Source organism: Streptococcus sp. STC1396, assembly GCF_058933875.1.
Genome location: NZ_JBZYCU010000008.1, coordinates 1 through 57,671, shown reverse-complemented (window position 1 = coordinate 57,671; position 57,671 = coordinate 1). Strand labels below are relative to the sequence as shown.

General features: G+C 43.1%; 49 protein-coding genes, 1 rRNA gene, 1 other RNA gene and 2 pseudogenes. 48 read left to right on the top strand and 5 right to left on the bottom strand.

Annotated elements, in window-relative coordinates; translation table 11 throughout:
- Positions 1 to 80 precede the first annotated feature (80 nt).
- From nagA to pepC, 26 genes and pseudogenes are all read left to right on the top strand, one after another.
- Positions 81 to 1,232 (top strand): N-acetylglucosamine-6-phosphate deacetylase, encoded by a 1,152-nt coding sequence (nagA, locus tag AC5FEC_RS04185; protein WP_217473145.1) that lies wholly within the window; start codon positions 81 to 83, stop codon positions 1,230 to 1,232.
- A gap of 325 nt (positions 1,233 to 1,557) precedes the next feature.
- Entirely contained in the window at positions 1,558 to 1,749 is a 192-nt protein-coding gene (locus AC5FEC_RS04180; RefSeq protein WP_062201882.1) for a hypothetical protein, read from the top strand.
- A gap of 82 nt (positions 1,750 to 1,831) precedes the next feature.
- Positions 1,832 to 2,674: an aldo/keto reductase gene (locus AC5FEC_RS04175; RefSeq protein ID WP_493661397.1), complete on the top strand. Its 843-nt coding sequence runs from the start codon at positions 1,832 to 1,834 to the stop codon at positions 2,672 to 2,674.
- A gap of 641 nt (positions 2,675 to 3,315) precedes the next feature.
- On the top strand, positions 3,316 to 3,534 hold the full coding sequence (locus AC5FEC_RS04170) for a hypothetical protein (RefSeq protein WP_217473142.1): 219 nt from the start codon (positions 3,316 to 3,318) through the stop codon (positions 3,532 to 3,534).
- A gap of 62 nt (positions 3,535 to 3,596) precedes the next feature.
- Positions 3,597 to 4,349 (top strand): DUF6261 family protein, encoded by a 753-nt coding sequence (locus AC5FEC_RS04165; RefSeq protein WP_493661396.1) that lies wholly within the window; start codon positions 3,597 to 3,599, stop codon positions 4,347 to 4,349.
- Between the two features lie 91 nt (positions 4,350 to 4,440).
- Positions 4,441 to 5,304: pseudogene (locus AC5FEC_RS04160) on the top strand (AbiH family protein); the annotation flags it as partial.
- A gap of 85 nt (positions 5,305 to 5,389) precedes the next feature.
- On the top strand, positions 5,390 to 6,373 hold the full coding sequence (locus tag AC5FEC_RS04155; protein WP_493661395.1) for an IS30 family transposase: 984 nt from the start codon (positions 5,390 to 5,392) through the stop codon (positions 6,371 to 6,373).
- Positions 6,374 to 6,450: 77 nt separating this feature from the next.
- Positions 6,451 to 6,732 (top strand): annotated as a pseudogene (locus AC5FEC_RS04150) (AbiH family protein); the annotation flags it as partial.
- 627 nt (positions 6,733 to 7,359) lie between these two features.
- Positions 7,360 to 8,277: a glycine--tRNA ligase subunit alpha gene (gene glyQ, locus AC5FEC_RS04145; protein WP_493661394.1), complete on the top strand. Its 918-nt coding sequence runs from the start codon at positions 7,360 to 7,362 to the stop codon at positions 8,275 to 8,277.
- Between the two features lie 2 nt (positions 8,278 to 8,279).
- The gene (glyS, locus tag AC5FEC_RS04140; protein WP_493661393.1) at positions 8,280 to 10,319 is read left to right on the top strand and encodes a glycine--tRNA ligase subunit beta; all 2,040 of its coding nucleotides are present in this window, start codon (positions 8,280 to 8,282) and stop codon (positions 10,317 to 10,319) included.
- A gap of 22 nt (positions 10,320 to 10,341) precedes the next feature.
- A complete protein-coding gene (locus AC5FEC_RS04135) occupies positions 10,342 to 10,599 on the top strand; it encodes a DUF896 family protein (RefSeq protein ID WP_062201872.1) in 258 nt (85 codons plus the stop codon).
- A gap of 272 nt (positions 10,600 to 10,871) precedes the next feature.
- Positions 10,872 to 11,822, top strand: a complete 951-nt coding sequence (gene rsmH / locus AC5FEC_RS04130) for a 16S rRNA (cytosine(1402)-N(4))-methyltransferase RsmH (protein WP_493661392.1) — start codon at positions 10,872 to 10,874, stop codon at positions 11,820 to 11,822.
- Between the two features lie 5 nt (positions 11,823 to 11,827).
- On the top strand, positions 11,828 to 12,151 hold the full coding sequence (gene ftsL / locus AC5FEC_RS04125; protein ID WP_037615236.1) for a cell division protein FtsL: 324 nt from the start codon (positions 11,828 to 11,830) through the stop codon (positions 12,149 to 12,151).
- Positions 12,141 to 14,426 (top strand): penicillin-binding protein PBP2X, encoded by a 2,286-nt coding sequence (gene pbp2x, locus AC5FEC_RS04120; protein WP_493661391.1) that lies wholly within the window; start codon positions 12,141 to 12,143, stop codon positions 14,424 to 14,426. Before ftsL ends, pbp2x begins: the two co-directional genes overlap by 11 nt.
- Position 14,427: 1 nt before the next feature.
- Complete coding sequence (gene mraY / locus AC5FEC_RS04115; protein ID WP_493661390.1) at positions 14,428 to 15,411, top strand: phospho-N-acetylmuramoyl-pentapeptide-transferase; 984 nt, start codon at positions 14,428 to 14,430, stop codon at positions 15,409 to 15,411.
- Between the two features lie 100 nt (positions 15,412 to 15,511).
- Positions 15,512 to 16,855: a DEAD/DEAH box helicase gene (locus AC5FEC_RS04110; protein ID WP_493661389.1), complete on the top strand. Its 1,344-nt coding sequence runs from the start codon at positions 15,512 to 15,514 to the stop codon at positions 16,853 to 16,855.
- Between the two features lie 209 nt (positions 16,856 to 17,064).
- Positions 17,065 to 17,871, top strand: coding sequence for an amino acid ABC transporter permease (locus AC5FEC_RS04105; protein WP_304948709.1), 807 nt, complete (start codon positions 17,065 to 17,067; stop codon positions 17,869 to 17,871).
- The gene (locus AC5FEC_RS04100) at positions 17,871 to 18,614 is read left to right on the top strand and encodes an amino acid ABC transporter ATP-binding protein (RefSeq protein ID WP_304948708.1); all 744 of its coding nucleotides are present in this window, start codon (positions 17,871 to 17,873) and stop codon (positions 18,612 to 18,614) included. The genes AC5FEC_RS04105 and AC5FEC_RS04100 overlap by 1 nt, the downstream gene beginning before the upstream one ends.
- A gap of 107 nt (positions 18,615 to 18,721) precedes the next feature.
- The gene (locus AC5FEC_RS04095; RefSeq protein ID WP_037615226.1) at positions 18,722 to 18,946 is read left to right on the top strand and encodes a DUF4059 family protein; all 225 of its coding nucleotides are present in this window, start codon (positions 18,722 to 18,724) and stop codon (positions 18,944 to 18,946) included.
- A gap of 66 nt (positions 18,947 to 19,012) precedes the next feature.
- Positions 19,013 to 19,924 (top strand): thioredoxin-disulfide reductase, encoded by a 912-nt coding sequence (gene trxB, locus AC5FEC_RS04090; RefSeq protein ID WP_217473131.1) that lies wholly within the window; start codon positions 19,013 to 19,015, stop codon positions 19,922 to 19,924.
- Positions 19,925 to 20,219: 295 nt separating this feature from the next.
- Positions 20,220 to 23,702, top strand: a complete 3,483-nt coding sequence (locus AC5FEC_RS04085) for a GBS Bsp-like repeat-containing protein (protein WP_493661388.1) — start codon at positions 20,220 to 20,222, stop codon at positions 23,700 to 23,702.
- 156 nt (positions 23,703 to 23,858) lie between these two features.
- Complete coding sequence (locus tag AC5FEC_RS04080; protein ID WP_037614376.1) at positions 23,859 to 25,256, top strand: amino acid permease; 1,398 nt, start codon at positions 23,859 to 23,861, stop codon at positions 25,254 to 25,256.
- Between the two features lie 532 nt (positions 25,257 to 25,788).
- A complete protein-coding gene (locus tag AC5FEC_RS04075) occupies positions 25,789 to 27,249 on the top strand; it encodes a nicotinate phosphoribosyltransferase (protein ID WP_493661387.1) in 1,461 nt (486 codons plus the stop codon).
- Positions 27,246 to 28,070: an NAD(+) synthase gene (gene nadE / locus AC5FEC_RS04070; RefSeq protein ID WP_234551039.1), complete on the top strand. Its 825-nt coding sequence runs from the start codon at positions 27,246 to 27,248 to the stop codon at positions 28,068 to 28,070. The genes AC5FEC_RS04075 and nadE overlap by 4 nt, the downstream gene beginning before the upstream one ends.
- Before the next feature lie 47 nt (positions 28,071 to 28,117).
- Positions 28,118 to 28,681, top strand: coding sequence for a GNAT family N-acetyltransferase (locus AC5FEC_RS04065; protein ID WP_493661386.1), 564 nt, complete (start codon positions 28,118 to 28,120; stop codon positions 28,679 to 28,681).
- Positions 28,682 to 28,751: 70 nt separating this feature from the next.
- Positions 28,752 to 30,089, top strand: coding sequence for an aminopeptidase C (gene pepC / locus AC5FEC_RS04060; RefSeq protein ID WP_493661385.1), 1,338 nt, complete (start codon positions 28,752 to 28,754; stop codon positions 30,087 to 30,089).
- A gap of 324 nt (positions 30,090 to 30,413) precedes the next feature.
- On the opposite strand, the gene pbp1a is transcribed toward pepC, so the two are convergent.
- Together pbp1a and recU are read right to left on the bottom strand one after the other, a co-directional pair.
- Positions 30,414 to 32,582, bottom strand: coding sequence for a penicillin-binding protein PBP1A (gene pbp1a, locus AC5FEC_RS04055; RefSeq protein ID WP_493661384.1), 2,169 nt, complete (start codon positions 32,580 to 32,582; stop codon positions 30,414 to 30,416).
- Positions 32,575 to 33,177: a Holliday junction resolvase RecU gene (gene recU / locus AC5FEC_RS04050; protein ID WP_037617697.1), complete on the bottom strand. Its 603-nt coding sequence runs from the start codon at positions 33,175 to 33,177 to the stop codon at positions 32,575 to 32,577. Before recU ends, pbp1a begins: the two co-directional genes overlap by 8 nt.
- A 67-nt stretch (positions 33,178 to 33,244) precedes the next feature.
- On the opposite strand from recU, the gene AC5FEC_RS04045 reads away from it, so the two are divergent.
- The 5 genes from AC5FEC_RS04045 to AC5FEC_RS04025 all read left to right on the top strand — a co-directional run bounded on the left by AC5FEC_RS04045 (position 33,245) and on the right by AC5FEC_RS04025 (position 37,352).
- Entirely contained in the window at positions 33,245 to 33,772 is a 528-nt protein-coding gene (locus AC5FEC_RS04045) for an SLOG family protein (RefSeq protein WP_493661383.1), read from the top strand.
- 71 nt (positions 33,773 to 33,843) lie between these two features.
- On the top strand, positions 33,844 to 34,179 hold the full coding sequence (gpsB, locus tag AC5FEC_RS04040; protein ID WP_037617694.1) for a cell division regulator GpsB: 336 nt from the start codon (positions 33,844 to 33,846) through the stop codon (positions 34,177 to 34,179).
- Between the two features lie 19 nt (positions 34,180 to 34,198).
- An RNA gene (rnpB, locus tag AC5FEC_RS04035) (RNase P RNA component class B) lies at positions 34,199 to 34,566 on the top strand.
- Between the two features lie 200 nt (positions 34,567 to 34,766).
- The gene (locus tag AC5FEC_RS04030) at positions 34,767 to 35,924 is read left to right on the top strand and encodes a THUMP domain-containing class I SAM-dependent RNA methyltransferase (protein ID WP_493661382.1); all 1,158 of its coding nucleotides are present in this window, start codon (positions 34,767 to 34,769) and stop codon (positions 35,922 to 35,924) included.
- A gap of 6 nt (positions 35,925 to 35,930) precedes the next feature.
- Positions 35,931 to 37,352: a cell division site-positioning protein MapZ family protein gene (locus AC5FEC_RS04025; protein ID WP_493661381.1), complete on the top strand. Its 1,422-nt coding sequence runs from the start codon at positions 35,931 to 35,933 to the stop codon at positions 37,350 to 37,352.
- A 107-nt stretch (positions 37,353 to 37,459) separates the two neighbouring features.
- Here the strand turns inward: AC5FEC_RS04025 and AC5FEC_RS04020 are convergent, their stop codons facing one another.
- Positions 37,460 to 37,942 (bottom strand): S-ribosylhomocysteine lyase, encoded by a 483-nt coding sequence (locus tag AC5FEC_RS04020; protein ID WP_493661380.1) that lies wholly within the window; start codon positions 37,940 to 37,942, stop codon positions 37,460 to 37,462.
- A 279-nt stretch (positions 37,943 to 38,221) separates the two neighbouring features.
- Here AC5FEC_RS04020 and AC5FEC_RS04015 point away from each other — a divergent pair, with 279 nt between their 5' ends.
- From AC5FEC_RS04015 to AC5FEC_RS03955, 13 genes are all read left to right on the top strand, one after another.
- Positions 38,222 to 39,835 carry a ribonuclease Y gene (locus AC5FEC_RS04015; protein WP_037617685.1) on the top strand — a complete coding sequence of 538 codons (1,614 nt, stop codon included), beginning with the start codon at positions 38,222 to 38,224 and terminating at the stop codon, positions 39,833 to 39,835.
- A 176-nt stretch (positions 39,836 to 40,011) separates the two neighbouring features.
- On the top strand, positions 40,012 to 40,644 hold the full coding sequence (gene gmk, locus AC5FEC_RS04010) for a guanylate kinase (protein ID WP_209325471.1): 633 nt from the start codon (positions 40,012 to 40,014) through the stop codon (positions 40,642 to 40,644).
- A gap of 26 nt (positions 40,645 to 40,670) precedes the next feature.
- Positions 40,671 to 40,985, top strand: coding sequence for a DNA-directed RNA polymerase subunit omega (gene rpoZ, locus AC5FEC_RS04005; RefSeq protein ID WP_037617682.1), 315 nt, complete (start codon positions 40,671 to 40,673; stop codon positions 40,983 to 40,985).
- 65 nt (positions 40,986 to 41,050) lie between these two features.
- Complete coding sequence (locus tag AC5FEC_RS04000; RefSeq protein WP_493661379.1) at positions 41,051 to 43,456, top strand: primosomal protein N'; 2,406 nt, start codon at positions 41,051 to 41,053, stop codon at positions 43,454 to 43,456.
- A 121-nt stretch (positions 43,457 to 43,577) separates the two neighbouring features.
- On the top strand, positions 43,578 to 44,495 hold the full coding sequence (gene fmt / locus AC5FEC_RS03995; protein ID WP_493661406.1) for a methionyl-tRNA formyltransferase: 918 nt from the start codon (positions 43,578 to 43,580) through the stop codon (positions 44,493 to 44,495).
- Positions 44,485 to 45,798: a 16S rRNA (cytosine(967)-C(5))-methyltransferase RsmB gene (gene rsmB, locus AC5FEC_RS03990; protein WP_493661378.1), complete on the top strand. Its 1,314-nt coding sequence runs from the start codon at positions 44,485 to 44,487 to the stop codon at positions 45,796 to 45,798. The genes fmt and rsmB overlap by 11 nt, the downstream gene beginning before the upstream one ends.
- A gap of 21 nt (positions 45,799 to 45,819) precedes the next feature.
- On the top strand, positions 45,820 to 46,560 hold the full coding sequence (locus AC5FEC_RS03985) for a Stp1/IreP family PP2C-type Ser/Thr phosphatase (RefSeq protein ID WP_493661377.1): 741 nt from the start codon (positions 45,820 to 45,822) through the stop codon (positions 46,558 to 46,560).
- Positions 46,557 to 48,413 (top strand): Stk1 family PASTA domain-containing Ser/Thr kinase, encoded by a 1,857-nt coding sequence (gene pknB / locus AC5FEC_RS03980; protein WP_493661376.1) that lies wholly within the window; start codon positions 46,557 to 46,559, stop codon positions 48,411 to 48,413. Before AC5FEC_RS03985 ends, pknB begins: the two co-directional genes overlap by 4 nt.
- Before the next feature lie 129 nt (positions 48,414 to 48,542).
- Positions 48,543 to 49,238: a cell wall-active antibiotics response protein LiaF gene (gene liaF / locus AC5FEC_RS03975; protein WP_148881019.1), complete on the top strand. Its 696-nt coding sequence runs from the start codon at positions 48,543 to 48,545 to the stop codon at positions 49,236 to 49,238.
- Complete coding sequence (locus AC5FEC_RS03970) at positions 49,235 to 50,254, top strand: envelope stress sensor histidine kinase LiaS (protein WP_493661375.1); 1,020 nt, start codon at positions 49,235 to 49,237, stop codon at positions 50,252 to 50,254. The genes liaF and AC5FEC_RS03970 overlap by 4 nt, the downstream gene beginning before the upstream one ends.
- The gene (locus AC5FEC_RS03965) at positions 50,232 to 50,864 is read left to right on the top strand and encodes a response regulator transcription factor (protein ID WP_493661374.1); all 633 of its coding nucleotides are present in this window, start codon (positions 50,232 to 50,234) and stop codon (positions 50,862 to 50,864) included. Before AC5FEC_RS03970 ends, AC5FEC_RS03965 begins: the two co-directional genes overlap by 23 nt.
- A gap of 37 nt (positions 50,865 to 50,901) precedes the next feature.
- On the top strand, positions 50,902 to 52,302 hold the full coding sequence (locus AC5FEC_RS03960; RefSeq protein ID WP_493661373.1) for a bifunctional Cof-type HAD-IIB family hydrolase/peptidylprolyl isomerase: 1,401 nt from the start codon (positions 50,902 to 50,904) through the stop codon (positions 52,300 to 52,302).
- The gene (locus AC5FEC_RS03955) at positions 52,302 to 52,664 is read left to right on the top strand and encodes a S1 RNA-binding domain-containing protein (protein WP_015605261.1); all 363 of its coding nucleotides are present in this window, start codon (positions 52,302 to 52,304) and stop codon (positions 52,662 to 52,664) included. Before AC5FEC_RS03960 ends, AC5FEC_RS03955 begins: the two co-directional genes overlap by 1 nt.
- A 51-nt stretch (positions 52,665 to 52,715) precedes the next feature.
- On the opposite strand, the gene cysK is transcribed toward AC5FEC_RS03955, so the two are convergent.
- Positions 52,716 to 53,645 (bottom strand): cysteine synthase A, encoded by a 930-nt coding sequence (gene cysK / locus AC5FEC_RS03950; RefSeq protein ID WP_493661372.1) that lies wholly within the window; start codon positions 53,643 to 53,645, stop codon positions 52,716 to 52,718.
- A gap of 117 nt (positions 53,646 to 53,762) precedes the next feature.
- Positions 53,763 to 54,398 (bottom strand): YigZ family protein, encoded by a 636-nt coding sequence (locus AC5FEC_RS03945; RefSeq protein ID WP_493661371.1) that lies wholly within the window; start codon positions 54,396 to 54,398, stop codon positions 53,763 to 53,765.
- 56 nt (positions 54,399 to 54,454) lie between these two features.
- Between AC5FEC_RS03945 and AC5FEC_RS03940 the strand changes: the two genes are divergently transcribed.
- The 4 genes from AC5FEC_RS03940 to AC5FEC_RS03925 all read left to right on the top strand — a co-directional run.
- Complete coding sequence (locus AC5FEC_RS03940; protein WP_493661370.1) at positions 54,455 to 55,756, top strand: ATP-dependent helicase ComFA; 1,302 nt, start codon at positions 54,455 to 54,457, stop codon at positions 55,754 to 55,756.
- On the top strand, positions 55,753 to 56,418 hold the full coding sequence (locus AC5FEC_RS03935; protein WP_493661369.1) for a ComF family protein: 666 nt from the start codon (positions 55,753 to 55,755) through the stop codon (positions 56,416 to 56,418). Before AC5FEC_RS03940 ends, AC5FEC_RS03935 begins: the two co-directional genes overlap by 4 nt.
- An 81-nt stretch (positions 56,419 to 56,499) precedes the next feature.
- A complete protein-coding gene (hpf, locus tag AC5FEC_RS03930) occupies positions 56,500 to 57,042 on the top strand; it encodes a ribosome hibernation-promoting factor, HPF/YfiA family (protein WP_037617653.1) in 543 nt (180 codons plus the stop codon).
- Positions 57,043 to 57,467: 425 nt separating this feature from the next.
- Positions 57,468 to 57,671 (top strand): 16S ribosomal RNA (locus AC5FEC_RS03925); the annotation flags it as partial.

The window sequence follows — 57,671 nt, the reverse complement described above, 5'->3', positions numbered from 1 at the left end:
ACAGGTATAGACCATTTACAAATAAAACAGAAAGCGTTATAATAGAGTCAATAAAAAATTGAACAAGAGGAGGCAGTCAGATGCCTAAATATATTAAAGCAGATCAATTTTTCTATCCTCAAGGGATTCGTAAGGGTGGATTTTTGGAATTGATCGATGGAAAATTTGGGAAATTGGTGCAAGAAGTGCCTGCTGATGCGGAAGTGATTGATTACACAGGCTACTCTGTCGCACCGGGTCTGGTGGATACCCATATCCATGGTTTTGGTGGGGTCGATGTCATGGACAATAACATCGAAGGTACCCTCCACACCATGAGTGAAGGGCTTTTGACGACAGGGGTTACCAGTTTTCTGCCGACTACGCTGACCTCTTCCTATGAACAGCTCTTGGCTGTGACGGAAAATATCGGTGCCCGCTATCAAGAAGCTAGCGGTGCCAAGATTCGCGGTCTCTATTTTGAAGGGCCTTACTTTACCGAAAAGTACAAGGGGGCCCAAAATCCAGCCTATATGAAAGATCCGCGCATGGATGAATTTCGTGCTTGGCAAAAGGCATCCAACGGCCTACTCAATAAGATTGCTCTCGCTCCAGAACGTGCTGGCGTGGAGGAATTTGTCCGCACCATCACTGATGAAGGTGTGACAGTGGCGCTGGGGCACTCCAATGCGACTTATGATGAAGCCAAGACAGCAGTAGAAGCGGGAGCCAGTGTTTGGGTGCATGCTTACAATGGCATGCGGGGCTTGACCCACCGCGAGCTGGGTATGGTTGGGGCTATGTATGAGTTACCCCATACTTACGCAGAGCTGATTTGTGATGGTCACCATGTGGATCCCAAAGCCTGTGATATTTTGCTCAAGCAAAAAGGCCATGAACATGTGGCTCTCATCACTGACTGTATGACTGCAGGAGGTCTGGACGACGGCGACTACATGCTGGGAGAATTTCCAGTAGTCGTAGCCAATGGTACGGCCCGCCTCAAATCTACCGGCAACTTAGCAGGATCAATCCTGCAGCTCAAAGACGGCCTGAAAAATGTGGTTGAGTGGGGCATTGCTAACCCTCACCAAGCAGTCATGATGGCTAGTCTCATCCCAGCAAAATCCGTACACATTGATGATGTCTGCGGCCAGATCAAGGAAGGCTACGATGCTGACTTTATCGTTCTGGACAAGGATTTAGAGCTGGTTGCCACTTATCTGGATGGTGAAAAACGTTTTACAGTATAAAATAGTAAACCATTCGTTTTAAAAAGTCTCCTTATATTTTTCAGAAAGGATAGGTTAATGGCCTATCCTTTTTGTTGGCTTTGGCAAACTTTCAAAGCTCAATCCTAGGTCGCTCCTTATATCTGCTTCAAAAGAGCTGTTTCTGAACGGAGCTCCCATTTTTCCTTGAAGAATTTGCTTAGTTTTTGAGGTTAGATTAAGAGCTGCAAGCTACTTTCTTCAGTAGTCTAATCAGCCAGAAGATGTGAAATGTGCGATGAGAGAAGTTTGAATTGCTGGTAGGGGCGTGATATAATATGATTATATGATTAGACGGGGGTAGGATATGAAAAAGATTGACGTAAAATTTCTGGTAATGGGAGTTTTTTTCCTTCTTTTCGGGCTTGTTTTGAAACGTTTTTTAATGACCTTTATCGGCTTGGCCTTTATCAGCTACAGCTTTTTCAGTAAAGGCATGGCACCAACGAAAGAAAATATTTTCAAACCAAAATTTCCTAAAAAGAAAAAAGGGAAATGAGCTTTCTTGGCATTGGCGAGGAAGCTTCTGCCGGATAAAAGAATGCTGAACTGTGCATAGATAAAAATCAAGGAGGCATGAGATGAAAGACTATCTCTTAAACAATGGTGTGAAAATTCCAGTCCTGGGCTTTGGCACTTGGAAGGCTCAGGATGGTGAGGAAGCCTATCAGGCAGTGCTGGCCGCTCTCAAGGCAGGCTACCGGCACATTGATACGGCAGCGGTCTATAAGAATGAAGAAAGCGTTGGCCGAGCCATTAAAGACAGTGGCATTGCGCGTGAGGATCTTTTTATTACCACCAAGCTCTGGAATAGCAATCATACTTATGAAGAAGCTCAGGCAGCTTTTGCCCGTTCTATGGAAAGGCTGGGCTTGGACTATCTGGATCTCTATCTTATCCACTGGCCCAATCCAAAACCTTTGCGAGAAGATGGTGCTTGGAAAAAACGCAATGCAGAAGTATGGCGGGCCATGGAAGACCTCTATGAGGCGGGCAAGATTCGGGCTATCGGCATCAGCAATTTCCTGCCCCATCACCTAGAGGCTCTGCTTGAGACAGCGCGCATCACTCCGGCTGTCAATCAAATCCGCCTAGCACCAGGCGTCTATCAGACAGAAGCGGTGGACTTCTGCCGTGAGCGTGGTATTTTGCTAGAAGCTTGGGGACCTTTTGGTCAGGGAGAGCTTTTCCAAAATCCAGCAGTGCAGGCTGTCGCAGACAAGTATGGCAAGACTATTGCCCAAGTCGCTCTGGCTTGGAGTTTGCAAGAGGGCTTTCTGCCCCTGCCTAAGTCAGTCACTCCGAGCCGAATCGCCAGTAATCTAGATTGCTTTGACATTGAGCTAGATGCTGCTGACATGGAACTTCTTAAAAGCATACCTGTCGAAGCTGGGGCGCCAGATCCGGATAATAAGGATTTTTGATAAAAGTGTCCTTTTGTCAAAGTTCAGATAGTGAAAGCTTGTCGGTCGATTACTTAACTCGCATTTTTTAGCTATGCCAGTGAGATTGTCGTAGTTTCAGATCAGCACCATGCAGTCTTGGAGCTCCACTGGTTGGCTGGAGATTATCTGCAACTATTCTGTAAAGTGTTTGAACTCTTGAAAGTGAAAAGGTAGAGGAAAAGAAAGGCGATCTAGACTTCGATTGGTGCTGTTTGCTAAAATTTCAAAGCAATCGATGAGTCGAACGGTACCATTTACTAAAGTTTCGAGGTAGTAGAGGTTTCGAATGCGACTATTTACCAAAGTTTATATGTATTCTAGGCATCGTAAGATATGGTTTACAAAAGTTTTTTAGCAATCTAGGCATCGAACACCTCAATCACTCATTTTTTACAGACAAATAGTCCCTCAGTTGACCTAGAATGATAACCAAAGGTCAGTCAGATGGGAGGCTATTTGTCTCTTTTTCTTTTAAAAAGGTGGAAATATACTTTATAAAGCAAAGATTTTTTAGAAAAAATGCTCTTTCAGGCCTAAAAAATGACATTTCAGGACGGCTTTCACAAAATATTTTATCGGCATGCTATACTGACATTATCAAGTTAAAGGAGATAATGAAGATGAGCATCGCTAAAAAATCAGAAGACACCTATTTTTCATGGTTCAATCTTTTGCTAGTCTTATTGCTAGTTTTTATCCTTGGGCAAATCTTAGCTCTCAAGTTTGATTGGTCAGATCCTCTCAACCCTAAGGAAAGAATTATCCAGCAGGACAAGGAACACAAAAAAACTTCTTTCAATCCGCACCGTCCTTTTGAACTCAGCTTGTTTGAAGACTGATTCTTATTTCTCCGCTAACTGTAACTATATAGATAACTATTCGATTTTGGAAAGGATTCATTATGACAACTACCTACACCATTCGTCCTCTAGCTTATAGTAATTTTACTCATCGTGAGTTTGAAAGCTTGATGGCAGACTCTCATATGATTCTCACGAATTTTACCAAGTCCCATAAGAACGAGGATATGTATACGAAGCACCTTGAGAGCTTTGATAGCAAGCTAGAGCAGTTCCAAGCTCAGCTAGCTAATGTGGAGACTAAGCAATCCATGAGTCTAGCGGAAGTCGATAAGGAGCGTGACAGTGCTCTGGTTGGTCTTTTCACCCTGCACAGGGGCTTTGCTAAGATTAAGGATGCTAATCTTAAGGCAGCACACGAAAGTCTATCCCCAGTCTTTACCAAGTATAAGGACATCCCCAAGCATACCAATGATGTCGCCACTGCTGAGATTAAGAGTCTCCTCAAAACCCTAAAGGAAGAACCTTTTCAGACAGCAGTGACTACTCTGGGACTCTTACCTATGCTTACTGCTGTAACGGCTGCTCAAGAAGAATATGATAAAGTAGAAGCCTTAGCACGCGCAGCCAAGTCAAGCAAAGAAGTCGGTAAAACGAAGCAGCTGCGCATGCAACTCTCCCGCTCTTACGACCTCTTTATGCGCTATACCGCAGCCTCCGCAGAAGCCTATCCGGAGAAAACCCACTTGACCAAACTCCTCAAAGATCTCAATACCATCCGAGACAGCAAGCGACGTCTAGTCGGCACAAATAAGAAAACAAAAACGGAAGAGACAAGAGAAAAAACAGAATAAAGCATCATCCCTTAGAATCGGAATCTAGGGGGTTTTTGCTGGTTTCGTGGTATAATTTTAGTAATTGTCTATAATATAGAGGAGAAATTTTATGGTAAATAGTACTTTCCTTTCAGAAACTATTTTAATCTTGGGTAACGGTTTTGATATTGCGATGGGGCGGAAAACGAAGTATACGGATTTTATAGAGTTTGAAAAACAATTATTTTCTAATCCAGATGAGAAATTACTGGAGTTTCTAAAAGCTAAAAATATTAGTATTGAGAAATACAAAAATAATTTATATTTGAGATTTATTAATGAGAACAAAGAAACTATCGGGGAAAACTGGTCCAATCTTGAAATTATAATTTCGCAACTTGCAGATGCGATAATGCAATTTAAAGAAAATAGTGATTTGTTATATAGTACCACTAATGAACCTTTACCTAGATTTATAGAAAACTGGAAGCTTAGATGGCGAAGAAGTAGTAATTGCAGTTCAAAATCATATGTTGCGGATACATTTTCCTTCCTATTCTATGAAAAAGGCTGGAGTTCTTTGGAGAGAGATGTTGCACTGGAATATTTAAATAACGAATTTATTAGACAGCTTGATTTCTTAACAGAACTGCTAGAAATCTATCTGTCATATTTAGATTATTTAGATTTTGAAGTTCGAGGGATTAAAGCAAGTCCAACAGCATTGGATGCAATACCTAATTTATTAAGTTCTTATGTTTTAAACTTTAATTATACCAATACCTCAGGGTATCTATTTGAAACTGTTGAAGAAAGAACTCATTTCATACATGGTCGAATTGATTTAGATAGAACTTTCAGCCGAATCAATACCATGGTATTTGGAATTGAAGATAAAGAGAATGATGTCAACAGTGATTTGATTCCTTACCAGAAATATTATCAAAGAGTTGTCAAAGAAACAGGAAATACATTTGAAGAATTTTTTATTCTTGAATATACAATATAAGTGCACAATAAAACTCATAAGATTTTCTAGTAAAATAGAATTGAACCAACTAGTTACGAAAGGAAATCTTATGAGCTATCACCATTTTACCATAGATGAGCGGGAAAGTATTCTGATTTACCGTACGCAAGGTCTAAATTTTTCTCAAATCGGAAAATTACTTCATCGTCATCCTTCCAGCATTAGTCGGGAATGGAAACGTCATACGAAAGAAAACAGCTACTCTCCCAACAAAGCACAAGCATCTTATCAACTGGCAAAATCACATTGTGGACGAAAGAGAAAGCTGGATCTAGACTCGAATCTAAGTAAAATAGTCAAGCACCTTTTTCTCGATTGCCAATGGTCTCCTGAAGAAATAGAAGGCCGGTTATGCCTAGAGTATGGGAAATCTGTTATTAGTTATCAAACGATTTATAGAGCCATCTATCGCGGTCACTTTGACGACAAGCTGTCACATGGTGCTCGTGGTGTGATTCGCAAACTCCGTCATCGTGGGAAAACACGTCATACGAAAGGTCATGTTGAAAACAGAGGGAAATTTCCTATTTCTCATACCATTCACGAAAGACCCGAAGAAGCAAACAAGCGAGCTAGGATTGGTGATTGGGAAGCAGATACGGTTGCAGGGAAAACTGGAAAAGCTTGTCTAGTTACTCTAACCGATCGCTATTCTCGTTTTCTTAAAATCAAGAAGGTAGCGGTCAAGAAAAGCAAACTGGTCATAGAGGCTATGGTACAAATGTTGGAGCCCTTACCGAAAGAAACCGTCACTCCCGATAGAGGAAAAGAATTCACGAATCATCAAGACTTGACGGACAAATTAAAGGTAGAGGTCTATTTCCCAGACCCTCATGCGCCTTGGCAACGAGGAACAAATGAGAATACCAATGGATTACTACGAGAATATTTTCCCAAAGGGAGCGACTTAACATTCATTGACGAGCACACCATTCAGCTGTGGGAGGATAAACTAAATAATAGACCACGAAAGTGTCTCAACTGGAAAACTCCTTATGAAGTATTTTATGGCAAAATTGTGCACTTAATTTGACAATTCAAGTTAAGAGAAATTATACTGGAAAAAATACTTCTGTTGTAGGGCGTGCTGTTCCGACTAGAGTTCCAGCTTCGAAAAACATTGTTATTTTTGGTCATTCAGTAGATCCTTTAGATAAAGAAATTTTTCAAAAATGCTTTGAATTAGCAGCGCTTGGTGAGTATCCTTATCGATTTATTTTTACTTATTTTGATGAGGCAGCTAAACGCTCTATCGTTAAGAACCTAGCAATCATTCTGGGAAAAGAAAAATTGGTAGAGCTGACAGGCCAAAGAAAAGTGGTTTTTGTGAAAAGTGATGATGCAAATGGCATGAAGGATGCCTTTTTGAAATGGAGTTTACCGGGGAGGTAAAAACTGAAAGATTTATATTCTTAGAATGAAGGTGTTTTAATCAAAGATTAACATGTTTTATAAAATAGCTACTAGTTAAGTTAAATATAAATCCTGTAAAGAATTATATTTTTACAGTGTCCTACTACTTTCAGAGGAATTTTTCACCAATCATCAGAAAAGCATTTTACAAAAGCAATCTTTTTTGTTACAATAATGCCTAGAAAGAATTCTCATTGTCTACTTTCTAGCGAGTCCGGGTTGGTGGGAGCCGGATAGGGAAGCAGTGCAGATGGCGCTTTCGGTTAGAATTTACAAATAGAATGAAGTAATAAATTAGGGTGGAACCGCGTTTTGACGCCCCTAGGTTGAAATAGCCTAGGTGTGTCTGATGTGGTTCTTTTGCTTGTTCAAACGGAACAGAGGACAGGTCTAGCGCTAGAAATGAAATAAACTAAAGGAGTAACAAATGTCTAAAAAGTTAACGTTTCACCTCGCCAAAGTCAATTGCGAACCTAAGGGTTCGATTGACTGACGACAACCGCTATGGGGCGGTTTGTCTAGGCGATGTACTAGCTTTTCAAAAGGGAAATAATCGTTCCCTTTTGAACGCTTCGCAAGAATTTCAAGAAACTAAAGGAGTAAAAAATGTCTAAAAAATTGACTTTTCAAGAAATTATCTTGACTTTACAGCAGTTCTGGAATGACCAGGGCTGTATGCTCATGCAGGCTTATGATAATGAAAAGGGTGCGGGAACCATGAGTCCCTATACCTTCCTGCGGGCTATTGGGCCAGAGCCTTGGAATGCTGCTTATGTAGAGCCGTCTCGTCGGCCGGCGGATGGACGTTACGGGGAAAATCCTAACCGTCTTTACCAGCACCATCAATTTCAGGTGGTTATGAAGCCATCTCCAAGCAATATCCAAGAACTTTACTTGCAGTCTTTGGAGCTTTTGGGCATCAATCCGCTGGAGCATGATATCCGCTTTGTCGAGGATAACTGGGAAAATCCGTCAACTGGCTCGGCTGGTTTGGGCTGGGAAGTCTGGCTGGATGGGATGGAAATCACTCAGTTCACATACTTCCAGCAGGTCGGAGGTCTGCCAACTCAGCCGGTGACTGCTGAGGTGACTTATGGTCTGGAGCGTCTGGCTTCATATATCCAAGAAGTGGACTCTGTCTATGATATTGAGTGGGCTGATGGCGTCAAGTACGGCGAAATTTTCATTCATCCTGAGTATGAGCATTCCAAGTATAGCTTTGAGGTCAGCGACCAAGACTTGCTTTTGGAGAATTTTGAGAGGTTTGAAGCGGAAGCTAAGCGTTGCCTGGACGAGCATCTGGTGCACCCGGCCTACGACTACGTTCTCAAATGCTCGCATACCTTTAACCTCTTGGATGCACGCGGAGCTGTATCTGTGACAGAGCGGGCTGGTTATATCGCTCGTATTCGTAATCTGGCGCGTGTCGTGGCCAAGACCTTTGTGGCTGAGCGCAAGCGTCTGGGCTATCCGCTTTTGGATGCAGAGACGCGCGAGAAACTCTTGGCAGAGGAGGGAGAATAATCATGGTAAAAAATTTATTAGTTGAATTAGGCTTGGAGGAAATGCCAGCCTATGTCGTGACACCGAGCATGAAGCAGCTGCGCGATAAGATGGGGGTCTTCCTGACAGACCATCGTCTGACCTTTGAGAAAATTGAAATGTTCTCAACACCGCGTCGTCTGGCGGTGCGCGTGGTTGGCTTGGCGGACAAGCAGTCTGATTTGACCGAAGATTTCAAAGGCCCTTCTAAGAAAATCGCACTGGATGCAGATGGGAACTTTACCAAGGCTGCCGAAGGTTTTGTCCGTGGCAAGGGCTTGACGGTTGAGGACATCACTTTCCGTGAAATCAAGGGCGAAGAATATGTCTATGTGACCAAGGAAGAAGTCGGTCGCCCGGTAGAGGAAATCATCCCAGCAGTGACGGAAGTTCTGCAAGCTTTGACTTTCCCTGTCAGCATGCACTGGGCCAACAACACCTTTGAATATATCCGCCCGGTCCACACCTTGACTGTACTCTTAGATGAGCAGGTCTTTGACTTGGATTTCTTGGACATCAAGAGCGGCCGCACTAGTCGTGGACATCGCTTTTTGGGGCAAGAAACGCAGATTGCTTCAGCGAATTCCTATGAAGATGACTTGCGGGCTCAGTTTGTCATTGCCAGTCCTCTTGAGCGGGGAGATATGATTGTCGAGCAGATTCGAGCACTTGAAGAGGAGCACGGGGTTTCTATCGAGATTGACGAAGACTTGCTCAATGAAGTCCTGAATCTGGTAGAATATCCAACTGCTTTCCTAGGTAATTTTGATGCCAAATATTTAGAGGTGCCTGAGGAAGTCTTGGTAACTTCCATGAAAGAGCACCAGCGTTATTTTGTTGTGCGCGATGCTGAAGGCAAACTTTTGCCGCACTTTATCTCTGTTCGCAACGGAAATGCAGAGCATTTAGAAAATGTCATAAAAGGAAACGAAAAAGTCTTGGTAGCTCGTCTGGAAGATGGGGAATTCTTCTGGCGGGAAGACCAAAAACTAGCTATTGCCGACTTGGTTGAAAAGCTGAGCAATGTGACCTTCCACGAAAAGATTGGCTCTCTGGCAGAGCACATGGAGCGGACTGGCAAGATTGCTGCTCTCTTGGCGCAAGAAGCAGGATTGGATGTTGATGAGACAGCCGACTTGGCTCGTGCAGCGGCTATTTATAAGTTTGACTTGCTGACTGGCATGGTTGGGGAATTTGATGAGCTGCAAGGTATCATGGGTGAGAAATATGCTCTTCTTGCTGGTGAGAATGCTGCGGTGGCAGCTGCCATTCGGGAGCACTATATGCCGACTTCAGCCGATGGCGAATTGCCTGACACCAAGGTCGGTGCGGTCTTGGCTCTGGCTGATAAGCTGGATACCATTCTGTCCTTCTTCTCAGTTGGCTTGATTCCAAGCGGTTCCAATGACCCGTATGCTCTGCGCCGTGCGACTCAGGGTGTTGTGCGTATCTTGGACAAGTTTGGCTGGAACATTGACTTGGCTCAGCTTCTTGGTCGACTTTACGAACTCAAGTTTGATAGCCTAAGCTATGACAATCAAGAGGCCGTGCTAGACTTCTTCCGTGCCCGTGTTGAGAAAATGATGGATCGCAGCATTCCAAAAGATATCGTGACAGCTGTTCTTCAAAGCACTCACTTTGTCGTACGTGATTTGGTAGAAACAGCTGCGCTTTTAGCGGAAAAAGCTCAGAAAGACAACTTTAAGTCAGCAGTGGAAAGCCTGTCTCGGGTCTTTAATCTTGCTGAGAAAGCCCAAGGTCAAACAGCTGTCAATCCAGCTCTCTTTGAAAATCAAGAGGAAAAAGACCTGGCTGCAGCCATTGAAGAAGTGGAGCTGACCGCAGACTTAGCTGCCAATCTGGATCAACTCTTTGCCCTCAGCCCAGTTATTGACGCTTTCTTTGACCATACCATGGTCATGGCAGAAGATGAGGCTGTGCGTAACAACCGCCTAGCTCTCCTAGCTTCTTTAACGGCTAAAGCGGGACAGCTGGCGCAGTTTAATCAGATTAATACGAAATAAAAGGTAAGAGAGAGGTAGAATCATGGATCCTAAAAAAATTGCCCGTATTAATGAACTGGCTAAAAAGAAAAAAACAGTCGGTCTGACTGGTGAAGAAAAGGTAGAGCAGGCCAAGCTTCGTGAAGAGTATATCGAAGGCTACCGTCGCTCTGTTCGCCACCACATTGAAGGCATCAAGATTGTCGACGAGGCTGGCAATGATATAACGCCTGAAAAGCTGCGTCAAATCCAGCGTGAGAAAGGTCTTCACGGCCGCAGTCTGGATGATCCAGAATCATAAGAGAAAAGACCGAAAGTCATTAAAAGCAAGGCTTAGAACCGCGTTTAAAACGCTGATTCTAGGCCTTTTGTAATGGTTACTCGGTATGCAACACTGCGAAAATGAGTGCTTGCTTAGTAGTTTGTCACTGCCATCCGTTCATTTTTTGTAAAAGATATGATAACAACAGTCAGTTTTTCTCGTTTTAAGGTCGCAGACTTTTTCATACCTTTGTCGTGTTCAATTCTCTTTTTATGATTTTTTGGGTCTGAGTGTGGTATAATAGATAAGATATGACAAAAGAATTTCATCACATCACAGTACTTCTTCACGAAACGATTGACCAGCTTGCTGTTCAGCCAGATGGTATCTATGTTGATGCGACTTTGGGCGGAGCTGGTCACAGCGAGTATCTCTTGAGCAAGCTGGGGGAAAAGGGGCATTTGTATGCTTTTGACCAAGATCAGGCTGCGATTGACAATGCCAAAAAACGTCTGGCTCCCTACATTGAGCGGGGCATGGTGACCTTTATCAAGGATAATTTCCGCAATCTCAAGACTCGTTTGAATGAAGCAGGAGTTGAGAAAATCGATGGGATTTGTTACGACTTGGGCGTATCTAGTCCGCAGCTGGATGAGCGGGAGCGTGGTTTTTCTTATAAGCAGGACGCGCCTTTGGATATGCGGATGAATCAAGATGCTGCTTTGACAGCTTACCAAGTTGTGAATCAATATGCTTATCATGATTTGGTTCGTATTTTTTTCAAATATGGCGAAGATAAGTTTTCCAAGCAGATTGCCCGTAAGATTGAGCAGGCGAGGAGAATCAAGCCCATCGAAACGACGACAGAGCTGGCTGAGATTATCAAATCAGCCAAACCTGCTAAGGAACTGAAGAAAAAAGGTCATCCGGCCAAGCAGATTTTTCAGGCCATTCGGATTGAGGTCAATGATGAGCTGGGAGCGGCTGATGAGTCGATTCAGCAGGCCATTGACTTGTTGGCTATAGGTGGTCGTATTTCAGTGATTACCTTTCATTCGCTGGAAGATCGTCTGACCAAACAGCTTTTTAAAGAAGCCTCAACCGTAGATGTTCCAAAAGGTCTGCCTTTCATACCAGATGATTTGCAGCCCAAGCTAGAACTGGTAAGCCGCAAGCCGATTTTACCAAGCAAAGAAGAATTAGAAGCCAACAATCGCGCTCATTCTGCTAAACTGCGCGTGGCTAGGAAGGTACATGAGTAAGTTTCATGGCAGATAAAAAAAATCATTCTATTCAAAATCGTATTCGAAAATTTTCCCGAGTTGAAAAAGCCTTCTATGGTTCCATTATTTTAACAGCGATTATTCTTGCGGTTAGTATCGTTTTTATGCAGACAAAGCTGCTGCAGGTTGACCGTGATTTGACTGAAGTCAATGCTAATATTGAGTCGGAGCAGGCTGAGCTTGATGATATCAAGCAGGAAGTCAATGAATTGACACGCTATGAAAGACTTTCCCAGCTAGCTAGTTCTCAGGATATGAAGCTCCAAAAGGGAAATCGTAAAACAGTGAGCACAACGAATGAAGAATAAAATGTTAATTACTATAAAGAAATATGCATTGAAAAATCGGCGTACTGCCCAGTACAATCGACGACGGGTAGGAAAAAGCATGAGTGTGTTGGCGATTTTTCTCTTTTTCATCTTTTTGATTAATTTTGCTATTATTATCGGAACGGATCAAAAATTTGGCGTTGATTTGTCGGAGGGAGCCCAGATTGTTCACCAAAAAACAGTAGTTGTTGCGGCCAAGCGGGGAACCATTTATGATCGAAATGGTGTTCCGATTGCGGAAGATGCAACGACCTATAATGTTTATGCTGTCATCGATAAAGAGTATAAGTCAGCTGCGGGGAAAATCCTTTATGTAGAAGAGTCGCAGTATGATAAGGTTGCTGATATTTTTAACAAATATCTGGAAATGGATAAGGACTATGTCAAGCAGCAGCTTTCTCAAAAAAACTTAAAGCAGGTTTCTTTCGGTTCCCAAGGTAATGGTGTTACCTATAGCACTATGAGTGCAATTCGGGAGGATCTGAAAGCTGCTGGGGTTGAGGGAGTGGACTTTACGACAAGCCCTAACCGAAGCTACAGCAATGGCGTTTTTGCATCCCAATTTATCGGGCAGGCCCAGTTGCAGGAAGACAAAGAGGGCAATAAAACCCTTGAAGGAACCTCGGGACTGGAGCAGTCGCTCAATCGGATTTTGGCGGGGCAAAATGGCCTTGTCACCTATGAAAAAGACCGCAATGGAAATATTGTCCCAGGATCTGAGCAGGTTTCCGTTAAAACAGAAGATGGAAAAGATGTCTACACCACACTTTCTGCCCAGTTGCAGACATACTTGGAAACGCGGATGGATGCTTTTCAGGAGACTGCAAAAGGAAAATATGTCAGTGCAACCTTGGTCAGTGCGAAAACAGGTGAAATTTTAGCCACGACCCAGCGCCCAACTTACAATGCCGATACCAAGGAAGGTTTGAACGCAGAGCATTTAAAAACCTGGAATAGTTTCCTTTATCAGACGCAGTATGAGCCAGGTTCGACGATGAAGGTGATGACTCTGGCTTCGGCGATTGATAATGGCACTTTTAATCCTAATGGTACTTATGACAACACGGAATATAAGATTGCGGATGCAACCATTCGTGACTGGGATGTAAACTCAGGCCTATCAACAGGGCAAGTCCTGACCTATGCCCAAGGATTTATCTTCTCTAGTAATATCGGTATGACGCGCATTGAGCAAGCCATGGGAAATGAGAAGTGGTTGGATTATTTGTCGAAATTCAAATTTGGCTTACCGACCCGTTTCGGCATGGGCTATGAGGAATATGGCGCCCTGCCTGATGATAATGCTGTAACCATTGCTATGAGTGCTTTCGGTCAGGGGATTGGGGTGACTCAGGTTCAGATGCTGCGCGCCTTTTCAGCTATTTCAAATAATGGTGTGATGCTGGAGCCAAAATTTATCTCAGCTATCTATGATTCTAAGACAGACAGTGCCCGTAAATCTCAGCCAGAAATCGTTGGAAATCCAGTCTCAGAGAAAGCTGCGAAAACGACTCGGGATTATATGATCCAGGTCGGAACAGTTCCTTATTATGGAACACTGAATATTGGTGGGGAACCGGTCATCAAGGTTTCTGGGCAGAATGTTGCTGTTAAATCGGGAACGGCTCAGATTGCATCGGAAAAGGGCTACTTGGAAGGGGAGAATGATTATATTCACTCCGTTGTAGCCATGACGCCAGCCGAAGATCCAGATTTCATCATGTATGTCACTGTCCAGCAGCCAGAAGTCAAATTTTCGGCTATTTTCTGGCAGGAAGTTGTCAACCCTGTTTTAGAGGAAGCCGTGGCCCTTAAAGACAGTTTGAATCTGGCTGGCGATAGCCCTGCTTTGGAATTAGTTGACAAAGAAACGACCTACAAAATGCCGTCTATCGATGGTTTGACCAAGCAACTGAAGCTGAAAAACCAAATTAGCCCAGGAGGCTTGGCTGACGAACTGCGCCGTAATCTGGTGCAGCCAATCATTTTAGGCACAGGCAGTGACATCAAAAAGGTGTCTGTAAAAGAAGGAAAAAAACTAAAGGCTAATCAACAGATTTTAATTTTAACTGACAAATTTGAAGATTTGCCGGATATGTATGGCTGGACCAAGGAGAATGCTGAGCAATTTGCCGAATGGCAGGGGCTTGAAATCACTTTTAAAGGTGAAGGCTCAAAAGTTGTCAAGCAGAGCGAGAAAGTCAATACAGCACTGAAAGATTTGAAAAAAATTACAATTACACTGGGAGACTAGCATGTTAACAGCAATTATTGCAGGAATTCTAACCTTTATCCTAACGATTGTTGGGATTCCTGCCTTTATCCGTTTTTATCACAAGGCGCGTATATCAGGGCAACAGATGCATGAGGATGTCAAGCAGCATCAGGCTAAGGCTGGAACGCCGACGATGGGGGGAACCGTCTTTTTGGTTGCTTCGGTTTTGGCTAGTTTTGTAACAGCTTTGGTTGCTCATCAGCTGTCCAACAGCCTGATTATGATTCTTTTTATCTTGGTCCTCTATGGAATCGTTGGTTTTTTGGATGATTTCCTCAAGGTCTTCCGTAAAATCAATGAGGGGCTCAATCCCAAACAGAAACTGTTTCTGCAGTTGGTTGGCGGAGTCGTCTTCTACTTCTTTTACAATCAGCACGGAGCAGGCGACTTTCTCAATGTTTTTACTATTCCAGTGCATCTGGGCTTCCTCTATATCTTTTTCGTCCTCTTTTGGCTGGTTGGCTTTTCCAATGCTGTGAATTTGACCGATGGAATTGACGGTTTGGCCAGTATCTCCGTTGCGATTAGCTTGGTAGCCTATGGAGTGATTGCTGTGGAGCAAAAGCGTTTTGACATTTTGATTGTCATCATCAGTATGATTGGCGGCTTGCTGGGCTTCTTTACCTTTAATCATAAGCCAGCCAAGATCTTTATGGGAGATGTGGGAAGTTTGGCTCTGGGCGGTATGCTAGCCGCAATCTCGATTGCTCTGCACCAAGAGTGGACCTTGCTCCTTATCGGCATCGTCTATGTTTTTGAGACAACTTCTGTCATGATGCAGGTGACTTATTTCAAGTTGACGGGCGGCAAGCGGATTTTCCGTATGACCCCGGTCCATCACCACTTTGAGTTGGGTGGCTTTTCTGGTCATGGTCAGCCTTGGAGTGAATGGAAGGTTGACTTCTTCTTCTGGGGAGTAGGCCTCTTAGGTAGCTTGCTAACTTTGGCAATTCTATATTTGTGATGTGAAGGTGGGCGCAAGCCCGCCTTTTCTCGTCCTGAGCTGAGCAGAAAAGATATTTTTTTGGTATAATGGATAAGATTAAGAGTGAACAGAGGAAAAAATGAAATTTACAGAATTTAACTTTAAAGATTATATTCAGGAAGCCCTCAAGGACCTGAACTTTGTGGAGGCGACGGAGGTTCAGGAAAAGCTGATTCCGGTGGTTTTATCTGGCCGAGACTTGGTCGGTGAATCCAAGACAGGATCAGGCAAGACGCACACCTTTTTGCTGCCTATCTTCCAAGAACTAGATGAGGAGGCTGATAGCGTCCGAGCAGTTATTACAGCACCCAGTCGAGAATTGGCAACCCAGATCTATCAGGCAGCACGTCAGCTGGCTAGCTTTTCGGAGCAAGAAATTCGAATTGCCAACTATGTCGGCGGGACTGATAAGGCTCGCCAAATCGGCAAGCTAGAGTCTAGCCAGCCCCATATCGTCATTGGAACACCGGGGCGGATTTATGACTTGGTTGAGTCAGGTGATTTGGCTATCCACAAGGCTCATACCTTTGTCGTGGACGAGGCCGACATGACATTGGACATGGGCTTTTTGGAGACGGTAGACCGGATTGCAGCTCGTCTGCCCAAAGAATTGCAGTTTTTGGTTTTCTCGGCTACCATTCCGCAGAAGCTCCAACCTTTCTTGAAAAAATACCTGTCTAATCCGATTATGGAGCAGATTAAGACCAAGACAGTGATCGCCGATACCATTGATAATTGGCTCCTATCAACCAAGGGGCGGGATAAGAATGCCCAGATTTATGAGATTAGTCAGATCCTCCAGCCTTATCTGGCGATGATTTTTGTCAATACCAAGACTCGGGCGGACGAATTGCAGGCCTATCTGTCTGCTCAAGGGCTAAAAGTGGCTAAGATTCACGGTGACATTCCGCCACGCGAGCGCAAGCGTATCATGAATCAGGTCAAGAATCTGGACTTTGAATATATCGTGGCGACTGACTTGGCGGCTCGGGGAATTGATATCGAGGGTGTCAGTCATGTCATCAATGATGCTATTCCGCAGGATTTGTCTTTCTTTGTCCATCGGGTTGGTCGGACGGGACGAAATGGTCTTCCCGGCACAGCCATTACCCTCTATCAACCGAGTGACGACTCCGATATTCGTGAGTTGGAAAAGCTGGGCATCAAGTTTACTCCTAAGATGATCAAAAATGGCGAATTTCAAGATACCTATGATCGGGATCGCCGGGCTAATCGGGAGAAGACTAGAGAAAAACTGGATACAGAGATGCTGGGTCTGGTCAAGAAGAAAAAGAAAAAAATCAAGCCAGGCTATAAGAAGAAAATCCAATGGGCAGTCAATGAAAAGCGCCGCAAGACCAAGCGAGCAGAGAATCGTGCACGTGGTCGGGCAGAGCGCAAGGCTAAGCGCCAGACATTTTAGTCATAAATTCTTTCTATGGCGGATATAGAAAAATTATATTTTAAAGACCAGTGAAACTATGATAGACTAGGATTACTGGTCTATTTTATTGCAATTTTCCAGCTATCTACCAGAGGTTCAGAGATTGGCTATTTCCTGATGCTAAATAGTTTGCATCTGACTGAAATTATGATAGAATAATCCATTATCGAGAAAGGGAAGTAACTACAATGTTTACAACTTATATCCTAACTGCGAACTGGTATGAAGAGCTGCTGCAGCTCCTACCAGATGGCAAATTATTTAGTTTGCGGGCTGTCTTTGATGCGATTCCAGCGATTCTGAAAACCTTGCCTGTCACACTTTTGTTGACGCTGGGTGGTGCATTTTTCGGCATCATCTTGGCCATGATTTTCGCAGTGGTCAAGATTAACCGCACAAGAATTCTGTATCCTATTCAGTCTCTCTTTGTGAGCTTCCTCCGTGGGACGCCCCTTTTGGTTCAGCTCATGCTGACTTATTTTGGGATTCCGCTCCTGTTGAAAGCCATCAATCAAAAATATGGGACGGCTTTTAATATCAATGCAATTCCTGCCTCAGTCTTTGCAATTATTGCCTTTGCCTTTAATGAAGCGGCCTATGCCAGTGAGACGATTCGGGCAGCTATTCTTTCAGTAGATGCGGGTGAGATTGAAGCAGCTCGCAGTCTGGGAATGACCAATCGCCAAGTCTATCTGCGGGTCATCATTCCAAATGCAGCAGTTGTGGCAACACCGACTCTGATTAACTCCCTCATAGGATTGACCAAGGGGACTTCTCTGGCCTTTAGTGCGGGTGTCGTGGAAGTCTTTGCCAAGGCTCAGGCTATCGGGGGCTCGGATTATCGTTATTTTGAGCGCTTCATTTCCGTTTCGATTATTTACTGGATTGTCAATATCGTGATTGAGCAAATCGGTCGTGCGATTGAAAAGGCTATGGATATTAAGGCGCCAGCTAATCTGGACAAAATGGAGCAAGCGCAAGGAGGTAGGATTTGATGATTAAAATTTCACAGTTAAGTAAGGAATTTTCTGGCCAAAAGGTCTTGGATAATCTGAGTTTGGAAATTCAAAAAGGCGAAGTCATTGCTCTAATAGGCTCCTCAGGTGCTGGTAAATCAACCTTTCTGCGCAGCCTCAATTATTTGGAGCAGCCAGATAGCGGAAGGATTGAAATTGATAACTTCAAGGTGGATTTTTCAACCATTTCACCAGATGAAATTTTGACTCTGCGTCGAAAATTGGCCATGGTTTTCCAACAGTTTAATTTATTTTCCCGTCGGACAGCTCTGGAAAATGTCAAGGAAGGTCTGCTGGTAGTCAAGAAGCTGTCTGACCAAGAAGCGACTAAAATTGCCAAGGAAGAGTTGGCAAAGGTTGGCCTGTCTGACCGTGAGAATCATTATCCCAAGCACTTATCAGGAGGTCAAAAACAGCGGGTGGCTTTGGCGCGGGCCTTGGCCATGAAGCCAGATGTTCTCTTGCTAGATGAGCCGACCTCAGCCCTTGACCCAGAGTTAGTCGGTGAGGTAGAGAAATCCATTGCCGACGCTGCTAAAGCAGGACAAACCATGATCCTGGTCAGCCATGACATAGCTTTTGTTTCCCAGGTAGCAGATCGAGTGCTTTTTCTGGATAAGGGGCATATTATCGAGTCAGGCAGTCCAGAGGAGATCATCAATCATCCCAAGGAAGCTAGAACCAAAGAATTCTTTGCTAGTTACAAACGGACTTATATTTGATATAATAGAAAAAGTGAAGGCTCAGTTGGCTAGACCAGCTGAGTTTGTTTTCGACCAGAGTCTTTTTAAAGGCTATTAAGAATGCAATTGATTATTGAGGAGTTGACATGTTAAATCAGATTTTTTCTCTCTATATCGAAAGTCTTATTTATACTACTATTGCTGTAGGGATTGTTGATGGCTTGTGGATCGGCCTGCGTATGATTCGCCGCAAGGATAAGACTGCTAAAGAGCGTCAAAGTCATCTTTACGATGTTCTCTTGATTGCGATTATGACGATTCCGGTTTTGTCTTTTGCAGTTTTAGGACTGTTGATTGTTTTCAAGGCTTAATTGCTTGTAAAAAATCAGGAGCTTTGTTAGACTAATCATAGTTACAACAAAGAGAAAGGAAAAACGATGTACGATACAATGATTATTGGGGCTGGTCCCGCAGGAATGACAGCAGCCCTCTATGCAGCTAGAAGTAATCTTAAAGTAGCCCTGCTTGAACGCGGTATTTACGGCGGCCAGATGAATAATACTGCGGAGATTGAAAATTATCCTGGTTATGCCCATATCAGCGGACCAGAACTGGCTGAGAAAATGTTTGAACCTTTAGAAAATCTAGGTGTTGAACACCTCTTTGGTCAGGTTGAAAAGATTGAAGATCAGGGTGAATATAAAAGAATCATCACAGAGGATGAAGTCTTTGAAACTAAGACAGTGATTCTGGCTTCTGGAGCCAATCACCGTCATTTAGGAGTCCCTGGAGAGGAAGAATACAATAGTCGCGGCGTTTCCTATTGTGCGGTCTGCGACGGTGCCTTTTTCCGTGATGAGGATCTCTTAGTGGTTGGAGGTGGCGATTCTGCCGTTGAGGAGGCGATTTTCCTCACACGCTTCGCAAAATCTGTGACGATTGTTCACCGCCGTGACCAATTGCGGGCGCAAAAGCTCTTGCAGGAGCGGGCCTTTGCCAATGAAAAAATCAGCTTTATCTGGGATTCAGTTGTAAAAGAAATCAAAGGGGATGACCGTAAGGTAACCAGTGTAGTTTTTGAAAATGTAAAAACGGGGCAAAGCAGTGAGGCAGATTTTGGCGGCGTCTTTGTTTATGTCGGCTTAGATCCAGTTAGCGATTTTGTCAAAGATCTAGGAATCTGCGATGAAGCTGGCTGGATTGTCACGGATCAGCATATGAAAACAGCTATTGACGGTATCTATGCCATTGGTGATGTCCGTCAGAAAGACCTGCGTCAAATTACCACAGCTGTTGGGGATGGAGCAGTAGCAGGCCAAGAAGTTTATAAGTATATCACAGAGCATTAAAAAGCAGATGAGGCTGGGACAATAGTCCGACCTCAAATATAAAAAGCGAACAAAACTAGTTTTCTGGTAATCAGAATTCTGCTTTGTTCGCTTTTTGCATTTAATTATAGATTTGAAGGGCTTAATAATTAAGATTTTTAAAAATTGAAATCTTTTTGTCTCAGCCTCATTTTTATATTTTTTTACGAATGAAATAATAGGGACAATTTTTGAATAGAGGCTGATAAAAATGATACGAAACTATCATATTATGTTACAATAAAAATAGGAATCATTAATGAGGACGGAAAGAAATATGAAAACTAAAGGATTTGTTTATCTGGCCAGCACGGCTATTTTATTAGCAGCAAGTGCCAATAGCGTATTTGCTGAGGAAGCAAGTCACACAGTAAATGATAGGCAGCAAGTTGAGCCGTCGGCTGCAGTGACGAACCCAGATGCATCAAAGCAATCAGAGTTGCCAAAAATCTCTTCAGAGCAGGATTCTGAAAGCAAGCAAGCTGTTACTGCATCTGCGAATTCTTCGAGTCAAGATGAAAGAGCGATTACAACTTCATCTATAGAAGATCAAAAAGAATCAGCTGCAGGAGTCTCAGAGACAGCTGAGGAACCTAAAATCAATCCTGAAACAGATAAATCCGCTCAAAACAAAGATGAAACAGCAAGTGAAGAAGCTTCCAAACTTGCTGAAAACACTATTGAAAGCAAAATTCGCTCAGAAGCAAAAGCAGTCTCAGAGGCAGAAACGAGAGCGCCTCGTGCAGTAGATGACACTCCCCAAGGCACCCTCACTATTACAAATGTAGATTCAAATGCTGGTAGCTTCGATGTACATGTAACCAATATCTCAGCTCCTAAGCCCATCAAAAAAGTAGCCCTGCCCACTTGGTCCAGCGTTAATGGGCAGGATGACATTATCTGGTATGATGCTAAAAAACAAGTGGATGGGAGCTATAAGATCAGCGTCGCTGCCCGTGACCATAAGTATTCCACAGGCGAGTACAATATCCACCTTTATTATCTACTGGCAGACAATCAGCTGGTCGGCGTAGGCGGTACCCAAACAACTGTCACCATCGGCAAACCGCAAGGAAAACTGGATATCACCAATAATAATCCAGACACAGGTAGCTTTGATGTCGTCGTCTCAGAAGTCTCAAATCCTTATGGTGTCAAGGAGGTTAAGCTCCCAACCTGGTCTAATGATAAAGGTCAAGATGATTTGGTCTGGTACACAGCAACCAAGCAGGCTGATGGCACTTACAGGGCTCGCATTCAGGCTCGCGATCACAAATATTCTCTGGGAGACTACACAGTTCATCTTTATTATGTCCAAGATGACGGCCAATTAGTCGGTGTGGGTGGCACCCAGTTCAGTCTGGCCGCTAAGCCCAAAGGAACTTTGAAAATCGAGAACAATAATCCCGATACAGGTAGCTTTGATGTCGTTGTCTCCGGTGTTTCCAATCCCTTTGGTGTCAAGGAAGTCAAGCTCCCAACCTGGTCTAATGACAAAGGTCAAGATGATCTGGTCTGGTACACAGCAACCAAGCAGGCTGATGGCACTTACAAAGCTAGTATTCAAGCCCGCAATCATAAGCTGTCCACTGGTGAGTACCATGTCCATCTCTATTATGTTCAGGATAATGGCCAGCTGATTGGAGTCGGTGGAACAACGACCACCGTTTCCATCGCCAAACCAAAGGGAACCCTGACGATTAAAAATAACAATCCCGATACGGGTAGCTTCGATGTGATTGTTTCTGGAGTATCTAGTCCTTTTGGAGTCAAGAGTGTGCATCTACCAACCTGGTCCAGCGACAAAGGTCAAGATGATCTGGTCTGGTACACAGCAACCAAGCAGGCTGATGGCACTTACAAAGCTAGTATTCAAGCCCGCAATCATAAGCTGTCCACTGGTGAGTATCATGTCCATCTCTATTATGTTCAGGATAATGGCCAGCTGATTGGAGTCGGTGGAACAACGACCACCGTTTCCATCGCTAAACCAAAGGGAACCCTGACGATTAAAAACAACAATCCCGATACAGGTAGCTTTGATGTCATTGTCTCCGGTGTTTCCAATCCCTTTGGTGTCAAGGAGGTTAAGTTACCAACCTGGTCCAGCGACAAAGGTCAAGATGATCTGGTCTGGTACACAGCAGCCAAGCAGGCTGATGGCACTTACAAAGCCAGCATTCAAGCCCGCAATCATAAGCTGTCCACTGGTGAGTATCATATCCACCTTTACTATATTCAGGATAATGGCCAGCTGATTGGAGTCGGTGGAACAACGACTACCGTTTCCATCGCCAAACCAAAGGGAACCCTGACGATTAAAAATAACAATCCTGCAACAGGTACTTTTGATGTTTTAGTCAGTGGAGTGAGCAGTCCGGAGGGAGTTCGTGAGGTTCTTCTTCCGACCTGGTCTAGTGCCGAGGGTCAGGATGATCTTATCTGGTATCGGGGTGTTCGTCAGGCTGATGGTGTTTACAAACTGACGGTCAAGGCTAGCGATCATAAGTATTCTACCGGCGAGTACAATGTCCACCTCTATTATGTAGGAGATAACGGCAAGCTGATTGGTGTGGGCGGCACCAAGACGACAGTTTCTCTGGCAGCTCCAAAGGGCAAGTTGACCATCCGGAACAACAATCAACAGACGGGCACTTTTGAAGTAGTGGTTTCTGAAGTCGAGAATGGCTATGGCATAAAGGAAGTGAAACTTCCGACTTGGTCTAGTGCCAAGGGTCAGGACGATCTTATCTGGTACACAGCGACTAAGCAAGCCGATGGCACCTACAAGGCGCAGGTCAATCTACGCGACCACAAGTATTCCACAGGTGAATACAACATCCACCTCTACTATGTCCAGAATGATGGTCGTATGGTCGGCGTTGGCGGCACCAAGACGACAGCAAATATAGATGCAGAAAATATCAAGCCAATAGGAAAAATTACCATTCAAAACAACAATCCTCGGCTAGGTACTTTTGAAGTGGTAGTGTCCAATATATTTAACCCCAAAGGAGTCAAGGCAGTTTATTTACCAACTTGGTCTAGTGTCAATGGGCAGGATGATATCGTTTGGTATCAAGCTCAAAAACAAGCAGATGGTAGTTATAAAGCCTTGGTACGGGCCTCAAATCATAAATATTCAACGGGTGAATATATTGTCCATTTATATTATACCCAAAATGATGGCAGCTTAGTAGGAGTTGGTGGTACGACTACGACAGTCAATAGGGGGCTTTATAGTACGCCGTATTATTCCCAACGTGATCCTCGATGGGCTGGCCGAGTCTACGGGAATTATAATTTGAATGCTACTGGCTGTGTTCCGACCACTTTGGCAATGGCTATCTCTGGCATTACTGGTCAAACTGTTTTACCGACAACTGTAGCAGATTTCCTGTATCATAATACAGATTCCTTTAACAAAAATGGCCTATTCGGAACTTCAAGTCGAGGAATTATCCAAGCGGCTCAGAACTGGGGACTGACAACGGATATTTTATCCTCATCAGCCGCAGTTAAACAATCTTTGGCGATTGGGCATCATGTGTTAGCAGCTGTTGGTAGTAGTGTTTTTGCAAACTACCCAGTCACCCATGAGTTGGTCATGAGAGGTTATCAAAACGGACAAACACAGGTGTTTGACCCTTACAATGCCAATAATAATGGCTGGTACTCAGTTGATTATCTTTTTGGTGTAAAAAGTGGTGCTCCAGAAGATAACACGGAAGGTTCACCGTTTATTACCGTGAGATCTTAGATGTTGGCCTAGTTCAAAACAATGAAGAGCTGGATTTCTATCCCAGCTCTTTTTTGTATTTTCACAGAGCAGAGATTTGTAGAAAATAAAAAATATCTGGTAGAATTGTCAGAATTGTGATACAATAAGTCAGTTCACATGAAAAGGAGAGGTCAAATGATTGAAAATGACAGGAAAAAATTTGAAACAAAAACCAAAAATGGGATGAAACGTGGATTGCAGAATCGACATGTTCAGATTATTGCCATAGCTGGGACCATTGGTACAGGGCTCTTTTTGGGAGCTGGGCGCTCGATTAGTCTGACTGGTCCGTCCATCATCTTGATTTATATGCTAACGGGGATGTTCATGTATCTGATGATGCGGGCTATCGGAGAAATGCTTTATTACGACCCTGATCAGCATACTTTTATTAACTTTATTACGAAATATTTGGGAACTGGCTGGGGTTATTTTTCAGGCTGGTCCTACTGGATTTCTCTGATTTTTATTGGAATGGCTGAGATTACGGCTGTTGCCCAGTATGTGCAGTACTGGTTTCCTGACTGGCCAGCTTGGCTGATTCAGCTCGTCTTTCTAGCCCTTCTTAGTTTGGTCAATCTGATAGCGGTTCGAGTTTTCGGCGAGGTTGAATTTTGGTTTGCTATGATAAAGATTGTAGCCATTATGGCCTTGATTGCAACAGCTATTTTTATGATGCTGACAGGATTTGAAACACCGCACGGAGTAGCCAGTCTTGGGAATATCAGCCAAGATTTTCAGCTTTTTCCTAATGGCTTTATGAACTTTATTATGGCTTTCCAGATGGTTTTCTTTGCCTATCAGGCTATTGAATTTATCGGTATTACCACTTCTGAAACGGAAAATCCGCGAGCGGTGCTGCCAAAAGCAATCAAAGAAATTCCTTTGCGGATTATCTTGTTTTACGGAGGCTCTCTCCTTGCCATTATGGCTATTATTCCTTGGAAAGAGCTGGCAACGGCTGATTCTCCCTTTGTTATCGTTTTTAAGTTGGCTGGCCTCAAGTGGGCGGCAGCATTGATTAACTTCGTAGTCCTAACTTCAGCAGCCTCGGCTCTGAATTCGACTCTTTACTCAACTGGGCGCCATTTGTATCAGATTGCTCACGATACGCCTAATCGTTTCCTAAAGAAAATAGGAGCTGGGAAGCTGTCTCGACAAAATGTTCCACAGAATGCTATTTTGACTTCGGCGGCTGTCATTGCCTTTGCGGCCTTTATCAAGATTCTGCCGGGAGTATCGGATTCCTTTGCCTTGATTACGGCTTCCTCATCTGGTGTCTACATCGCCATCTATGGTCTGACCATGCTAGCCCACCTCAAATATCGCAAGTCACCGGAGTTTATGGCGGATGGCTATCTCATGCCGGCCTATAAGTTTCTCAATCCTTTGACCATGCTCTTCTTTGCCTTTGTCTTTGTCACTCTTTTCTTACAAGAGTCAACGGTTGTAGGAGCAATCGGATCTGCCGTCTGGATTGTTGCGTTTGGCCTGTATAGCCAACTCAAGTTTCCAATTAAGAAAACAAAATGAATGATAGAGCTGATTTTTCAGCTCTTTTTCTATTTTTAGTCTAATGCTTTTTGTCATTTGTGTTATAATAAATACAATTATACATACTCAAAATTTAAATGTGACTTTGAAGAGTTGAAATTAACTTTCAATCAAATTCTTTTTGATACTTTCCCTTGTCATCAAGACAAGGCTAGTTCAAAATTCCTAAGCTTCTGAAAAGTTGTAGTTCATTGTTGCAAGATATATTGCCGATGCTGTCTAGTTTGAAAGATGCTTGTTTTGAGCTTTCCTTGTATCTGACTTCGTTAGCTATTTGCAAGCTCAAAGAGCTTTTGGGACGATTGGAATTAGCCATCGTGACGGGGATGGAACCACGAATCACAAATCTTTGATTTTCTGATCTCTTGCCTAGTTTTCTATGGAACTTTGAGTCTTTAGCCTTCAGGATAAGTCAGGAAGTATCTGGACTGCACCGCCACTAGAAAGCGATTAAAAAGAAAGGTTTCATGTTGATTTTGAGCCAGTATAAAAGGATAGAGGAGTAAGGAACATGTACCCAGATGATAGTTTAACTTTACACACTGATTTATATCAAATCAATATGATGCAGGTTTATTTTAATAAAAATATTCATAATAAACGTGCTGTTTTTGAGGTCTTTTTCCGCAAGAATCCTTTTAATAATGGCTATGCGGTTTTCGCAGGTTTGGAGAGGATTGTTTCCTATCTGAATGATTTGAAATTTAGCCAGACGGATTTGGACTATTTAGAGTCATTGGGTTATAATGGAGCATTTTTAGATTATTTACGTAATTTGAAGATGCAACTGACAGTTCGTTCTGCCCAAGAAGGTGATTTGGTGTTTGCCAATGAGCCGATCGTTCAGGTAGAAGGCCCGCTGGCACAATGTCAGTTGGTAGAAACTGCGATTTTAAATATCGTTAATTTCCAAACCTTGATTGCCACTAAGGCAGCTCGCATTCGCTCTGTGATCGAAGATGAGCCACTGATGGAGTTTGGTACCCGTCGTGCTCAGGAAATGGATGCAGCGATTTGGGGAACACGGGCAGCCGTTATTGGCGGAGCCAATGGCACCAGCAATGTTCGGGCAGGGAAGCTCTTTGATATTCCTGTTTTGGGAACGCATGCCCATGCACTTGTGCAGGTTTACGGTAATGATTATGAGGCTTTTAAGGCTTATGCAAGCACTCATCGGGACTGTGTGTTCTTAGTAGACACCTACGATACACTTCGGATCGGGGTTCCTATGGCCATTCGCGTAGCGCGTGAATTGGGCGATAAAATTAATTTCCTAGGTGTGCGGATTGACTCTGGAGACTTGGCCTATATTTCTAAAAAAGTTCGCCAGCAATTAGATGAAGCGGGCTTCCCAGATGCTAAAATTTACGCTTCCAATGATTTGGATGAGAATACCATCCTCAACTTGAAAATGCAAAAGGCCAAGATTGATGTCTGGGGTGTGGGAACCAAGCTGATTACTGCTTACGATCAGCCAGCTCTGGGTGCGGTTTACAAAATTGTAGCGATTGAAGATGAGAATGGGCACTTGCGTAACACCATCAAGCTCTCCAACAATGCTGAAAAGGTTTCGACTCCGGGCAAGAAGCAGGTTTGGCGGATTACCAGCCGTGAAAAAGGCAAGTCTGAGGGCGACTACATCACTTATGATGGAGTTGACGTCACCCATCTGGCAGAGCTGGAGATGTTCCATCCGACTTATACTTATATCAATAAGACAGTCAAGAATTTTGATGCGGTGCCGCTCTTGGTGGATATTTATAAAGAAGGCCAGCTCGTTTACGATTTGCCGACTCTGTCTGAGATTCAGGACTATGCCCGCCGAGAATTTGACAAACTCTGGGACGAGTACAAGCGGGTCCTCAATCCACAAGATTATCCGGTCGATTTGGCGCGTGATATTTGGCAGGATAAGATGGACTTGATTGACCAGATGCGCAAGAAAGCCTACCAGACAGGAGCAGAAAAATGAGCCTACAAGAAGAAATCATCCGTCAACTAGGAGTCAAGCCCGTCATTGACCCAGAGGAAGAAATCCGCAAGACAGTGGACTTTCTCAAGGCCTATCTGAGAAAACATCCTTTCTTGAAAAGTTATGTTCTGGGCATTTCTGGTGGTCAAGACTCAACCTTGGCTGGTCGTTTAGCCCAGCTAGCCGTAGAAGAGATGCGGGCAGAGACAGGAGATGATAGCTATCGCTTTATCGCTGTCCGCCTGCCTTACGGTGTCCAGGCAGATGAAGATGATGCGCAAAAGGCTCTGGCTTTTATCCAGCCTGATGTCAGTTTGACAGTCAATATCAAGGAATCTGCTGATGCTATGACAAAGGCTGTGGAGGCAACGGGTGCCAAAGTCTCTGATTTTAACAAGGGCAATATCAAGGCGCGTAGCCGCATGATTGCCCAGTATGCTTTGGCTGGTTCATATAGCGGAGCTGTCATTGGGACCGACCATGCAGCAGAGAATATCACAGCCTTTTTTACCAAGTTTGGGGATGGCGGAGCAGATATTGTGCCCCTCTATCGTCTCAATAAGCGTCAAGGCAAGCAGCTTTTGGCCGCCTTAGGAGCGAATCCGGCTCTCTATGAAAAGGTGCCGACGGCTGACTTGGAAGAAGAAAAACCTGGAATTGCTGATGAAGTCGCTCTGGGCGTGACCTATAATGAAATTGACGATTATCTCGAAGGTAAGTCCGTTTCCGCTCAAGCTCAAGAAACTATCGAGTCTTGGTGGCATAAAGGCCAGCACAAACGCCATTTGCCGATTACGATTTTTGATGAATTTTGGAAGTGAAAAGCTCTAGTGAATCTTTTTAACCCCGGCTAGGAAGCGAGAAAGCAATGAAAAAGGTAGGTACACAGTCCATCGAAACGAAACGTCTTTTGTTGAGACCTTTTGTAGCATCTGATTATCAAGCTATGTACGACAACTGGGCTTCCCGCTCTGATAATCTGTTGCATGTGACATGGGATGCTTACGAGAGTCCCGATATGGCCAAACAATCAATTGCTTGCTGGACTGAGAATTACCAAAACTTGGATTTTTACAAATGGGCGATCTGTCTAAAAGAAAATCCTTATCATGTGATTGGTGACATCAGTGTGGTAGACCTAGATGAGACCGTCAATGCTTGCGAGGTCGGTTATATTTTAGGTAAAGACTATTGGGGTCAGGGGCTGATGACAGAAGCTTTGAAAGTTGTTTTGAACTATCTCTTGCTGGAAGCAGCTTTCAATCGTGTGAGGGCTGATTTTGTAACAGCTAATCCAGCTTCTGGCCGTGTTATGTCCAAAGCTGGCATGCGTTACGAAGGGACCTTTCGTCAAGCTGTCTTTCATAAGGGAGAAGTCAAAGATTTTTCTGTCTATGGAATCCTAAAATCAGATTTGCAAAGAAAAAGTTAGGTGCGCTTAACTTTTTCTTTGCAGGAATTTTTAAAAGGTCTATAATAGTCTATAGAACAAAGAGGAATTTATGTATTCATTAAAACAAGATTTTACAGATAAGCTTTTTGCGGACTATGAGGCTAATGCTAAATATGCCGCTATGGAAAATGCTATTAGCCATAATGGGCTCTTGACTTCTTTGGAAAAACGGACTGCTGCCGTAGAAAATGCACCTGTTTTCTCACTGGATCTCACCAAAGATAAGGTCAGTGACCAAAAAGCTTCTGGTCGCTGCTGGATGTTTGCAGCTCTTAATACCTTCCGCCACAAGATGATTGCTGGCTTCCAGCTGGAAGATTTTGAGCTATCCCAAGCTCATACCTTCTTTTGGGATAAATATGAAAAGTCCAACTGGTTCTTAGAGCAGGTTTTGGCGACGGCTGACCAAGAATTGACCAGTCGCAAGGTCAAGTTTCTCTTAGATACGCCTCAGCAGGATGGCGGTCAATGGGATATGGTTGTTTCACTCTTTGAGAAATACGGGGTCGTACCCAAATCAGTCTATCCAGAGTCGATTTCTTCTAGCAACAGCCGTGAGCTCAATCAGTTGCTCAATAAACTGTTGCGTCAGGATGCACAAATCTTGCGTGAGCTAGCTCTGAGTTGTGCAGATGAAGCTAGTCTACAAGCCAAGAAAGAAGCTTTACTACAGGAAATTTTCAACTTCCTAGCGATGTCACTGGGCTTGCCGCCTCGGAAGTTTGACTTTGCTTATCGGGACAAGGACGGCAACTACCATAGGGAAGCTGATTTGACTCCGCAGGCCTTTTACCAAAAATATGTAGACCTCAAGCTAGATGACTATGTGTCAGTTATCAATGCGCCAACAGCTGATAAACCTTATGGCAAGTCTTACACGGTCGAAATGTTGGGCAATGTAGTCGGCAGTAGACCAGTTCGTTATCTGAATGTGGAAATGAAACGGCTCAAGGAATTGGCTATTGCTCAAATGCAGGCTGGTGAGACTGTTTGGTTTGGCTCTGATGTGGGTCAATCCAGTAATCGCAAGGCAGGAATCATGGAGGCAGGTATGCATGATTTGACTGCCAGCATGGATATTCTCTTGACCCAAGATAAGGCAGGCCGTCTTGATTACAGCGAGAGCCTTATGACCCATGCTATGGTACTGGCTGGAGTGGATTTGGATGAAAAGGGTCAAGCCAAAAAATGGAAGGTGGAAAATTCTTGGGGTGAAAAAGTTGGAGATAAGGGATACTTTGTCGCCAGCGATGCTTGGATGGATGAGTACACCTATCAAATCGTGGTCAGAAAAGACTTCTTGACACCAGAAGAACTGGCAGCCTACAATGCTGAACCAATTGTCCTAGCACCATGGGATCCAATGGGAGCTTTGGCAAGTAAGTAGATTTTTTGACTTCTTTGAAATTAAGGCGTTGTTTTCTTTGTTTTATATACGAAAATTCAATTCTTATTCACATGACAGAGTTACGAGCAATCAGTTATCAATAGGCTTGTTTTCTACTGGATGACAGTTGTTTTAAACTTTGATATAAACAAAAAGAGTCTGGGACAAAAAGATTTCAATTTTTAAAAATCTTAATTATTAAGCCCTTCAAATCTATAATTAAATGCGAAAAGCGAACAAAGCAGAATTCTGATTACCAGAAAACTAGTTTTGTTCGCTTTTTATATTTGAGGTCGGACTTTTGTCCCAGACTCTTTTAGTATTCTAACGGTTTCCGCTATTCTGACTGCTTTGATTTTGAGTATTTGACTCGCTACCGTTTGTTTGCTCTGAGGAAGAAGTCGATTGATTAGCGGCGGGAGCCGAGCTACTTGTCTCTGAAGAACTGCTAGAAGAAGCTTCTGTGCTAGTTTCTGAAGAAGTAGAGCTATAATATTGTTGGGTATTATAGCGATTATTCATGGTTGCTCCATTTAGATAGAGATAATATCCGCTGCGGAACAAGCCGTTTGGCATTTCCCAATCTTCTGAAGCTGATCCGTCTTGAGCTAAATAGAGCATCATCTCGCGGTAGACATCTGTAGCCACTTTAACCCCATCATCAAGGATTGGTGTCAGACGGTTGGAGTAGCCAGTCCAAACAGCCATTGAGTACTTAGGCGTATAACCAACGAAGAGTTCGTCTGGTGTGACAATACTAGAGTAGTAGTAAGGCTTGGTCAGCTTAGCTAATTCATCATCAGCATAGTTGGAGGTTCCAGTCTTACCAGCCTGATAAACCCCAGAAAGAGCAGCATTTGTACCTGTACCTGAGTGAAGAACGGTTTTCATCATATCCGTCATCATGTAGGCTGTAGTTTCTTTCATCGCCTTGGTTCCATTATCAGCAAAGATTTTTTCTGTTCCGTCGCTGAAGACGACACGATTGACATACTGTGGCTTATAGTAGGTACCGCCATTGGCAAAAGCAGCATAGGCAGCAGCCATTTTTTCACTGCTGGCTCCGTATTCATTGCCGGCTTTGCTGGTATTACTTGAAAAGGCGTTAACATAGAACATTTCAGGATAGTTAATGCCGATGCGATTGAGGAACTTAAGCGATTCATCTAGACCGACGGCTTCCAGCGTTTTCACGGCAGGAACGTTACGGGATTCCTGAATAGCGTACTGAATCGTCATAGTACCATAGTATTTCTTATCCCAGTTGTAGACTGGTGTGCTGGAATACGGGAAATTATATGGAGCATCTGTAATAGGCGCAGCCGTAGAGGTATAGATTTCATTTTCAAGAGCCGGAGCATAATCAGTGATTGGTTTCATGGTTGAACCGAAATCGCGGTTAGTTTCAACGGCTTGGTTGGTACCGAAAGATACGTTGGTAGACTGGTGACGGGAGCCGAGTTGGGCAATAACTTTACCAGTTCGCACATCCATAACGGTGGAAGCAACCTGCATTTCATCATCAGGATAAGCAACGTATTCCTCAGTATTGTAAATATCCCAAAGTTTTTTCTGGGCTTCTGTATTGACATTGGTATAAACTTCCATTCCAGTGGTCAATACGTTATAGCCGGTTTCTTCTTCAACTTGTTCAATTACTTGTTTTAGATAATTATCCATGTAAGCTGGATAGCTAGACGAAGCTTTTAGGCTTTGGAGGCCGTCGGTAACAGGCGTATTGACAGCCTGTTCATATTGCTCTGGTGTGAGGTATTTCAGTTCATACATTTCTGACAAGACCAGATTTCGGCGTTCAGTGGCTGCTTCTGGTTTTGTGTAAGGATCATACTGATTAGGAGCCTGCGGCATTCCAGCCAGAAGGGCTAATTGAGGAATTGTTAAATCTTTTAAATCTTTTCCATAGTAACTTTGGGCTGCTGTTTGCATACCATAGTTACCATTGGACATGTAGACCTTATTGACATAGTAGGTCAAGATTTCTTGCTTCGTTGCCTTGCGCTCCAATTGAGTGGCTAACCAGGCCTCTTGTATCTTACGAGAAAGAGTCGCATCTGAAGAAGAGGTTGAGAAGTAGCTCAATTTGATGAGCTGTTGGGTCAGAGTGGACCCCCCTTGTCTGCCTCCACCTTTGAGGTTGCTGAGAAATGCACCGATGATACGAATAAAGTCAACTCCTCGGTGACTAAAGAAACGATGATCTTCAATAGCAGTAATGGCATTGACCAAATCCGTAGGAATCTCATTTGTATTTGTATTCACTCGCTTCTCAGCACCTAAGTCAGCAATTAAATTATTATCACTGTCATAGATTTTACTTGAAGTAGTCGCGATTAAATCTTTCTCAGAGAGCGTAGGGGCCTTGGAAGCGTAATAAGTAAACACTAAACAACCGGCTACAAAGCCAAGCAAGAGAAGAGAAATGAGGGCGCTTGCAAGATATTTTAATATCTGCATAACAGTCTGTTTATTCATTTGTAATACCACCTAGTAGTTTTTGTTCAATAATATCAAGATAGGGAACGCTGGGGAAATGCTGGATTTCGATTCGATAGCCATTTTCCTGAATATAAGATAAAGGCATGGACTTTCCGCCCTTGTCTATCTTGTAAAACTCAATCAAATAGGAAGCCGGAAGCAGATAAGTTTCCCTTAGGCTTGAGAAATGCAACAAGACAAAACAAATTCCCTTTTGTTTCAGCACAGCCTCCATATGCTCAATCTGGTGTTGATGGAAGTTTTTCATAGGCATCGCATTTTTTTGCCGCGTTTCCTTGGCTTCAAAATCAATATAATGCCCCTTGTAAACACCAGAATAGTCTGTTGTAGAAGCTTGCCGAAAATAGGCCTCTACGATTTTAGCACGACTGCGCTGCGGATAATCAACTTTAACAATCTGGATGGGTGTTGGCTTTTTGTGGATAACAGCGAGTCCTCTACTTAGGTAGTAGTTGTTGGATTCGTTGATCATTTTTTCAAAAGACATCCCACGATTGGCAAAGCTGATAAAATCTGTGGATGAGCTAAAGATTTTATTTTTTACCTTTAGTTTGTGAGGATAGTTGACCATAGAACTCCTTATTGGTACAATAACATCACTCTATTATATCATAAAAACATTTTTTAAGGGAGAATAAATGACAAGTCTACTTATCGCGGGTTATAAGCCTTTTGAAATTGGCATTGTGACCGAGAAAGACATGCGTATTAAGATTATCAAAGAGGGTGTCAGGCGGGATTTGCGACGCTTACTCGATGAGGGGGTGGATTGGCTCATTTTTATGGGGAATCTGGGATTTGAATTATGGGTGTTGGATGTTGCCAAGGAATTGAAAAAAGAGTACAGTTTTCAGATAGCAACTATTTTTCTATTTGAAAATCAAGGAGAAAACTGGAATGAAGTGAATCAGGCGAAACTTGTGGTTTTTAAGCAAGTAGATTTTGTCAAATACGCCTACCCTAGCTATCAAAATCCCAGTCAGTTTCGAGAATACAATCAATTTTTGCTTCAAAATACGGACGGAGCTTATCTATTTTACGATGAAGAAAATGAGACAAACCTCAAATATCTTTACCAAGAGATGAAAAATCAGGAACAGTATTTTATCAAAAAATTAACATTTGATGACTTAAACGAGGTAGCAGAAAATTTTTTAGGAAAATAAGGGCTAAATCTTGATTTTTATAGTGGATTTTGTTTATAATTGAATATGATGAACTAGATTGGAGAGAGAAGATGGCAAGTATTATTTTTACAGCAAAAGATATTTTTGATCAAGATTTTAAGCGCGAAGTGCGTGGCTACAGCAAGGCAGAAGTAGATGAATTTTTGGATGATGTCATCAAAGATTATGAAACTTACGCTGCTTTGGTGCAAGAACTGCGTGAAGAAAATCGTCGTTTGAAAGAAGAATTGGCGAATAAGCCTGAAGAAACGGCTCCAGCAAAGCCGGTTCAACCAACAGTAGAAATGCCACAAATGACATCGGCAACCAACTTTGATATTTTGAAGCGCTTGAACCGTCTGGAAAAGGAAGTTTTTGGCAAGCAGATTGTGGATCGTGATATGTAATTGGTCTAATAACTGTGCAATTTTTGGATAATCGCGTGAAGATTTGATATTTTCATGAGGAAAGTCCATGCTAGCACCGGCTGTGATGCTGGTAGTGTTTGTGCTAGGTGAAACAATAAGCCTAGGGACGGATTTTTCCGTTACGGCGACTGAAAAGGCTAAGTCTTTGGATAGGTCTGATTAGGTCTGAAAGTGCCACAGTGACGTAGTTCTTTTGGAAACAGAAGAAGTGGAACGCGGTAAACCCCTCAAGCTAGCAACCCAAACTTTGGTCGGGGCACGGAATGCGTGGAAACGAACATAGCATTCTGACTGGAAACAGTAGACAGATGATTATCGAAGGAGATGGTACCTAGTCATTTCTGGAACAAAACATGGCTTATAGAAAATTGCACATAGGTTAGCTAGCGTATGCTAGCTTTTTGATTAAGACATAGAGTTCCTTTCAACAGATTACAGATGAAAGTGATGAAATATAAAAGTAAGGTTTCTCTCAAAAAGAGTAGCCACGCCAGAACATTCTGATTCCGAGCTGAGACCAGTTTTTTAACGGTTTGGCCAAGTGGATCTTGATAGAGTAAGAAAGAATGAAAGAAAATTTTAATTTAATTGCTACTGCGGCAGCGGGTCTGGAAGCAGTGGTCGGCCGTGAGATTCGGGATTTGGGTATAGATTGTCAGGTTGAAAATGGTCGCGTTCGCTTTAGAGGCGATGTCAAAACTATTATTCAAACCAATCTCTGGCTGCGCTCGGCAGATCGGATAAAGATTATTGTGGGGACATTTCCAGCCAAAACATTTGAAGAGCTTTTTCAAGGCGTCTTTGCTTTGGACTGGGAAAATTATCTACCCTTAGGTGCGAAATTTCCCATTTCTAAAGCCAAATGTGTCAAATCAAAACTGCATAATGAGCCCAGCGTTCAAGCCATTTCAAAAAAAGCAGTTGTGAAAAAATTGCAAAAGCATTATGCTCGTCCAGAAGGTGTTCCCTTGCAGGAAAATGGAGCAGAGTTTAAGATTGAAGTTTCCATTTTAAAAGACCTTGTGACGGTCATGATTGATACCAGCGGTTCTAGCTTGTTCAAGCGTGGTTATCGGACTGAGAAGGGCGGAGCGCCAATCAAGGAAAATATGGCAGCCGCGATTTTACTTTTGTCAAACTGGTATCCAGATAAACCCTTGATTGACCCGACTTGCGGATCAGGAACCTTCTGTATCGAAGCGGCTATGATTGGGATGAAGATGGCACCAGGTCTACACCGTTCCTTTGCTTTTGAAGACTGGAATTGGGTAGACAAGGACTTGGTGCGTCAGCTTCGGGTAGAAGCTCTGGCTCAGATTGACCAAGACATCCAACTGGATATTTCGGGTTCTGACTTGGATGCTCGTCTGGTAGAGATTGCCAAGAAAAATGCGGAAGAAGCCGGCGTTGCTGACCAGATTCACTTTAAGCAAATGCGTCTGCAAGACCTTCATACGGACAAGATTAATGGTGTCATTATCTCTAATCCGCCTTATGGCGAGCGTTTATTGGACGATGATGCTGTGACCAAGCTCTATCAGGAAATGGGGGAAACTTTTACCCCATTGAAGACATGGAGTAAATTTATCTTGACGAGCGACGAGGCCTTCGAAGCCAAATATGGCGGTCAGGCAGATAAAAAACGAAAACTCTACAACGGTACTTTAAAAGTTGATTTATATCAATATTTTGGAGAGCGTGTCAAACGTCAAATTCTTGATTAGGAAGGAATGCAGATAATGAATGAAAAAGATTTAGAATCTTCGCAAGAGTCGATCTTGGATTTTGAAGAAGCCAAGGATTTGACAGTTGGTCAAGTCAAACGTAAAAATGAGGAAGTCGAAGCGGGAGTAACAGACGAAGATAGTATTTTAGATAAATACATCAAACAGCACCGAGAAGAAATAGAAGCAGGGAAGTTTGATACTCAGAACTTTGAAGAAACTCCAGAAGAGGCGCACCCGCTTAATGTTGCTTTTGATTTAGATGATTTTGCTAAAGAAAGGAATGAGGATGGGGGAAGTGAAGGACTGGAAGCTGCCCCAGACCATTCCGCAGATTTGTATGAAACGCAGTTGGCAGAAGAGGCAGAACTCGCTCCTAACAAATCAGCTTTAGAAATAGATGATTTACCAGTTGAGCCTTTTGTTGATCCTTCCGATGATTCGCTTCAAGAGGCAGATGAGGAAGACTTTGAAAGCCTTGAAGTTCCTTTTTACAAGAAAAAGGTAGTTTTATATTCTGTGCTTGCACTTTTCGCGGTTACAGCCATTGGAACCTCTCTCTATTTTACCTTGGGAAGAAATAGTAGTAATAGAACATCAGGGAGTTCCAGCGTTTCAACCACTCAATCAAGCAAAAAGTCAGTTTCGTCAAGTTCAAAGAAAGAAGCTTCTTTGAAAGAATTTAATGATTTGTACGCTTCATTCTTTACAGATAGTAGCCAAACAGCAGTGAAAAACAGCAAATTTGGAGAGTTAGAAAGTTTGAAAGCCAAGCTTGAGGCTCTAAAAGGTACCAGCGACTACGATGCAGCTAAAACTAAATACGATGCTCTGGTCAAGCAAATTTCAGCAATCCAAAGTGTAAATTCACAATTTGACGGCGGCGCCATTACAGACGGTGTCCTCAATACAGAAGCCAAGGCAAATGCTGATGCTAATTTCTCTGATGTGTCAAGTGGAAATGCGAAATTGGACGAAGTCCTGAAAGCAGCTGTTGCTCAAGGACGCAGTCAAATAGTACCGGCACCAGCTCCTGGCACAGATCAAGGAGGAAGTCCTGCAACAGCTGGAGGTGGTTCAGGTTCAGGCACTGTCTCCAACTCCTATACTGGCTTTGGCCTCCCAAGTGATGGGGTAAACCTCCAGCGTCATCTCAGCCGAGTTCCTTACAATCAAGCGGCTATCGATGATGTCAATAATCCAGCTTGGATTTTTAATCCTGGAGTTTTAGAGAAAATTTTGCAAACATCACGCGAACGTGGATATATCACAGGGGACCAATTCATCCTTGAAAAAGTTAATATTATCAAGGGCAATGGTTATTATAACCTTTTCAAGCCAGATGGAACTTATCTTTTCAGTATCAACTGTAAGACGGGTTATTTTGTAGGAAACGGCCCAGGTTATGCGGAAGATTTAGATTATTAAATCAATTACTTCAGCAGACTGTCTAGCGGTCCTTAAGCTTGCTAGATGATGCATCAAAATAAAAAAATGCAGAAATTCCATTTGGACGATTTTCTGCATTTTTTTGTTTAGATAACATGCCGGTCAAAGGCATTATCAGAAATTCCTTGGCTGAGAATGAGTTTTGCCCATTCTTTGGCTGAAAAGAGGCTGTGATCCTTATAATTTCCACAGGATTCGATGGTAGTGCCAGGGACATCTGCCCAAGTAGTTGTCTGGGCGATTTCTTCTAGGCAGGACTTAATGATTTGAGCAATCTCGGTCGCTGTGTGCTGTCCCCACATAATCATATGAAAGCCTGTGCGGCAGCCAAAAGGTGAACAGTCAATCATACCATCAATCCGTTTGCGAATGAGCATGGCCAGCAGGTGTTCGATCGTATGCAGACCGGCGGTCGGAATGGAATTCTCATTTGGTTGAACCAGACGAATATCAAAGTTAGAAATAATATCTCCTTTTGGTCCAGTTTCTTCACCAATCAGACGGACATACGGGGCTTTAACAATGGTATGATCCAGCTCAAAGCTTTCAACAATAACTTCTTTAGACATAAGTTCTCCTTTACGATAATAGATGAGTGCGAAGCAGAATCAATCATAAGCTTTCGTATCATATTTTAAAAATCTTCCCCTTGATTATAGCATAAAAAAAGTTTACATTTAAAATAAAAAATTTTATATATTAAATTCTTTTATTTAGCGCCCTTTTAGCAAATAATAGAGAAAAAACAGGCCTGTTTTTTAGAAAAATAGGTTTGTGAATTCTCAGCATTTATGATAGAATAGTATGGAATTTTGAATTCAATAATTAAATAGATTTGGAGTGAAAACATGGGCTTAAATATTATAGCTGTTTTTGTTTTTGCTGCCATCATTGGTTTAGTGATTGGATACGTAGGGATCTCGGTTAAGATGAGAACATCTAAAGATGCCGCAGAACTTACTCTTTTAAATGCTGAACAAGAAGCAACCAATTTACGCGGACAAGCCGAACGTGAAGCTGATTTGATTGTCAAAGAAGCCAAACGTGAAACTAGTTCGCTTAAAAAAGAAGCACTTTTGGAGGCAAAAGAAGAAGCCAGAAAATATCGTGAAGAGGTTGATGCAGAATTTAAGTCTGAGCGTCAAGAATTAAAACAAATTGAAAGCCGCTTGACAGAGCGTGCAAGTAATCTTGACCGCAAAGACGATAATTTAACCAACAAGGAAAAGACTTTGGAGCATAAAGAACAAAGTCTCTCTGATAAAGCTAAACACATTGATGCGCGTGAAGCACAAGTAGCTGAGCTAGAGCAGCAAAAGGAAGCTGAGCTTGAGCGGGTAGCGTCCCTTACTCAAACGGAAGCGCGTGACATTATCTTAGCGCAGACCGAGGATAAACTCTCTAAAGAGATTGCGACTCGTATTCGGGAAGCGGAGCAGGATATTAAAGAGCGCTCTGACAAGGTGGCCAAGGATATCTTGGTGCAAGCTATGCAGCGAATTGCTGGTGACTATGTGGCTGAGCAGACCAACTCAACAGTTCATCTACCTGATGATAGTATGAAGGGGCGGATTATTGGTCGCGAGGGGCGCAATATTCGTACTTTTGAAAGCTTGACCGGTATTGATGTCATCATCGATGACACACCCGAAGTAGTCACTCTTTCAGGCTTTGATCCTGTTCGTCGTGAAATTGCTCGCATGACGATGGAAGCCCTCTTGAAGGACGGACGTATTCATCCGGCTCGCATTGAGGAGCTGGTTGAAAAGAATCGGATAGAAATTGATAATCGTATCCGAGAGTATGGTGAAGCAGCCGCTTACGAAATCGGGGCACCAAACCTGCATCCTGATTTGATGAAAATTATGGGACGTTTGCAGTTCCGTACCTCTTATGGACAGAATGTTCTTCGTCACTCGATTGAGGTAGCCAAGCTCTCTGGAATTATTGCTGGGGAACTGGGTGAAAATGCGAATCTTGCCCGTCGTGCTGGTTTCCTTCATGACATTGGGAAAGCCATTGACCGTGAGGTGGAAGGCAGTCACGTAGAAATCGGGACAGAATTGGCTCGTAAGTACAAAGAGCATCCAATCGTTGTTAATACGATTGCCAGCCACCACGGAGATGTGGAGCCTGAGAGCGTGATTGCAGTTATCGTTGCGGCAGCAGATGCCCTTAGCGCAGCTCGTCCGGGTGCTCGCAGTGAGTCACTTGAGAGCTATATCAAACGTCTACAGGATTTGGAAGAAATTGCTAACGGCTTTGAGGGCGTAAAAAATAGTTTTGCTTTACAAGCAGGCCGCGAAATTCGAATCATGGTCAATCCAGAACGGATCAAAGATGATAAGATTACGATTTTAGCACATGATGTTCGTGAAAAAATCGAAAATAATCTGGAATATCCAGGTAATATCAAAGTCACAGTCATTCGCGAAATGCGTGCAGTTGATTACGCAAAATAAGAAGGAAAGCAAGTTGGCAGCAGCTTGCTTTTTCTTTCTTGTGAAGTGCTTACTTCTCCTACGAGGTTTCGGACTGGCCTGCTAACTTTTTGATGAGAACACTATAGAAATAGAGACATTCTCTTGAAATATAAGCATAATTCTGTTACACTAGATAGAAAGATTATGAAGGAGATATGATGACGGAACGAGGCTTACTAATCGTCTTTTCAGGCCCCTCAGGTGTAGGTAAAGGAACAGTCAGACGAGAGATTTTTGAAAGCACTGATAATCAGTTTCAATATTCTGTATCCATGACAACCCGTCCACAACGTCCTGGTGAGGTAGATGGGGTTGACTATTTCTTTCGCACTCGTGAAGAGTTTGAGGAGCTGATTCGTCAGGGACAGATGCTGGAATATGCTGAGTATGTTGGAAATTATTATGGAACTCCACTCACTTATGTAAATGAGACCTTGGATAAGGGTGTGGATGTTTTCCTAGAGATTGAAGTTCAAGGTGCTCTCCAGGTTAAGAAAAAAGTTCCGGATGCTGTCTTCATTTTTCTGACTCCTCCAGACTTGGAAGAATTAAAAGACCGTTTGGTTGGTCGCGGGACAGATAGCGCAGAAGTCATTGCTCAGCGGATTGAGAAAGCAAAAGAAGAAATTGCCTTGATGCGTGAGTATGACTATGCCATTGTCAATGATCAAGTATCTTTGGCGGCTGAACGCGTTAAACGTGTGATCGAAGCGGAGCATTTTCGTGTGGATCGAGTCATCGGTCGTTACCAAGAGATGCTTCCAAAAGATGAAGTACTTATACGATAATTAAGTTAGAAATTAGGTAAAAAATTATGATGTTAAAACCGTCTATTGACACCCTGTTGGACAAGGTGCCATCAAAATATTCTTTGGTTATCTTGGAAGCCAAGCGTGCTCATGAATTAGAAGCTGGTGCTAAACCAACTCAGGAATTCAAATCAGAGAAATCAACATTGCGTGCTCTGGAAGAAATTGAATCTGGTAATGTTGTGATTCACCCAGATCCAGAAGGAAAACGCGAAGCAGTTCGCCGTCGTGCGGAAGAAGAACGCCTGCGCAAAGAAGAAGAGGAGCGCAAGATCAAAGAACAAATTGCCAAAGAAAAAGAAGAGGGTGAGAAGATTTAAGGTTGGGGCTACTCAATCTTATTTTTTTCTATGAATATGGCGTTTAGGGAAAGCGAGGTGAGAGTGTGAAAATTGCCAAGATTATTGTCGATGTTCCTCTGATGCAGACGGACAAACCATACAGCTATGCGGTTCCAGAGGAGTTTTCTGGAATGCTGCAAGCTGGGATGCGGGTGCATGTGCCTTTTGGTAAGGGCGGGCGTTTGATTCAAGGGCTGATTGTTGGCTTGGCGGATGAGGAAGCTGAAGATCTGGCAGGACATGTTGGAGAATTGAAAGATATTGCAGAAGTTCTGGACTTTAGACCGGTTCTCAATGCGGAGCAGCTCTGGCTAGCTGAGCAGTTGCGCCAGTCTGTCTTTTCCTATAAAATTTCCATCCTGAAGGCCATGTTACCAAGTCTTCTTAATTCCAGCTATGACAAGTTACTTTATCCAACGGAGCAGCTTTCAGTTGAGGAGCGGCAGTCTATTTTCGGTCAAACAGCTAGTCTTCGTTTTTCTGATTTGGATAAGAAAAGTCAGTCTAAGCTCATGCGGTTGACCCAGGCTGGTAAGATTCGCTTGGAATACCAAGCGACTGACCGTAAGCATATTAAGACAGAAACTTGGTATCAAGTGGACAGAGAGAAATTGGCTCAGTTTCTGCCTTCCACCCGAGCGAAAAAGCAGCAGGAACTTCAGACTTATCTGCTGGAAAATCCACAATCAGGTCGCCTCAAAGACTTACGCAAGCTCTTTTCGCCTACAGCAGTTAAAATTTTCTTAGAAAAGGAGCTTCTCCATACAGAGAAGAAAGAGGTTAGCCGGTCTGCTGCGCATTTCCAAAAGGAGCGACAGGATAAAAAGCTGGTTCTAAATGAGGAGCAAGCAGTCGTGGTCGCTGCGATTTGTGAAAAAATCGGTCAAGAAAACGCTCAACCCGTTTTGCTAGAAGGAGTGACGGGGAGTGGCAAGACCGAGGTTTATCTCAAGGTGATTGAGGAAGCTCTGGTTCAGGGCAAGACGGCAATTATGTTGGTTCCGGAAATTTCCCTGACTCCTCAGGTGACTGACCGTTTTATCTCGCGCTTTGGCGACAAGGTGGCTATTTTGCATTCAGGTCTATCTGATGGTGAGAAGTACGACGAGTGGCGCAAGGTGGAGCGGGGAGAGGCTCAGGTAGTTGTAGGTGCGCGTTCGGCCATCTTTGCTCCGCTGACAAATATCGGAGCCATCATCATTGACGAGGAACATGAGTCCTCCTACAAGCAGGATTCCAATCCTCGCTACCATGCCAGAGAAGTGGCTCTCCTGCGAGCTCAGTACAATCAATCTGTCTTGGTGTTGGGTTCGGCGACTCCGAGTTTGGAAAGCAGGGCCAGAGCTAGTCGTGGCGTCTATGACTTTTTGCAGCTGACTAAGCGGGCTAATCCACTGGCGCAGATTCCTCAGGTTCAAGTGGTGGATTTTCGAGATTACATTGGGCAAAATGAAGCTAGTAATTTTACTCCTGTTCTCTTAGAAGCTATTCAGGATCGTCTGGAGAAAGGTGAGCAGACGGTTCTTATGCTCAACAGGCGAGGCTATTCCAGCTTTGTCATGTGTCGAGAATGCGGCACGGTGGACACCTGTCCCAACTGTGATATTTCCCTGACCCTGCATATGGATACCAAGACCATGAACTGCCATTACTGTGGCTTTACCAAGGACATTCCACAAGCCTGTCCTAATTGTGCCAGTCGCAGCATTCGCTATTATGGTACGGGGACGCAGAAGGCCTATGATGAGCTGACGACTCTCTTTCCAGATGCTCACATTCTGCGGATGGATGTGGATACGACCCGTAAAAAGGGGAGTCATGAAGAAATCCTAGAGGCCTTTGGTCAGGGGCAGGCAGATATTCTGCTGGGAACTCAGATGATTGCCAAGGGACTGGATTTTCCTAATGTGACCTTGGTCGGTGTCCTCAATGCGGATACAGCTCTGAATCTGCCAGATTTTCGCTCTTCGGAACGGACCTTCCAGCTATTGACTCAGGTGGCTGGCCGAGCTGGTCGGGCTGAAAAAGCAGGACAAGTCTTTATCCAGTCTTACAATCCTCATCACTATGCCATTGACTTTGCCAGAAAGCAGGACTACGAAGGTTTCTACGCTTATGAAATGGGGATTCGTCGGCAGTTGAGCTATCCGCCTTATTACTATACAGTAGGGCTGACCCTATCCCACAAGGATGAGGAAATGGTGGTCAAGAAATCTTATCAGGTTATGGATATTTTACGGAATGGCCTGTCGGACAAGGTGCAAATTTTGGGTCCCACACCCAAGCCCATTGCCCGCACCCACAATCTCTATCACTATCAGATTTTACTTAAGTATCGGTTTGAGGATGACCTGCAAGTCACGCTTAATCAGGTATTGGAGTTAACGCAGCAAGCGGAAAATAAGGACCTGCGCCTCAGTATTGATAATGAACCCCAGAATTTTATCTGATGACAAAAGTGAGCGAGAGCTATCAGCTTTGCTCGCTTTTTTGGTATAATAGAAAGAAAAACAGTCGTAGGCGACAGTAGTCTGCGACAGATTTGAGGAAACGACAGTGAAATTAATCTTTATGGGGACACCTGACTTTTCAGCAACTGTCTTAAAAGGCCTACTGGAAAGCGAACAATATGACATTTTAGCGGTGGTCACTCAGCCAGATCGAGCGGTGGGCCGCAAAAAGGAAATCCGTATGACACCGGTCAAGGAAGTGGCTTTAGCTAACGGCTTGCTGGTTTACCAACCAGAAAAGTTGGCTAAAAGCGCGGACTTGGAAGAGATTATGAACTTGGGAGCTGACGGCATCGTGACAGCAGCCTTTGGACAATTTCTGCCTAGCCGTTTGCTGGATAGCGTTAACTTCGCAGTGAATGTCCATGCCTCTCTCTTGCCCAAATACCGTGGCGGAGCGCCCATTCATTATGCTTTGATAAATGGCGATGAAGAAGCTGGTGTGACTATTATGGAGATGGTCAAAGAGATGGATGCTGGTGATATGATTGCCAGTCGAGCGATAGCCATTGAAGAGTCTGATAATGTCGGAACTCTCTTTGAAAAACTAGCTGTGATTGGCCGCGATCTTCTTTTAGAAGTCTTGCCAGCCTATGTAGCGGGAGAGATTCAAGCCCAGCCTCAGGATCCAGATCTGGTGACTTTTTCACCAAATATCAGCCCAGATCAAGAGCGGATTGATTGGACAAAGACCAGTCGCCAGATTTTCAATCAGGTTCGGGGCATGAATCCTTGGCCGGTGGCCCATACCCTGCTAGCTGGTCAGCGCTTCAAGATTTACGAAGTTAGCCAAGCGGAAGGCAGTGGTCGTCCGGGTGAAATCCTGACGATCAGCAAAAAAGAATTAGTCGTCGCAGCGGGTCAGGGAGCCCTTTCTCTAAAGACGGTGCAGCCATTCGGCAAGCCCAAGATGGGCATCAAGGACTTTCTCAACGGTCTGGGTCGCAGCTTAGCAGTAGGTGATGAATTTGGAAAGTAAACAAAAAAGAGCCCGTGAGCTTGCTCTGGAAATTCTGGAAGAAGTCTTTGAAGAGGGCGCTTATTCCAATATTGCCCTCAACAAGGCTCTGAAACAGAGTGCTTTCAGTTCAGCTGATAGAAGCTTGGTTACGGAGCTGGTCTATGGAACGGTCGCTCGCAAAATCTCTCTGGAATGGCAGCTGGCTCATTGGGTGGAGGACAGAGACAAGCTGGATGCTTGGCTGTACATCTTGCTTCAGCTCAGCCTTTATCAGATGCTCTATCTGGATAAAATCCCCCAGCATGCTGTTGTCAATGAAGCTGTTGAGATTGCAAAAGGCCGCAAGCGTGGCAGTGAAAAATACGTCAATGCCATCCTGCGGAAGATCGAGCGGGAAGGTGCAGCTGATCCGGCCACTATCAACCGCAAGAACAAGCGCTACTCAGTCCAGTATTCTCTGCCGGTCTGGCTAGTCAAGGTTTTGATTGACGAATACGGGGAAGAACGTGCGGAAGCTATTTTTGAAAGCCTCTTTGAACGCAACAAGGCCAGCATTCGAGTGACGGATTTGGCTCGAAAGGAAGAAATTAAAGCAGTTTTGGGTGCGGACGATTCGCTCTTGGCTTCTTCAGCCTTGGTCAAGAAACAAGGCCATTTTGCTGGTCATGAGTTCTTTGAAAAAGGCCTGATTACTATTCAAGACGAGTCAAGCCAGCTGGTTGCTCCGACCTTGCAGATTGAAGGATATGAGCAGATTTTGGATGCCTGCAGTGCGCCGGGTGGCAAAGCTGTGCACATGGCTTCCTATCTGACGACTGGTCAGATTACAGCCTTGGATCTTTACGACCATAAGCTGGACTTGATTCGTCAAAATGCGGATCGTCTAGGCTTAGCAGATAAAATCACAACTCAAAAGCTGGATGCGACCAAGGTGTTTGAGACTTTTGGTCCAGACGCTTTTGACAAGATTTTGGTGGACGCTCCCTGCTCTGGAATCGGCTTGATTCGTCGTAAACCAGATATTAAGTACAATAAAGAAAATGCAGATTTTCAGAGCCTGCAAAAAATTCAGCTGGATATATTAGACAGTGTTTGTCAAAGTCTATGTAAAGGTGGTATAATAACTTATAGCACTTGCACGATTGTGTCTGCAGAGAATTTTGAAGTAGTCAAGCAATTTTTAGAAAGACATCCAAACTTTGAGCAAGTTAGACTAGAACATGAAAGAGAAGATATCGTAAAAGACGGCTGTATCTTGATTACACCAGAATTATATGGCAGTGATGGATTTTTTATCAGTCAATTTAGGAAGATATCTTAACTGGAGGAGGAAACTGACAGTATGGAAATTTCAGTATTAACAGATGTTGGTCAAAAGCGAACAAATAATCAGGACTATGCCAATTATTTTGTAAATCGTGCTGGCAAGACCATGATCATCTTGGCCGATGGTATGGGGGGGCACAGAGCTGGTAATATTGCCAGTGAAATGGCAGTAACAGACTTGGGTGCCGCATGGGTGAATACTCAGATTGACTCGGTGAACCAAGTCCGTGAATGGTTTGCAGAGCACTTGGAAGAAGAAAATCGGCGCATTCACCAATTTGGTCAGGATGAAGAGTATAAGGGCATGGGGACAACTCTGGAAGCCTTAGCTATCATTGGTAATCAAGCTATTTATGCCCACATTGGTGATTCACGGATTAGCCTGATTCGTGGTGAGGAATACAGCCAGTTAACTAGCGACCATTCCCTTGTTAATGCTCTTCTAAAAGCCGGACAGATTACACAAGAAGAAGCAGAACGCCACCCGCAGAAGAATATTATCACCCAGTCAATTGGTCAAAAAGATGAGGTGCAGCCCGATTATGGTATGGTAACCTTGAAAGATGGTGATTATATACTGCTAAACAGTGATGGGCTGACAAACATGATTTCAGGAAGTGAGATCTATGACATCGTGACCAGTGACATCAGTCTGTCTGAGAAAACTCAAACGTTGATTCGCTTTGCCAACAATGCTGGAGGATTGGATAATATCACAGTCGCTCTGGTTCGTTTTGACAAGGAGGATGAGGCATGATTCAAATCGGCAAGATTTTTGCCGGGCGATATAAAATCATCAAGCAAATTGGTCGAGGAGGCATGGCAGATGTCTATCTGGCCAAGGATTTGATTTTGGATGGTGAGGAAGTTGCAGTAAAGGTTCTCAGGACCAACTACCAGACAGATCCTATTGCCGTAGCGCGCTTCCAGCGGGAAGCCAAGGCGATGGCTGATTTAGATCATCCTCACATTGTCCGGATTTCCGATATCGGAGAAGAAGACGGTCAGCAGTATCTGGCCATGGAATATGTAGCAGGACTTGACCTCAAGCGCTATATCAAAGAAAAATCTCCGATTTCAAACGAAGAAGCGGTTAGAATCATGGGACAAATCCTTTTGGCTATGCGCTTGGCGCATACGCGGGGGATTGTTCACCGTGACCTGAAACCACAAAATGTGCTCTTAACCCCAGATGGCAATGCCAAGGTGACAGACTTTGGGATTGCTGTGGCCTTTGCTGAGACAAGTCTGACCCAGACTAACTCTATGCTGGGCTCGGTCCACTATCTTTCGCCAGAACAGGCTCGTGGTTCAAAGGCAACAATTCAAAGCGATATCTATGCAATGGGGATTATTTTCTATGAGATGCTTACAGGGCATATCCCTTACGATGGAGATAGCGCTGTAACGATTGCTCTCCAGCATTTTCAAAAGCCATTGCCGTCGATCATTGCGGAAAATCCCAATGTTCCTCAAGCCTTGGAAAATGTGGTTATCAAGGCAACAGCTAAAAAATTAACGGATCGTTATCAGTCTGTTGCTGAAATGTATGTTGATTTGTCGAGCAGTTTGTCTTATGAGCGACGGAATGAAAAAAAACTTGTTTTTGATGATGTTGCTAAAGCAGATACTAAGACCTTACCAAAAATTTCGCCAATTCCTCAGCCGACTGTTTCACCGACAAAAACCTCCATTCCAAAGACTGAGCCAACAGAAGTGAGGAAACCTGATGAAACTCCAGCTCCTGTAAAAAAGAAAGCACAGAAACACCATTTAAGAACCCGATATAAAGTCCTGCTCTTGGCGGTTTTCTTGGTTTTAGCTGCATTTGCAGTTCTGATTTATAACAGTCCTTCGAATACCACCGTTCCAGATGTGGCAGGTCAAACTGTGGCAGAAGCTCGGGCGACTATTGAAGCTAAAGATTTAGTAGTCGGAGAAGAAAAAGAAGAAAACAGTGATTCGGTTGCTTCCGGTCATGTCATTAAGACGGATCCTCAGGCAGGAAGTCAGCGGCGGGAAGGTAGCAAAATAAACCTCATTATTTCTAAAGGCCCCAAGAACCTTATCATGGCGGATTATACAGGTCAAAAATATTCAGCAGCAGTTGAAGATTTGAAGAATAAAAAGGTTTCCGAAAAATTAATAAAAATTGAAGAAGTGGAATCAGAAGATTATGATCCAGGAGTTGTTATCAGTCAGACACCAGCAGCTGGGGCAACGTACGATTTATCTTCAAATACTCAAATTACCCTGAGAGTTGCAAAAGAGACTAGCACTGTAGAAATGCCAAATTTTGGCAGTCTTCAGTACACTTATGCCAATGCTCGTTCTTACTTAATCGAGATGGGAATTCCGTCTTCGAATATTGAGCGGGTTATTGATCGCTCGGTGGCTTCTAGTCAAGCCGATTTAGTGACCTCGCAGACACCAGCAGCCGGACAAAGTGTTAGTCTAAAATCAACAAAAATCACTCTCTATGTGACAGATGGTACTACTGCAAGCTCTTCAACGAGTTCATCAGAATCGTCATCTAGTTCTCATAGTCAATCAGATGATGATGCACAATCCAGCTCTACTTCATCGTCGAGCAGCAGCTCTAGTCGTTAATAGTTTTCATACATCACTTATGATCATTTTTCTTTGGGCATAAGTGATTTATTTTTTTATTTCGTGCCTCAGACGGAGGTTTTTCTTTTTATTTTTGTTAGAATAGAGAGGTACAGAAAGGAAAAGGCTATGTGGAAAGTTCAATTATTCATCTTTGTTGAAACAATCTTATTGTCTATGGCCCTTATCACCATGTTGGCAGCAGATTTTTCGCGTGTTGTTATCATTATGGTCCTTTTTCTCCTGCTTTTATATTATTATTTTGGTAAACAAAAAGGGAATTTTTTATTAGTGGCATCAATGATTATGCTGTTTTTCATTATTATGCTCAATCCTTATGTGATTGCAGCCCTTTTGTTTGCAGTTATTTATGGTTTGATGGTAGCTTACCCATATATTTACAAGGAAAATCAGGAAAGTTATCTAGTTTTTGAAGAAGATGTCGAAATTCAAAGGGATAAAAATCGTTGGCTGGGAGATTTGCAACATTTTTCAAAAGATAATTGTCAGTTTCATGATATTAATCTTTTGCGGTTGATTGGAAAAGATACTGTCCATTTAGAAGATGTTATTTTAGCTAATCATGATAATGTGGTGATTATTCGTAAGGCCTTTGGGGATACCCGAATCATTGTGCCGCTTGATGTGGAAATCCAGCTTCAAATGAATACATTGTACGGGGATTTAAACTTTCTGAATCATCCATCTCGCAAGTTGCGCAATGAAACGATTTCCCTGACAACGCCAGATTATAAGCGAGCGAGTAAAACTGTAAAAATTGTGTTGGTCAGCTTTTTAGGGAATGTGGAGGTTGTCAGAAAGTGAAAAAAACAAGTTACTTGGTCATTTTTCTCTATACCTTCTTTGTTCTAGGGATCATCTTTCATTACATTTTTAATATTTTTAATTTTGAATGGCAAAAGCTCCTAAACAATCTAGAACTTCTGCAGTCTTTTATGTTTTTTGTTGTAGTTCTAGGTCTATCTCTGACTGTTTTATTGATTGCTGCAGCAAAGTTTCTTCAGTTTCTATCCGTTTCTCAGGTTAAAAAAAATGTAAAATGCATTTTAGAGGGCAAAGCTTTAGAAGCGACCGGTCAGGCAGAGCTGGACTATTCTTTACTTCAATTGGAAGAAAAAGTGCATATTCTAACCGAAAATTTGCAGAAGTCTGAGAATCAGTCTTTGCAGGTGGAGGAGAAGATTGTTGAGAAGGAGCGCAGGCGGATTGCGCGTGATTTACATGACACGGTTAGTCAGGAGCTGTTTGCAGCCAATATGATTCTTTCAGGTGTCGCTGGAAATGTGGAGAGGCTTGAAAAAGAAAATCTCCAAGAGCAGCTAAAGGGAATTGCTGACATTCTGGATACAGCACAAAAAGATTTGCGGATTTTACTCTTGCATTTACGGCCGACAGAGTTGGAAAATCGAACTTTAGTAGAGGGCATGGATGTTTTAATTAAGGAATTAAGAGATAAGTCGGACCTGACTGTCCAGTTTAAACATGAGGTTGCCAGTCTCCCCAAGCAGATTGAGGAACATATTTTCAGGATTATCCAGGAAATGATCAACAATACCTTGCGTCATGCTCAAGCTAATCGTTTGGACATCTATCTTTATCAGACGCGAAATGAATTAAAACTCAAGGTTTCTGATGATGGAATCGGCTTTGAACCAGCTACTTTGGATGAACTGAGTTATGGTTTGAAAAATATTGAGGATCGAGTGTATGATATGGCTGGCAGTCTAAAAATTTTGACAGCTCCGAAAAAAGGATTCTCTATCGAAATCTGTGTTCCGTTATTAGAAGGGGAAAAAGATGAAAATATTACTAGTGGATGACCATCAAATGGTCAGATTGGGTTTAAAAAGCTTTTTAGAATTACAGGAAGATGTTGAAGGAGTAGCAGAAGCCACTAATGGCAGAGACGGAGTCGAAGCAGCCTTGGCAAGCCGGCCCGATGTAATTATAATGGATATTGTCATGCCGGAGATGAGTGGCATTGATGCCACCTTGGCTATCTTGAAAGAATGGCCAGAGGCAAAGATTTTGATTTTGACGTCTTATCTGGACAATGAAAAAATCTATCCAGTGTTGGATGCTGGTGCTCGTGGCTATATGCTGAAGACCTCCAGTGCTGAGGAAATCCTCCACGCAGTCAGAAAGGTTGCAAAAGGTGAATTTGCCATTGAAACAGAAGTCAGCAAGAAGGTTGAATACCATCGAAATCATATAGAGCTTTATGAGGATTTGACAGCGCGGGAGCGGGATATTTTGGGGCTTTTAGCCAAGGGCTATGAAAATCAGCGGATTGCTGATGAGCTCTTTATTTCCTTGAAAACAGTCAAGACGCATGTGTCCAATATTTTATCCAAGCTGGAAGTGAACGATCGAACCCAGGCAGTCGTCTACGCTTTTCAGCATCACCTTGTTCCGCAAGACGATTTTTAATGATATAATAGAAAAGATTAAATTGAAAGAGGAAAATATGGAAGCAAAATTAAAATATAAGGCAAAAAAAATTAAGATTGTTTTCTTTGATATCGATGATACCTTGCGGGTCAAGGAAACGGGCTTCATTCCAGAGTCAATCAAAGATGTATTTAAGCAGCTGAGAGAAAAAGGTATTCTGACGGGAATTGCTTCTGGTCGTGGTATTTTTGGAGTCGTTCCAGAAATTCGTGCCTTGGACCCTGATTTTTTTGTCACTTTGAATGGTGCTTATGTTGAAAATCGAAAAGGGGAAGTCATTGCTAAAACGGTCATTCCACAAGAGTGTGTGGAATCCTACATTGCATGGACCAAGGAAGCGGGGATTGATTACGGTTTGGTAAGTAGTCATGAAGCGGCTTTATCCGTCCGCAATCCTATGATTTCGTCAGCAATTGATATCATATATCCAGATCTGGCTGTCAATCCCGATTTTTACAAAGATCGTGAAATCTATCAAATGTGGACCTTTGAAAATGTAGGAGATAGTTTGCAGTTGCCAGAGGATCTAGCCTCAGCTCTGCGCTTGGTTCGCTGGCATGAGCATTCATCGGATGTTGTTCCGACAGAAGGTTCAAAGGCAGCTGGTGTTGCTAAGGTGGCGGAGCATCTAGGCTTAAAACCTGAGAATGTCTTGGTTTTTGGTGATGAGCTTAATGATTTAGAGTTATTTGACTATGCAGGTATCAGCATTGCTATGGGGATTTCTCACAAAAAGCTGCAGGAAAAGGCAGATTTCATCACAAAAACAGTAGAAGAAGATGGTATTTTTTATGCTTTGGAGGAGTTAGGAATGGTAGAAAAAGAGTTGAATTTCCCACAGGTCAATCCTGAAGCGGTTGAAGGATCGGTTGCAAAAATCAAGACTAATCATGGGGATTTGAAGATCAAACTGTTTCCAGAGCAAGCGCCCAAAACAGTTGCCAACTTTATCGCTTTATCAAAGAATGGGTATTATGACGGAGTGATTTTCCACCGGGTTATCAAAGATTTTATGATTCAGGGTGGCGATCCGACTGGTACTGGGATGGGTGGCGAGTCAATTTACGGTGAGCGCTTTGAAGACGAGTTTTCACCGGAGCTTTATAATATCCGAGGCGCTCTATCAATGGCAAATGCTGGACCAAATACCAATGGTAGTCAGTTCTTTATTGTCCAAAACAGCAGTCTTCCTTATTCAACCAAGGAATTGACTCGGGGAGGATGGCCTGAGACAATTGCTGAAATCTATGCTAGTAAGGGCGGGACACCGCATTTGGACCGTAGGCATACTGTATTTGGGCAGTTAGTAGATGAGGCTTCTTATGAAGTTTTGGACAAAATCGCAGCAGTTGAGATAGCTTCAATGGATAAACCGCTTGAGGATGTTGTTATTGAGACGATTGAGGTTATAGACTAATGAAAATCGGAGATAAGTTAAAGGGCAAAATTACAGGGATTCAGCCCTACGGTGCCTTTGTTGAACTAGAAAGCGGTCTGATTGGCCTCATTCATATTTCTGAGATTCGGACGGGCTATATTGATAATATTCACGATATTTTAAAAATCGGGGATCAGGTTCTCGTGCAGGTGGTGGATTATGATGAGTTTTCTGGTAAGGCCAGCCTGTCAATGCGGACTTTAGAGGAAGAAAAGCATCGCTTACCGAGACGACATCGCTTCTCAAATGATCGTTGTAAAATTGGTTTTGCGCCCTTAGGAAAGCAAATGCCAATCTGGATTAAGGAAGCCAAGGCTTTTCTAAAAGAACAAAAAGATTAGAAAAAAATCCTACTCAATTTGGGTAGGATTTTTGGTACACTATTTTCACGATTAGGCGTCAAATTCATAGAGGGCAGTAGACAAGTAGCGTTCTCCATTATCAGGTGTCAGAGCAAGAACTTTCTTACCAGCTCCTAGTTTTTTCGCGACTTCAATGGCTGCAAAAATAGCTGCAGCAGATGAAATTCCCACTAAGAAGCCTTCCTGACCGCCAATATAGCGTCCCAATTCCAGTGCTTGATCAGAAGTTACGCGGACAATACCGTTGTAGGCTTCTGTATCCAAGGTCTCTGGAATGAATCCAGCTGAAATTCCTTGGATTTTGTGGGGGCCTGGTTTTTCTCCAGAAAGGATAGCAGATTCGTCTGCTTCGACCGCATAGACTTGGATGTTTGGATTCGCTTTTTTTAGAGCATGAGAGACACCAGAGATAGTCCCACCAGTTCCGACACCACCAACAAAGGCATCCAGTCCAGTTTCACCGAAAGCAGCGACAATTTCTGCTCCTGTTGTTCGTTCGTGAACTTCTGGATTGGCTGGGTTGTTAAATTGTAGCGGCAACCAGCCTTTGCGCTCTTGGGCGATTTCTTCTGCCTTGGCAATAGCTCCTTTCATTCCTTCGCTACCTGGAGTCAAAACTAGCTCTGCCCCATAGGCTTGAATAATCTTGCGACGCTCTACACTCATAGTCTCTGGCATAACAATGACAACCTTGTAGCCTTTAGCTGCTCCAACCCATGAAAGGCCAATGCCTGTATTTCCGCTGGTTGCTTCAACGATAGTATCGCTAGGATTAATAAGGCCATCGCGTTCAGCTGCCTCAATCATGCTGAGAGCAATCCGGTCTTTGACAGAAGAGCCAGGGTTGAAAGCTTCTAACTTTACATAAACCTCAGCTGCTCCTTCAGGAACGATATTATTTAGTTTAACAATTGGTGTCCGTCCGACCAATTCTGTGATATTTTGATAAATGTTTGCCATGCTTCCTACCTCAAATACTTTAATGAAACTAGTATAAGATGAAAGCGGCACTTTGTAAAATATAAAAAAGCTATGGCCATGATAAAAATTTTTTATCACCAAGCCTAGCTTTTTAAATTATTCAACTGTTAAGGGAATTTCAACCTTGCGCAAGCCCTGATCATCAATTTGGATTTTGCCGTTGAAAAATTCGACTAATTTCTGTTCTAGTGGTTCTTTTTCCTGCTTGTCGATATAGATGGTTGTGGCAACTAGATCTGTGAATTCTGTGTCGAATTCGATGAGATTTTCAGCTTTCAAAAAGTTATCGAAGTTTTGGTACTGGCTGTAAGACATTTTAAGGCGCAAGCCGGCTTGTTCCTTGATTTCGATCAAACCGATTTCTTTAATTGCCAAAGCGACGCTGCCAGCATAAGCCCGAATGAGCCCGCCAGCTCCTAGTTTGATCCCGCCAAAATAGCGCGTGACCACAAAGCAGACATTAGTCACCTGGTGATTTTCCATGACACCGAGCATGGGAACGCCCGCTGTACCGCTGGGCTCCCCGTCGTCACTGGTTCGTTTGATTTCACTTTTCTCTCCGACAATAAAAGCAGAGCAATTATGAGTGGCTTTATAGTGCTCTTTTTTGATGGCAGCAATAAAATCTCTAGCTTCCTCTTCTGAGTAAACGCGCTTTGCATGGCAAATGAAGCGGGATTTCTTAATTTCTTCTTGGGCTTGGCCGTCTTGGCTAATTGTTCTATATTCCATAGTTTTATTGTACACAAAAAATTGGATTTTTCCAAAAATTTTACGAATAAAAAAGTATGTTAGAAAGAAAAGATTGCCTAGGTAGGATATTTACAAAAGATCAGCTCAGCCCTGAGCTGCGCTTGCAAGCCCAGCAGATGCCCAGTATGCGAGAGGAAAGGAGGAAGTTGTTTTGCGGCCGCTGTGGCACTCAAGTGGACAAAGAGCATCATAAGTTACCGGTTAATGCCTACTATTGCAGAGAATGTCTAATTTTAGGGCGAGTACGGAGTGACCAGCAGCTCTATTATTTTCCACAGGAAGACTTTCCAGAAAATCAGGTACTCAAGTGGCAAGGACAATTGACAGAGTTTCAGAGGAAAGTTTCTCAGGGACTGTTAGAGTCAGTTGCTCAAAAGCAGAATAGCCTTGTCCATGCGGTGACTGGGGCGGGCAAAACGGAGATGATTTATCAGGTAATCGCAGAGGTGATTGATCGTGGGGGAGCGGTTTGCCTAGCCAGCCCTCGGATTGATGTCTGTTTGGAGCTTTTTCGTCGCCTTAAGCTAGATTTTGCCTGCCCGATTTCGCTTTTGCATGGCGAATCCGAGCCCTATTTTCGCAGTCCTTTGGTCATCGCCACCACTCATCAGCTTCTTAAATTTTATCGAGCCTTTGATTTGCTGATTGTGGACGAGGTAGATGCTTTTCCTTATGTAGACAATCCTGTGCTCTACCATGCCGTGGAGCAGTCAGTCAAGGAGGAGGGAACGACAATTTTCTTAACTGCCACTTCGACGGATGAACTGGATAAAAAAGTCCAGAAAGGGGAATTAAAACGACTCAGTCTTCCTCGCCGCTTCCATGGCAATCCTTTGATTGTGCCCCAAAAAGTTTGGCTGGCAGATTTTCAAAAGTATCTAGCGAAAAAGAATTTACCGTCTAAACTGGAAAAATATATCGAGAGACAAAGAAAAACAGGCTTTCCTTTGCTAATCTTTGCCTCAGAAATCAAAAGAGGTCAGGAATTTGCGCAAGTTTTGGAGGAAATCTTTCCAGCGGAAAGAGTCGGTTTTGTGGCTTCAACAACTGAAAATCGTTTAGAAATCGTTGAAGAGTTTCGGAAGCGAGAAATTACCATTTTGGTCACAACGACCATCTTAGAGCGTGGCGTGACCTTTCCCTGTGTAGATGTCTTTGTTCTGGAGGCCAACCATCGTCTCTTTAGTCGTAGCGCTCTCGTTCAAATTTCTGGTCGAGTGGGACGCAGTATGGAGCGACCAACGGGAGATTTATTCTTCTTTCACGATGGGATGACCAGTTCCATCGAAAAAGCGATTCGTGAAATCAAACTGATGAACAAGGAGGCTGGCCTATGAGAAATTGCCTGTTATGCAGCCAAGCAGTCGAAGAAAATAGGACCTTTTCTTCCTTGATATTATTAGAAAAAGAACAGAATACAATTTGTAACCATTGTCGAGCAGGATTTGAAGCTATTTCTGCTATCCATTGTCCACGCTGCTGGAAGGAGGGAGGAGAGGACGTTTGCTCGGATTGTCAGGCATGGGAAGCGCAAGGCTATTTGGTTCAACATCAGGCCTGCTTTCTTTATAATGACTTGATGAAGGACTTTTTCAGCAAATACAAGTTTCAAGGGGATTATCTCCTGAGATTCGTTTTTGCAGAAGTTGTCAAAAAAGGTCTCAGAAACTTCAAAAAATATACTCTGGTTCCCATTCCAGTCAGTCCTGAAAAATACCAAAGTCGAGGTTTTAATCAGGTAGAAGGCTTCTTGCAAGCTGCTGGTTTGCCTTATAAACATTTGCTTGAAAAGCAGGATGTGCTTGCTCAATCCAGTAAAAATCGTGAAGAACGTTTAAAAAGTCAGCAATGTTTTAGATTGGCAAAAGATAGTCTTCTGTCAGATAAGATTGTGCTGATAGATGATATTTATACGACTGGTAAAACCTTACAATTGGCTCGAGAATTACTGCTGGAAGCAGGTGTGAAAGAAGTTTTGACATTTTCACTCGCAAGATAAGAAAATATTTGCAAAAAAGGAATGAAAGCGTTATAATGATATTGTAAATAAAACATTTATGTTTAGAAAGAAGGTACTTATATGCTTAAATATAGTATCCGTGGTGAAAACCTAGAAGTAACTGATGCTCTCCGTGACTACGTAGTTTCTAAACTTGAGAAGATTGAGAAGTATTTCCAAGCAGAGCAAGAACTTGATGCACGTGTCAACCTGAAGGTTTATCGCGAAAAAACGGCAAAAGTCGAAGTAACCATTCCTCTTGGTTCCATTACCCTTCGGGCAGAAGATGTTTCACAAGATATGTACGGTTCTATTGACTTAGTTGTTGATAAAATTGAACGTCAGATTCGTAAGAATAAGACAAAAATTGAAAAGAAAAATCGTAACAAAGTTGCAACTAGTCAGCTTTTCACGGACGCTTTAGTGGAAGAAGCTGATGAATCATCTTCAAAAGTGGTGCGCTCTAAACATATTGATCTAAAACCAATGGATGTAGAAGAAGCTATCTTGCAAATGGATTTGTTGGGGCATGATTTCTTCATTTATACCGACGTGGAAGACAATACAACGAATGTTATCTATCGTCGAGAAGATGGAGATATCGGTTTATTAGAAGTAAAATAAGTCATACAAGGCCGTCCGATTTGGATGGCTTTTTATCTGATAAATTGTAAAATATAGAAAATAAATATACTGGTTTTTATTAAGAAACTATCGCTGGAGTTTGATAGTTAGAAAAAAAATCGTTTACAGAGAATACTAGATTAGTAGTCTCTTGAAAGTTGTTTTCCACGTTTTTAACGCCCTTACAACGATATTCTAAGGCGGAATAAAAAAATCACAAAAAAGCAAAAAAAATGAGAAAAAAGTATTGACAAGAATTAGTTGAGGTGATATACTGATATAGTTGTCGCTTGCGAGGGCGACAAAGACCTTTGAAAACTGAACAAGACGAACCAATGTGCAGGGCACTACAACTGAGGTTGTAGTACTGAACAATGAAAAAACAATAAATCTGTCAGTGACAGAAATGAGTGAGAACTCAAACTTTTAATGAGAGTTTGATCCTGGCTCAGGACGAACGCTGGCGGCGTGCCTAATACATGCAAGTGGAACGCACAAGGTGCACCGTAGTTTACTACACCGTACTTTGTGAGTCGCGAACGGGTGAGTAACGCGTAGGTAACCTACCTTTTAGCGGGGGATAACTATTGGAAACGATAGCTAATACCGCATAAGATATCTTACTGCAT

Coding starts and splice junctions, on each gene's coding strand:
- AC5FEC_RS04075 (WP_493661387.1), top strand. CDS start 25,789: ATGTACCCAGATGATAGTTTAACTTTACACACTGATTTATATCAAATC.
- AC5FEC_RS03985 (WP_493661377.1), top strand. CDS start 45,820: ATGGAAATTTCAGTATTAACAGATGTTGGTCAAAAGCGAACAAATAAT.
- recU (WP_037617697.1), bottom strand. CDS start 33,177: ATGGTCAACTATCCTCACAAACTAAAGGTAAAAAATAAAATCTTTAGC.
- pbp1a (WP_493661384.1), bottom strand. CDS start 32,582: ATGAATAAACAGACTGTTATGCAGATATTAAAATATCTTGCAAGCGCC.
- ftsL (WP_037615236.1), top strand. CDS start 11,828: ATGGCAGATAAAAAAAATCATTCTATTCAAAATCGTATTCGAAAATTT.
- liaF (WP_148881019.1), top strand. CDS start 48,543: ATGTGGAAAGTTCAATTATTCATCTTTGTTGAAACAATCTTATTGTCT.
- hpf (WP_037617653.1), top strand. CDS start 56,500: ATGCTTAAATATAGTATCCGTGGTGAAAACCTAGAAGTAACTGATGCT.
- fmt (WP_493661406.1), top strand. CDS start 43,578: ATGGGGACACCTGACTTTTCAGCAACTGTCTTAAAAGGCCTACTGGAA.
- pknB (WP_493661376.1), top strand. CDS start 46,557: ATGATTCAAATCGGCAAGATTTTTGCCGGGCGATATAAAATCATCAAG.
- AC5FEC_RS03945 (WP_493661371.1), bottom strand. CDS start 54,398: ATGGAATATAGAACAATTAGCCAAGACGGCCAAGCCCAAGAAGAAATT.
- AC5FEC_RS04030 (WP_493661382.1), top strand. CDS start 34,767: ATGAAAGAAAATTTTAATTTAATTGCTACTGCGGCAGCGGGTCTGGAA.
- AC5FEC_RS04080 (WP_037614376.1), top strand. CDS start 23,859: ATGATTGAAAATGACAGGAAAAAATTTGAAACAAAAACCAAAAATGGG.
- AC5FEC_RS03935 (WP_493661369.1), top strand. CDS start 55,753: ATGAGAAATTGCCTGTTATGCAGCCAAGCAGTCGAAGAAAATAGGACC.
- AC5FEC_RS04100 (WP_304948708.1), top strand. CDS start 17,871: ATGATTAAAATTTCACAGTTAAGTAAGGAATTTTCTGGCCAAAAGGTC.
- pepC (WP_493661385.1), top strand. CDS start 28,752: ATGTATTCATTAAAACAAGATTTTACAGATAAGCTTTTTGCGGACTAT.
- AC5FEC_RS04025 (WP_493661381.1), top strand. CDS start 35,931: ATGCAGATAATGAATGAAAAAGATTTAGAATCTTCGCAAGAGTCGATC.
- trxB (WP_217473131.1), top strand. CDS start 19,013: ATGTACGATACAATGATTATTGGGGCTGGTCCCGCAGGAATGACAGCA.
- AC5FEC_RS04095 (WP_037615226.1), top strand. CDS start 18,722: ATGTTAAATCAGATTTTTTCTCTCTATATCGAAAGTCTTATTTATACT.
- nagA (WP_217473145.1), top strand. CDS start 81: ATGCCTAAATATATTAAAGCAGATCAATTTTTCTATCCTCAAGGGATT.
- AC5FEC_RS04015 (WP_037617685.1), top strand. CDS start 38,222: ATGGGCTTAAATATTATAGCTGTTTTTGTTTTTGCTGCCATCATTGGT.
- gpsB (WP_037617694.1), top strand. CDS start 33,844: ATGGCAAGTATTATTTTTACAGCAAAAGATATTTTTGATCAAGATTTT.
- AC5FEC_RS04135 (WP_062201872.1), top strand. CDS start 10,342: ATGGATCCTAAAAAAATTGCCCGTATTAATGAACTGGCTAAAAAGAAA.
- rsmH (WP_493661392.1), top strand. CDS start 10,872: ATGACAAAAGAATTTCATCACATCACAGTACTTCTTCACGAAACGATT.
- mraY (WP_493661390.1), top strand. CDS start 14,428: ATGTTAACAGCAATTATTGCAGGAATTCTAACCTTTATCCTAACGATT.
- gmk (WP_209325471.1), top strand. CDS start 40,012: ATGATGACGGAACGAGGCTTACTAATCGTCTTTTCAGGCCCCTCAGGT.
- AC5FEC_RS03940 (WP_493661370.1), top strand. CDS start 54,455: ATGTTAGAAAGAAAAGATTGCCTAGGTAGGATATTTACAAAAGATCAG.
- rpoZ (WP_037617682.1), top strand. CDS start 40,671: ATGATGTTAAAACCGTCTATTGACACCCTGTTGGACAAGGTGCCATCA.
- glyS (WP_493661393.1), top strand. CDS start 8,280: ATGGTAAAAAATTTATTAGTTGAATTAGGCTTGGAGGAAATGCCAGCC.
- pbp2x (WP_493661391.1), top strand. CDS start 12,141: ATGAAGAATAAAATGTTAATTACTATAAAGAAATATGCATTGAAAAAT.
- nadE (WP_234551039.1), top strand. CDS start 27,246: ATGAGCCTACAAGAAGAAATCATCCGTCAACTAGGAGTCAAGCCCGTC.
- AC5FEC_RS04175 (WP_493661397.1), top strand. CDS start 1,832: ATGAAAGACTATCTCTTAAACAATGGTGTGAAAATTCCAGTCCTGGGC.
- AC5FEC_RS03965 (WP_493661374.1), top strand. CDS start 50,232: ATGAAAATATTACTAGTGGATGACCATCAAATGGTCAGATTGGGTTTA.
- AC5FEC_RS04085 (WP_493661388.1), top strand. CDS start 20,220: ATGAAAACTAAAGGATTTGTTTATCTGGCCAGCACGGCTATTTTATTA.
- cysK (WP_493661372.1), bottom strand. CDS start 53,645: ATGGCAAACATTTATCAAAATATCACAGAATTGGTCGGACGGACACCA.
- glyQ (WP_493661394.1), top strand. CDS start 7,360: ATGTCTAAAAAATTGACTTTTCAAGAAATTATCTTGACTTTACAGCAG.
- AC5FEC_RS04020 (WP_493661380.1), bottom strand. CDS start 37,942: ATGTCTAAAGAAGTTATTGTTGAAAGCTTTGAGCTGGATCATACCATT.
- AC5FEC_RS04155 (WP_493661395.1), top strand. CDS start 5,390: ATGAGCTATCACCATTTTACCATAGATGAGCGGGAAAGTATTCTGATT.
- AC5FEC_RS04180 (WP_062201882.1), top strand. CDS start 1,558: ATGAAAAAGATTGACGTAAAATTTCTGGTAATGGGAGTTTTTTTCCTT.
- AC5FEC_RS04045 (WP_493661383.1), top strand. CDS start 33,245: ATGACAAGTCTACTTATCGCGGGTTATAAGCCTTTTGAAATTGGCATT.
- AC5FEC_RS03960 (WP_493661373.1), top strand. CDS start 50,902: ATGGAAGCAAAATTAAAATATAAGGCAAAAAAAATTAAGATTGTTTTC.
- AC5FEC_RS04110 (WP_493661389.1), top strand. CDS start 15,512: ATGAAATTTACAGAATTTAACTTTAAAGATTATATTCAGGAAGCCCTC.
- AC5FEC_RS04065 (WP_493661386.1), top strand. CDS start 28,118: ATGAAAAAGGTAGGTACACAGTCCATCGAAACGAAACGTCTTTTGTTG.
- AC5FEC_RS04170 (WP_217473142.1), top strand. CDS start 3,316: ATGAGCATCGCTAAAAAATCAGAAGACACCTATTTTTCATGGTTCAAT.
- AC5FEC_RS04165 (WP_493661396.1), top strand. CDS start 3,597: ATGACAACTACCTACACCATTCGTCCTCTAGCTTATAGTAATTTTACT.
- AC5FEC_RS03955 (WP_015605261.1), top strand. CDS start 52,302: ATGAAAATCGGAGATAAGTTAAAGGGCAAAATTACAGGGATTCAGCCC.
- AC5FEC_RS04105 (WP_304948709.1), top strand. CDS start 17,065: ATGTTTACAACTTATATCCTAACTGCGAACTGGTATGAAGAGCTGCTG.